Genomic DNA, 57,449 nt, shown 5'->3' on the forward strand with positions numbered 1-57,449 from the left:
GAGCTCTCCGCTGCCGAGCGACTGCGCGTTCACCTTGCTGGTGTCGAGCGCGTGGACGTAGGCCACTCCCCCGGACATGCCGGCGCCGAAGTTGCGTCCGGTCGAGCCCAGGATCACGGCGAGTCCGCCGGTCATGTACTCCAGCGCGTGGTCGCCCACGCCCTCGACGACCGCGGTCGCACCCGAGTTGCGGACGAGGAACCGCTCGCCGACGACGCCCGAGATGAACATCGTCCCGGAGGTCGCGCCGTAGCCGATCACGTTGCCGGCGATCACGTTCTCGTGCGGAGCGATCGCAGAACCGCGCGGCGGACGGATCGTGATGTCGCCACCGGAGAGTCCCTTGCCGACGTAGTCGTTCGCGTCGCCCTCCAGGCGCAGCACGATCCCCGGCGGGAGGAACGCCCCGAGCGACTGTCCGGCGGTGCCGTGCAGCGTGACGTCGATGGTGCCCTCGGGTAGACCGGCGGCGCCGTGCCGGGAGGTCACCTGGTGACCGAGCATCGTGCCGACCGCACGCTCGGTGTTGGCGATGGGAAGCTCGACCACGACCGGGTCGCCGTTGAGCAGCGCACCCTTCGCGATGTCGATCAGTTGCACGTCGAAGTGCTTCTCGAGCTCGTGATCCTGCGTGCGGCCGCTGCGACGCGGCTCGCCCGCCGGGAACACCGGGCCTTCGAGCACGGGCGTCAGATCAAGGCCCTCGGCCTTCCAGTGCTCGACCGCAGCATTCACCTCGATGAGGTCGGCACGGCCGATGATCTCGTCGAGCGAACGGTAGCCGAGCTCCGCGAGCAGCTCACGCACCTCCTCGGCGATGAACTCCATGAAGTTGACGACGAACTCCGGCTTGCCGGTGAACCGCTCACGCAGCACCGGGTTCTGGGTCGCGACGCCCACGGGGCACGTGTCGAGGTGGCAGACGCGCATCATGATGCAGCCGCTGACGACGAGCGGAGCTGTGGCGAAACCGAACTCCTCCGCACCCAGCAGAGCGCCGATGATCACATCGCGGCCCGTTTTGAGCTGTCCGTCGACCTGCACCACGACGCGGTCGCGCATGCCGTTGAGCATGAGCGTCTGCTGCGTCTCGGCGAGACCGAGCTCCCACGGCGTTCCGGCGTGCTTGAGCGAGTTCAAGGGGCTCGCACCCGTTCCGCCGTCGTGGCCGGAGACCAGGATGACGTCACTGAGCGCCTTGGCCACACCCGCGGACACCGCACCGATACCCGACTGGCTCACGAGCTTCGTGTGGATGCGCGCCTCGGGGTTCGCCCGCTTCAGGTCGAAGATGAGTTGCTTGAGGTCTTCGATCGAGTAGATGTCGTGGTGCGGCGGGGGCGAGATGAGTCCCACGCCGGCCGTCGCGTGACGGGTGCGCGCCACCCACGGATACACCTTGGTCGGAGGCAGCTGACCGCCCTCGCCGGGCTTGGCACCCTGGGCGAGCTTGATCTGGATGTCGTCCGACTCTGTGAGGTACAGGCTGGTCACGCCGAAGCGTCCGGAAGCCACCTGCTTGATCGAGCTGCGGCGCTGCGGGTCGAGCAGCCGGTCCGGATCCTCGCCGCCCTCGCCGGTGTTCGACTTGCCGCCGATGCTGTTCATCGCGATCGCGAGGGTCTCGTGCGCCTCGCGCGAGATGGAGCCGTAGCTCATCGCGCCCGTGGAGAAGCGCTTGACGATGGCGGAGACGGGCTCGACCTCGTCCAGCGGCACGGGCTTGCGGGTTCCGGTGCGCAGCTGGAACAGGCCGCGGAGCGTCTTCAGCTCGGCTGCCTGCTCGTCGACGAGCTTCGTGTACTCGCGGAAGATGTCGTATCGCCGCGTGCGGGTCGAGTGCTGCAGCTTGAACACCGTCTCCGGGTTGAAGAGGTGCGGGGAGCCGTCGCGCCGCCACTGGTACTCGCCGCCGGTCCACAGACGCTCGTGCGCGCGGGCAGCGGCATCCTCCGGGTAGGCGTAATCGTGACGCGCCTGGTTCTCGGCGAAGATCTCTTCGATGCCGATACCGCCGAGCTTGGACTCGGTGCGCGTGAAGTAGGCGTCGATGAACTCCTGGCTGAGACCGATCGCCTCGAACACCTGGGCCCCCGCATACGACGACACCGTGGAGATGCCCATCTTCGACATGATCTTCAGCACACCCTTGCCGAGCGCGTAGATCAGGTTCTTGACAGCCTTCTCCGGAGAGATCCCGGTGATGTAACCGGTGCGCACCAGGTGCTCGACCGACTCCATCGCCAGATACGGGTTGACGGCGGAGGCGCCGTAGCCGATCAGCGTCGCGACGTGGTGCACCTCGCGCACATCGCCGGCTTCGACGATCAGGCCGACCTTCATCCGGTTCTCACGGCGGATGAGGTGATGGTGGATCGCAGAGACCATGAGCAGCGATGGGATCGGCGTCAGGTCCTTGTTCGAGTCCCGGTCGGACAGGATGATGAACTCGGTGCCGTTCTCGATCGCTTCGTCGACCTCGGCGCACATCTCGGTGAGCCGGTCCTGCAGCGTCTGGGGGCCCGCGTCGAAGTGGTAGAGACCGCGGATCGTCGCACTCGACCGACCGGGCATGGCCTTGTCGATGTGGCGGATCTTGGCGAGCTCGTCGTTGTCGATCACGGGGAAGTCGAGCGACACGGTACGCGTGTGCTCCGGTCCCCAGGAGAGCAGGTTGCTCTCGGGGCCCAGGCCCAGCTTGAGGCTTGTGACCACCTCTTCGCGGATCGAATCCAGGGGCGGGTTCGTGACCTGCGCGAACTGCTGCGTGAAGTAGTCGAACAGCAGGCGCGGACGCTTGCTGAGCACGGCGATCGGGGTGTCGGACCCCATCGCGCCGAGCGGCTCGACACCGTTCTGCCCCATCGGGGTGAGGAGGATGCGGACCTCTTCCTCGGTGTATCCGAACGTGCGCTGACGACGGGTGATCGATGCCGGCGGGTGCACGATGTGCTCGCGCTCGGGGAGCTCCGCGAGCCGCACGGCGCCGGCATCCAGCCACTCCTGCCACGGGTGCATCGTGGCGAGGTCGTGCTTGATCTCGCTGTCTTCGACGATGCGACGCTGCGAGGTGTCGACCAGGAACATCTTCCCGGGCTGCAGGCGGCCGCGACGCTTGATGCGCTCGGGCTCGAACTGCAGTACGCCGGTCTCGGAGCCGATCACGACCAGGCCGTCGGTCGTCTCGGTCCAGCGCCCGGGGCGGAGGCCGTTGCGGTCGAGCGTGGCACCGACGAGCGTGCCGTCGGTGAAGATGAGGGCTGCCGGACCGTCCCAGGGCTCCATCTGGTTGGAGTGGTACTCGTAGAACGAACGCAGCTCCGGCGTGATGTCGGCCTGCTTCTCGTACGCCTCCGGGACCATCATCATGATGGCGTGCGGCAGGCTCCGGCCCGTGAGGGTCAGCAGTTCCAGGACCTCGTCGAACGAGGCGGAGTCGCTCGCGCCGTCGGTGCAGATCGGGAGCAGCGGTGCGATGTCGCCGAGCAGCTCGGACTCGAGCTGCGATTGCCGGGCCCGCATCCAGTTGCGGTTTCCGCCGACCGTGTTGATCTCGCCGTTGTGGGCGAGCATCCGCAGCGGCTGTGCGAGCGGCCACGACGGGAACGTGTTGGTCGAGTAGCGGGAGTGCACGACGGCCAGCTCGGACGCGAAGCGCTCATCCTGCAGGTCGGGGTAGAACGGCTCGAGCTGCAGGGTCGTGACCATGCCCTTGTACCCGAGCGTGCGGGCCGAGAGGGAGACGAAGTAGGCACCGAGCTCGTGGCCGGCGCGCTTGCGCAGCCGGTAGGCGACCCGGTCGAGGGCGATGCCCGTGAGCGGTGCATCGGTGTGGGTCGCTCCGCCGGCGCTGACGAACAGCTGCTCGAAGGCGGGACGCGCCTCATCGGCGAGCTTGCCGAGGTTCTCGTTGGCGGTGGGGACCTCGCGCCAGCCGAGAACGCGGAGTCCCTCGGAACGGGCGATCTTCTCGATCCCGGCCTTCTGCTGGCGGCGCTCGCTCGAATCGCGAGGCAGGAAGGCCAACCCAGCGGCGTACTCCCCCACGGGCGGCAGTTCGAAGCCGACGACTGCGCGGAGGAATGCATCGGGCATCTGCGTCAGGATGCCGGCGCCGTCCCCGGTGCCCGCGTCGGAGCCGATGGCTCCGCGGTGCTCCAGGTTGCGCAGGGCCTCGAGGGCCAACGCGATGATGTCGTGCCCGGCTTCGCCGCGCAAGGTCGCGACCATGGCGAGGCCGCAGGCGTCCTTTTCGAACGCCGGGTTGTACATGCCCTGCTTCGGGGGGTAGGCGCCGGATGCGCCGTAGGGTGGCTGGAAGTACACCAGTTACCGTCCTCAGATCTTCAGTGAAACCCGGGGACGACGTCGGCCCGCTCGTTCAGTGCAATGGTTCTCCCGCCACGAGGTGGCGTTGTTATCGGGAGCCGTCCTCGCTCGTGGAAGCAGTGCTTGTGGCAGTGGCTCCTGCGGTGACTTCCTCGGTCGGAGGCTCGCTCACGTCCACGAAGTCAGAGGGATTGTTCTGCGATTGTACATCAGCGTCGGCGTCGACCTTTTCGCGGCCCGGCTGGTAGGGCGACGGCTCGAGACCGGGGTGACGACGCGTCTGCACGACGAGGATCACGAGTCCGACGACCACGCCGATGATCGCGGCCCAGACGTTGCTGCGCAGCCCCAGGATGATCTCGCTCGGATCGATGCGGATCGACTCCCAGACGATGCGACCGGCGCTGTACCAGATGAGGTAGATCGCGAACAGGCGGCCCCACTGGAAGAAGAGCTTGCGACCGAGCCACAGGAGCACCAGCACGCCCAGGCCGTTCCAGATCACCTCGTACAGGAAGGTCGGATGGAACAGCGTGCCTTCCGGCAGGCCCGCCGGGAATGCCGAGTTCGTCGACTCGATCTCCAGCCCCCACGGCAGGTCGGTGGGAAGGCCGAAGAGCTCGTGGTTGAACCAGTTGCCGAAGCGACCCATGGCCTGAGCCAGCAGCAGGCCGGGCGCCAGAGCGTCGGCGAACGTCCAGAAGCGGATGCCCGTCCAGCGGCAGCCGAGGTAGGCGCCGATCGCGCCGCCGATGAGGGCGCCGAAGATCGCGATCCCGCCCTCCCAGATGGCCCACACCGAGCCGGGCTCGAACGGGTTCCAGGTGTTCCTTCCCTCGCCGAAGTAGAAGTTCGGGTGGGTCAGCACATGGAAGATGCGGGCACCGATGATGGCCAGCGGCACCGCGAGGATCGAGATGTCGATCACGACCCACGGCTCCGCTCCGCGCTTGGTGAGGCGGTGATTGGTCAGGATCGTCGCAGCGATGATGCCCGCGATGATGCACAGCGCGTAGAAGTGGATCCGTACGGGTCCGAGGTCGAAGTACGACACCGGAGGGCTCGGGATGCTGGCGAGCACGCTGGTGACGGTGCTGGGGAACGCGAGTGACATGAGTGCGATTCTAGTTCTCGGTATCGGGGCGGGCCGACGAAGTGCCGGCAGCCAGGTTTCGGGTGACCTCGGCGAGGGCGGGGACGCCGCCGTCACGAAGGGCGCGGACCAGTGCGGTTCCGACGATCGCGCCGTCGGCGTACTCGGAAACCCCCGCGATCTGCTCGGCGGTGGAGATGCCGATTCCCACGCAGGCGCGATGAGCCCCGTGCGCCCGGAGGCGGCCGACCAGGGTGCGGGCGGCGCGGTCGAGTTCGGCTCGCTCCCCCGTGATCCCCATGGTCGAGACCGTGTACACGAAGCCGGTGGACGACTTCACGACGAGTTCGAGGCGCTCGTCGGAGGAGGTGGGCGCCGCCAGGAACACGCGGTCGAGACCTGTCCGCTCACTGGCGGCGATCCACTCCCCTGCCGCGTCCGGGGTGATGTCGGGCGTGATCAGGCCCGCGCCGCCCGCGGCGAGCAGGTCGTCGGCGTAGCGGTCGACTCCGTACTGCATGACCGGGTTCCAGTACGTCATCACGAGGACGGGCACGTCGGTGGCTGCGGTGATCGCACGGATCGCCGTGAACAGGTCGGCCATCCGGAACCCCGCGGCGAGAGCCGTGGTGGTCGCCTCCTGGATGATCGCGCCGTCCATCACCGGGTCGCTGTAGGGCGGGCCCAGCTCGATGATGTCGACGCCGTTCTCGGCCAGGGCGATGGCGGCCTGGATACTCGTCTGAAGATCGGGGAACCCGACGGGAAGGTAGCCGACGAAGGCGCTGCGACCGGCATCCTGTGCGCGCTGGATCGCCTGTTCGACGCGACTCATAGCTGCGGCTCCCCCTTCGAGGCCGTGTCTTCGGCCTCGCTCTCCTCGGCGACATCGTGCGCGAGAGCGGCTTCGTCGTAGAGCTCGAAGTAGCGCGCAGCCGTGTCCATGTCCTTGTCCCCGCGGCCGGAGAGGCAGATCGCGATGAGCCCGTCCGGCCCGAGCTCGCGGCCGATCCGCAACGCGCCGGCGAGGGCGTGGGCCGACTCGATGGCCGGGATGATGCCCTCGGTGCGGCTGAGCAGTCGCAGCGCCTGCATCGCCTCGTCATCGGTCGCCGGGATGTACTCCGCACGGCCGATGTCGGCGAGCCATGAGTGCTCGGGTCCGACGCCCGGGTAGTCGAGGCCGGCGGAGATCGAGTGCGACTCGATCGTCTGGCCGTCTTCGTCTTGCAGCACGTAGGTCTTGGCCCCGTGCAGGACTCCCGGTCGTCCGCGCTCGATCGACGCGGCGTGCTTCTCGGTGTCGACGCCGTCACCGGCCGCCTCCACGCCGTAGAGCTTGACGCCCTCGTCATCGAGGAACGCATCGAACATGCCGATCGCGTTGGACCCGCCGCCCACGCATGCGACGACGGCATCGGGAAGCCGACCGACCTCGTCGAGCAGCTGCGCGCGGGCTTCTTCGCCGATGATCTTCTGGAAATCGCGGACCATCGCCGGGAACGGGTGCGGTCCTGCGGCGGTACCGAAGATGTAGTTGGTGGTCTCGACCGACGCCACCCAGTCTCGGTAGGCGTCGTTGATCGCGTCTTTCAGGGTGCGCGAACCGGAGGTGACCGGGATGACCTCCGCACCGAGCAGGCGCATGCGGGCGACGTTGAGCGCCTGACGCTCCGTGTCGACCTCGCCCATGTAGATCGTGCAGTCCAGGCCGAACAGGGCGGCGGCGGTTGCGGTGGCGACACCGTGCTGACCGGCACCCGTCTCGGCGATCACGCGCGTCTTGCCGAGTCGCTTGGTGAGCAGCGCCTGGCCGAGCACGTTGTTGATCTTGTGGGAGCCCGTATGGTTCAGGTCTTCACGCTTGAGGAAGACGCGCGCACCACCGGCGTGCTCGGCGAACCGCGGCACCTCGGTGATCGCCGACGGGCGGCCCGCGTACGAGCTCAGAAGGTGTGCGAGCTCGTCCCGGAAGGCCGGGTCGACGATCGCCTCCTCGTACGCGACGGTCAGCTCGTCGATCGCGGCGATGAGCGATTCGGGCATGAAGCGCCCGCCGAACTCGCCGAAGAAGGGGCCGTGCTGGTCGCGCAGGCTCATCATGCCTCCAGGAAACTCTTGAGGGTGGCGACCGGATCGCCGGTCACGAGTGCCTCGCCGATCAGGACGACGTCGGCGCCGGCGGAGCGGTAGTGCACGACGTCGGCGGGCGTGAGCACCGCGGATTCGGCGATCTTGACCGCGGTCTCCGGGATGCGCTCGACCAGGCGTCCGAACAGGTCGCGATCGAGCTCGAGGGTCTTCAGATCGCGTGCGTTCACACCGATCAACGGCGCCCCCAGGTCGATCGCGGCTTCGAGCTCATCGGCCGAATGCGTCTCGACGAGCGGCGTCATGCCCAGCTCGCCGATGAAGCCGAACAGGTCGCGGAGGACATCGTGTTCGAGACCGGCGACGATCAGCAGCACCAGATCGGCACCCGCAGCGCGAGCCTCGAGCACCTGATAGCGGGTGGCGATGAAGTCCTTGCGAAGCACCGGCAGCGAGACGCGGGCCGTGACGGCTTCGAGGTCGGCCAGGCTGCCGCCGAAGCGACGTTCCTCGGTGAGCACGCTGATGGCGGACGCTCCACCCGTCTCGTACAGGGATGCCTGAAGAGCAGGGTCAGGGATCTCGGCGAGTGCACCGCGCGAGGGGCTGGCGCGCTTGACCTCCGCGATGATCTTGACGCTGTCGGCGGGCGCGAGGAACGAAAGGGCGTCCTTGGCGGCCGGGCGCGCGAGTGCTGCCCGCTCGACGGCCTCCAGCGGGCGCGACAGAGCGCGACGCTCAGCGTCTGCGACTGCGCCGGCCGTCAGGTCGGCGAGGACCATTAGTGCGCCTTCGGAGCGTACTTCGGACCCTTCACGCCGTAGCCGGCCTTGGCCAGGGCCCAGCCCACGATCGCACCGATCGGGATGAGCGCGACCGAGATGATCACGAGGGTGGGCTGCTCGAAGCAGAATGCGACGGTGGCGGCGGCGACGCCGACCAGCATGATCACGACGGCGGTCCAGGCTGCAGGTGAGTGTCCGTGGCCGGGATCGGCGATCGGGTTGGTCATGTTCTCCTCCGGGGGGACGACGTGCAGTTCGGAATCAGTCTATCGGGGTCAACGCGTCGGATCGGTTCCCCGGGACAGCTCGTCCCAGGAATCGACCGCGTCCACGGGGGCGTCGTGGGCGGCCTCGACGTGGTCGGTGCGGTAGCGCCGGCCGCCGGCCTTCCACGCCCGCCAGGTCGTGAGGACCACCACGGATGCGGCGAGCAGGATAACCCATCCGACGAGAGCGATGTACGGCCAGGCCGAGGGGACGATGCTCGTGACGACCTCGTGGACCGCTCCACCGCCGGCGAGCCCCGTGACCTCGGTCACGGTCGCGGCGACGGCGTCGAAAGGCTCGGTCAGGAGCAGCTGGATCGTCGACCAGCCGAGGAACAGCGCCGTCGCGGCCGCGAGCACGCCGAAGATGAGGCGCACGACCTTGCCGGAGATGGCGAGTGCCGCTCCGAGGGCGAGCACCGCGAGACTGAGGGGGGCGAGCAGCACAAGGGCCGAGGCTCCCGGGACCAGGATCGCCTCGCCCGCATCGGCACGCTCGACCGTCAGCCAGGTCTGGGTCGACGAGATGATGCCGATGGCACCGGCGAGCAGGAAGCCGGAGACGGAGAGAGAGCGACCGCGCTGTGCGAAGGTCATGCCTGAGCCGTCCCGGTCGTCGCCTCGAGGTCGGTCGTGTCGAAACAGGTGCGCGTGCCGGTGTGGCAGGCGGGGCCGGTCTGGGCGACCAGGAGCAGGATGGCATCGCCGTCGCAGTCGAGACGCGCCTCGTGCACGACCTGGATGTGTCCCGACGTGTCGCCCTTGCGCCAGTACTCCTGGCGGGACCGCGACCAGTAGGTGGCCCGCCCAGACGTCAGGGTGCGCCGCAGCGCCTCGGCATCCACCCACGCGAGCATCAGCACCTCGTGCGTGTCGAACTGCTGGACGATCACCGGTGCCAGTCCATCGGCGTTGAACGCGACCTGCGCGATGCGTTCTTCCACGGAGGTCATCGGACCACCACTCCTTCTGCGCGAAGGGCCTCTTTTACGTCGCCGACCGTGAGTGCCCCCGTGTGGAAGACGCTCGCTGCGAGGACTGCATCGGCCCCGGCCTTGATGGCCGGCGCGAAATCGGACACCTGACCTGCACCGCCCGACGCGATGACGGGAACGGAAGCTGCTTCCCGCATGAGCCGCACGAGCTCGAGGTCGAAGCCGTCCCGCGTGCCGTCGGCATCGATCGAGTTGACCAGCAGCTCGCCGGCCCCCCGTTCGACGGCCTCTCGCGCCCAGGCGACCGCGTCGAGGGTGGTCTGTGTGCGACCGCCGTGTGTGGTGACGACGAAACCGGAGGGCGTGGTCCCCGCCCGCTTCACGTCGAGTGACAGGACGAGCACCTGCGCGCCGAAGCGGTCGGCGATCTCGCCGATCAGCTCGGGGCGCGCGATGGCGGCCGAGTTGACTCCGACCTTGTCGGCGCCGACCGAGAGGAGCCGGGCGACGTCCTCGGCGCTGCGCACTCCCCCGCCGACCGTGAGCGGCACGAAGACCTGCTCCGCGGTGCGCTGCACGACGTCATAGGTCGTGGCGCGCGCATCGACCGTTGCCGTCACGTCGAGGAATGTGATCTCGTCGGCGCCCTGCGCCGCATAGTGCCTAGCGAGTTCGACCGGGTCGCCCATGTCACGCAGGTTCTCGAAGTTCACGCCCTTGACCACACGGCCCTCGGCCACATCCAGACACGGGATGACACGGCTGGCGAGTGTCATCAGAGCCTCGCGTTGTGGATGGCAGTGACCAGGATGGCGCGGGCGCCGAGCGCGTAGAGCGCATCCATCACAGGATTCACGCGGGTGCGAGCGACCATGACGCGCACGGCCACCCATTCCGGATCCCGCAGCGGTGAGACGGTCGGCGACTCGACGCCACCGGCGATCTTCACGGCCTCGTCGAGCAGAGCTGCCGGCAGGTCGTAGTCGATCATGACGAAACGACGAGCCACCATGACACCGCGAAGCCGGCGCAGAAGCGTCTCGGCGCCCTCGGCATCGGCGGGACCGGCGATGAGCACGGCCTCCGATTGAAGGATGACCGGGCCGAAGACCTCGAGTCCAGCCTGACGGAGTGTGGTCCCCGTCTCGACGACATCGGCCACCGCGTCGGCGACACCGAGACGGACGGCCGACTCGACCGCTCCGTCGAGCGGAACCAGGTCTACGGCGATGTCGCGTTCGTCGAGGAACGCGTCGACCAATCCGGGATAGGAGGTGGCGATGCGCAACCCGTCGAGCTCGGCCACATCGGTGTAGCGGCCGGTGGGTGCCGCGAAGCGGAACGTGGAGCCGGCGAACCCGAGCGCCTCGATCTCGCGTGCGCCCGGCATGCGGGCGTCGAGCAGCAGGTCACGACCGGTGATGCCCACATCGATCGCGCCGGAGCCGACATAGGTCGCGATGTCCTTGGGACGCAGGAAGAAGAACTCGACGTCGTTCTCGGCGTCGATGACATGGAGGGTCTTGGGGTCGCGGCGGCCCGCATAACCCGCCTCGGAGAGCATGTCGGCGGCTGTCTCGGAGAGCGAGCCCTTGTTGGGAACGGCGATGCGCAGCATGGAGTTGCTTTCAGTTCGAGAGGAGAGGAACGGAGCGCATCACAGATGTCGGTAGACGTCTTGCAGGCTGAGGCCTTTCGCGAGCATCATCACCTGGACGTGATAGAGCAGCTGCGAGATCTCCTCGGCGGCTGCCTCGTCGGACTCGTACTCCGACGCCATCCACACCTCGGCGGCCTCTTCGACGATCTTCTTGCCGATCGTGTGCACGCCGCCGTCGAGCTCCGCGACCGTGCCCGATCCTTCGGGACGGGTCTCGGCCTTGACGCTGAGCTCGGCGAACAGCTCGTCGAAAGTCTTCACGATTCCAGGTTACCGGCTCTGGCGAGGTCTCTCAGCCGGGTGACGGCCGCTTCGATGTCGTCGGCACCGTACACGGCCGAACCGGCCACGAAGGTGTCGGCCCCGGCAGCGGCGGCATGCTCGATCGTGCTGTCCGAGATTCCACCGTCGACCTGGAGCCAGACGGACGAGCCGCGCCGACGCGCCTCCTCGGCGAGGGAACGCAGCTTCGGCATCGTCTCGGGCATGAAGCTCTGTCCCCCGAATCCCGGCTCGACCGTCATCACGAGGATCTGATCGAACTCGTCGAGCACCTCGAAGAGCGACTCGACCGGGGTCCCCGGCTTCACCGCGACGCCGGCGCGGGAACCGATGTCGCGCAGTCGACGGGCGAGGGCAACGGGATCGGCGGCCGCCTCGAGGTGGAACGTGACGCTCGCCGCACCGATCTCGGCATATTCCGGTGCCCAGCGTTCCGGATCTGTGATCATCAGGTGCACGTCGAGCGGGATGGGGCTGGTCGCTTGGATGCGCTCGACCATCTGCGGCCCGAACGTCAGGTTCGGGACGAAGTGGTTGTCCATCACATCGACGTGCGCGAAGTCCGCTGTCGCGATGCGGGCGAGATCCGCCTGCATGTTCACGAAGTCGGCGGCGAGGATGCTCGGGTTGATGCGCGGCGCGCGAGGCAGATCCACGGTCCTAGTCTTCCTTCTCTGCGGTGATGACGGGTGCGGAGCGCTGCAGGAGCGCGAGGAACATGGCATCGGTGCCGTGCCGGTGCGGCCAGAGCTGAGCGCTGCCGGAGCCGGATCGACCCTCGGTCGCGAGGTCGATCGGCGACCGGGAGACGTCGGCGACCGCTGCACGCGCGTCGAGTTCGACGATGTCGCCGCGGCCGCGCAGCACCTCCTGCACGACCCCCGTGGTCTCGGCCAGATGCGGTGAGCACGTGACGTACGCGACGATCCCGCCCGGAGCGAGTGCGTCGAGGGCGGCCGAGAGCAGCTCCACCTGGAGCGGCACGAGCTCGGCGACGTCGGCGGGCGACTTGCGCCAGCGCGCCTCGGGGCGACGACGCAGCGCGCCGAGTCCCGTGCACGGCGCGTCCACGAGGATCCGGTCGAACTCACCGGGCCGAGAAGCCGCGAGGGCGCGACCGTCCTGCTCGTGCACCACGATCTCGCCGGGAACTGCGCGGAGCGCCTTGCGCACCAGGCGCGCTCGGACGGGGACGACCTCGTTGGCCTCGAGGGTGACGTCTTCCCGGAGCGCGATCGCCGCCAGGAGCGCGGTCTTCCCTCCCGGACCGGCGCAGAGATCGAGCCAGCGCTCCCCCGCTGTGATGGGCGAGACACCGGCCAGGGCGAGCGCGACGAGCTGCGAGCCCTCGTCCTGCACCCGGACCGTGCCGCCTGAGGCCTCGACCGACAGACGCGGATCGCCACCGGGAGACGCGAACGCCGTCGGTGCGTAGGGCAGACGGGGCTCGCCGGGCTCCGCGAGGCCGGGCAGGGCGACGAGCGTCACGTCTGGCGAGGCGTTGTCGGCGTCGAGGAGGGCGTCGAGCTCGGCGTCGCGCCCCTCCGCAGCGAGGGCTCGACGGAGGGCCCGGATGACCCAGACCGGGTGCGCGGAGCGCAGCGCCAGGCGCTCGTCGTCGGAGCGGGCGTGCTCTTCGACGCGCTCCTGCCAGGCCTCGGCCGAATCCCGGGTGATGCGCCGCAGAACCGCGTTCGCGAAACTCGATGCTCCCCGACCGGACTCCACGGCGACCAGATTCACGGATTCGTTCACCGCGGCGTGCGAGGCGACACGTGTCGCGACCAGCTGGTGCACGGCGAGCCGGAGCGCATCGAGAACCGCGGGATCGATGCTGTCGGTCGAGCGATCGGCCGCCGAGGCGATGATCGCGTCATAGGTTCCGAGCCGTCGCAGGGTGCCGTATGTCAGTTCGGTCGCGAGCGCCGCGTCCTGGGGGGTGAGCTTCGCCTCGGCGATCGCCGAGGGAAGCACGAGGTTCGCGTAGGCATCGGTCTCGGATACCGCACGCAGCACGTCGTACGCCACGCGTCTCGCGGGCTGCACGGTACGAGCGGGACCGCGCTGACCGCTGCGCTGTCCCTCCGCAGAGCCTTGCGCACCACGAGGTCGACCGTTGGACGGCGGGCGTCGACGGTCCCGTCGCTCGTCGCTCATGATCCGGCCACCAGGTCGTCGCCCCCGCGCAGACCGCGCCACCAGTCGACCGCGTTCATCGGTCCCTTGCCCGCAGGCTGCACCCTGGTGACGGAGAGCGGCGCGGTGCCCGTGCCGATGTGGAGGGCAGTCTTGGTGCCCCGGAGACGCCCGGGCGGCAGCGATTCGGCATCCGGTGCGGGAACCGCCTCGAGCACCTTGAGGGGCTGACCGGCGATGGTCGTGTGCGCACCCGGTTCAGGGGTCACACCACGGAACCTCGCGAACACGGCGTCGAGCGACTGGTTCCAATCGAGCAGCCCGTCGGCGAGCGTGAGCTTGGCGGCGAAGGTCGGCTCACCCTCCTGGGACACCGCCCGAGCCGTGCCCGCCGCGATCCCCGATACCACCTCAGCGGTGAGCTCTGCTCCGTCCAGCGCGAGCGCCTCGAGCGCCTCACCTGCAGTCGCCGTCTCGGGAACGTCGACCTCGCGGGTGGCGAAGACATCGCCGGCATCGAGCTCGGCGACGAGCTGGAAGACGCTCGCTCCGAGCACCCGATCCCCCGCGATGAGCGCACGCTGCACCGGAGCGGCGCCGCGCCATGCAGGCAACAGCGAGAAGTGGAGGTTGATCCACCCGGCAGTCGGGGCGGAGAGCAATGGCTCGCGCACCAGCCCGCCGTACGCGACGATCACTCCGAGTTCGACCTGCAGCGCCGAGATCTCGGCCGTCGCGGCGTCGTCGAGCCGCGCGGTCTTGATCACGGGGAGACCGAGTTCGAGAGCGGCCTGGGCGACCGGGGACGGCGTCAGCACCCGCCGTCGGCCGAGCGGGGCATCGGGCCGCGTGACGACCGCGGCGATGTCATGCGAGGTCGCGAGACGTCGCAGGGTGGGCACGGCGGCAGCGGGTGTGCCGGCGAAGACGAGGCGCATGAAGGTTCTCCGGATGGTTCAGAGCTCTGGTTCGAGGATATCGAGGCGGACGGAGAGCGTGCTCTTGGTCGCACGCCCCTTTCGACGACGGCCGCTCACCGCTTCGGCGACGACGGCCGCGCGCAGGGCGGTCGCGACGCGAGCGCCCGAGCCGTAGTCGAACCTCACGAGCGCTCGCACCCGAGGCGGGATGTCGCCGGACTCGACGGGAACAGGGCCGAGTACCGCGTCGGCGGGGAGGGCGAGCTCGGTGAGCGCGGCGAGAGCGTTCGAGACCGCCGGAACCGAGCCCTGGACCAGAGCCACCCTGGTCGTCGGGGGCATGTGCAGCGGTGCTCTGCTCTCCAGTTCCGACCGAGCATGGCCCGCCTGGTTCCACGTCGCGAGTGCCTTCGCCGCGGCCCCGTTGACCCCGACCAGGTGGATGGGCGCGCCGGGTGCGGCAAGGGCGGTCGCGTTCGACCACCAGCGAAGACATGACTCGGCGACACGGAGATCGGGCGCCTGGAGCATTCGAGGGCCGTCGAGCAGGACGACTGCACGGTACCCGCCGTCGGCGATCGGCTCGGCGCCTCTGGTCGCGACCACCAGTGCAGGTTTCGCCGGCACGCGTTCGACCGGGTGCGCACCGTCGGCCACGATCACCCGTACGCCCGGGAACGCGCGCCCCAGCTCGTCGGCGGTGCGCTCGCTGCCCGAGGAGGCGAGTCTCAGCTTGGTCGAGGAGCATGCGGGGCACGTCCAGGCGCTGGCGGCTCGGCCGCACCAGCCGCACACCGGCACGGCACCACGGTGCTTCGCGCCGAGCGGGCCACCGCAGTGGGCACATCGCGCCGGCGCCCGGCACTCGGCGCACACCAGCGAGGGAGAGAAACCGGGTCGCGAGACCTGGACGAGCACCGGTCCTTCAGCCGCCGCGGTACGGGCAGCGAGAAACGCCGAGGACGGCATCCGCTGAGCCGTCGGCTGCTCCATCTCCTGCGGTGTGCTGAGCACGACACGAGGGAGCACACGGCGCGCCGCCCTGACATCCTGCAGCCAACCGAGTACCACGAGACGCTCCACATCGGTCGTCCGCGTGTGCCCGGCGAAGATGAGCGCCGACCCCTCGAGCTCCTGGCGGAGGAGAGCCGCGTCTCGCGCGTTGACGTACGGGGCCAACGGCTCCCCCAGGAGAGGATCACCGTCGTCCCAGATCGCGACCAGCCCCGCCACGACCGGGGAGTACACCGCCGAGCGATTGCCCACCACGATGCACGGGGCGTCTTCGAGCGTGCGCAGGAATCCGCGGTAGCGATCGGGGTTCGTCTGTCGGGAGTCGTGACGCACGACCGCCTCAGCAGGGATAAGAGTGTCGAGCGCGGCGAGGAGCCGGTCCAGATCACGACTGTCGGGGACGACGATAATCGAAGACTTCCCCGCAGCGAGCATCCGAGCTGCGGAAGATGCCAGTAGTCGAGCCCACCCCTGCACACCGTCGACGAGCTGGGGTATCGCCTCCACCGCCGCGCGACCGCCCGTCTCGAGGACGGCGCCGAGTCCTTCGTACAGTCCGACGGTGCTCTCCGCTGCCTCGAGCGACTCCGCATCGGGTGTCTCGACCGGGGTGTCGGCGGTCCACGCCTTCTCGACGCGCACCTGGCGCTTGGGGATCACGAGGCGCAGCACGTCGGACGCCGATCCTGCAGCCCGGTCCGCCACGCGGCGGGCGAGGGTGTGCAGGCGTTCCGGAAGCACGGCGACCTCGGACACCACGCTCTCGACCTCGGAGAGCGGGCGGTCGGCGTCGTCTTCGGTGCCGATCTCGACGATATAGCCGTCGATCACGCGCCCGGCGGTGCGCAGCGGCACTCGGACGCGGACTCCGAGCGGCACATCCCCCAGTTCCGCAGGGAGCGCGTAGTCGAAGAGTCGATCGAGTTGGGGCAGAGGTGAATCGAGGAGCACGCGCGCGATGCGCCGGCTCTCGGCAGGCATCAGGGCCGCGGTCCTATCAGAGCCCGGCAGCGCGGCGCAGCTCGTCGACGCGATCCGTCCGCTCCCAGGTGAAGTCGGGGAGTTCGCGACCGAAATGGCCGTACGCGGCCGTCTGGGCGTAGATCGGGCGCAGCAGATCGAGCTGCTCGATGATCGCCTGCGGGCGCAGATCGAACACCGAGGTGATCGCCTGCGTGATGACCTCGTCGGAAACCTTTCCGGTGCCGAACGTCTCGACGTAGAGGCCGACCGGACGCGCGACGCCGATCGCATAGGCGATCTGCACCTCGAGGCGGTCTGCGAGCCCCGCCGCCACCGCGTTCTTCGCCACCCATCGGGTCGCGTAGGCGCCGGAGCGGTCGACCTTCGACGGGTCTTTCCCGCTGAAGGCTCCCCCGCCGTGGCGGGAGGCTCCGCCGTAGGTGTCGATGATGATCTTGCGGCCGGTGAGCCCGGCGTCTCCCTTGGGGCCACCAGTGACGAAGGGGCCGGCCGGATTGATGTAGAGGGTGACGTCGTCGAGGTCGAGGCCGGTCGTGGCGAGCACGGGATCGATCACGTGCTGGCGAACCTGAGCCTGGAGGTCTTCCTGCGAGATGTCGGGGTGATGCTGGGTCGAGACCACGACGGCATCGACGGTCTTCGGCGTGAAGCCGTCGTAGCCGAGCGTCACCTGCGTCTTGCCGTCGGGCCGCAGGAACGGCAGCACGCCGGAGCGGCGCACCTCGGTCAGCCGCTCGGCGAGCCGGTGCGCGGTCCAGGCAGCCATCGGCATGAGCTGCGGCGTCTCGTTCGTCGCGAAGCCGAACATGATGCCCTGGTCGCCCGCGCCGAGGGCGTCGAGCGGGTCCACGGACGATCCGTCGCGATGCTCCTGAGCGCTGTCGACGCCGTGGGCGATGTCGGTCGACTGCTCGCCCACCGAGACGCTGACACCGCAGGAGTCGCCGTCGAAGCCGGTCTCACTGGACGTGTAGCCGATGCCGTTCACGACCTGGCGGACGATCGTGGGGATGTCGACGTAGGCATCGGTGCGGATCTCGCCGGCGACGTGCACGAGGCCCGTCGTGACGAGCGTCTCGACAGCGACGCGGGACCCGCTGTCTTTGGCGATGAGCCCGTCGAGGATGCTGTCCGAGATCTGATCGCAGATCTTGTCCGGGTGCCCTTCGGTGACGGACTCGGACGTGAACAGACGCAGGGCGCTCATCGAAACTCCAGAACGGGATGGACAGAGGGAGGGTGTTGCACCCATTCTGGACCGCGCCTCCGACAGAAGGGAGGCGCGGCCTCGAATATCACTCTGCGTGACGCAGGCGGAGCTTGTCCTCGTTGATCTCGTGCAGCGCGATGGTGAGCGGCTTGTCCTCGACGGAGGAGTCGACCAGCGGACCCACGTTGTCGAACAGGTTGCCCTCGTGCAGGTCCGAGTAGTAGTCGTTGATCTGGCGCGCGCGCTTCGCGGCGTAGATGACGAGCTCGTACTTGGAATCGACGCGGTCGAGCAGGTTGTCGATGGGGGGATCGATGATGCCGTTGTTGTGTCCGGCCATGGTGAGACCTCCTGGTCAGGCGACGGGATCGTCGCGAAGTCGGTGCGAAATGGCGCGCGAAGACGCTCAGCGCGCAGAGCTTGAAGACAATTCTACGACCTCGCGGGCCGCAGTGGCGACGTCCTCGTTCACGATGAGGTGATCGAACTCGTTCTGAGCGGCGAGTTCGCCCTTCGCGGTGCGCAATCGGCGGGCGCGCTCCTCGGCATCCTCGGTGCCGCGGCCGACCAGCCGATGCACCAGCTCGTCCCAGCTCGGAGGCAGCAGGAAGATGAGTGTCGCGGCCGGTTCTGCGGCCCGCACCTGACGTGCGCCCTGCAGATCGATCTCGAGCAGGACGGTCTTGCCCGCGGCCAGCGCTTCATCGATCGGCGCACGGGGCGTTCCATAACGGGAGCGGTTGTGGACTACGGCGTACTCGAGGAGCTCGTCCTCGGCGATCAGCCGGTCGAACTCCGCGTCGTCCACGAAGTAGTAGTGCACGCCGTCGATCTCCCCCGGGCGCGGAGGCCGCGTGGTCGCCGACACCGACAGATGGATCTCCGGGTTGTGCTCCCGGATGTGTGCGGCGACGGTGCCCTTGCCCACGGCCGTGGGTCCGGCGAGCACCAACAGGCGGCTGCGTGCACCGCGCGGAGTCGGCACGGGGAAGCGTGTGTCCAGCCATTCCTCCAGCACTCGGCGCTGCCGAGCTCCGAGCCCACCGAGGCGCTTCACCGGCGAGATCTGGAGCTCGTCCAGCACCCGGTCGCGCTTGCCTGCCCCGATCGCGGGGAGAGCGAGGAGGAAATCGGTGATGCGCATCGAGCCTTCGACAGAGTCGGCGTCCGCCGTGGCTCGGTGCAGCACCGCCTGCGGGGTCACCACCCGCATCGTGAGGTCGCGCTTGACCGAAGCCCTGGCGCGTCGACGCTCCACGGCGCGTCGTGCCGCCGCGGCCCTGTCGACCTCGGGAACCGTGCGCTGCGCGTCAGACACCGGCCACCTCGAGGTACTCGGCGGCGCGTGCGGTGATCGCCTCGGCCAGGTCGACGGGACCGGCCGAGAGCAGGCTGCGGCTCTCGCTCGCGATCACCGCATCGCTCATCGCGCCGAAGCGGGCGCGGAGATCAGCCGGCGTCGCTCCCTGCGCGCCGAAGCCCGGGGCGAGGATGGGGGCAGCCGGAGTGAACGCGGAGATTCCGGCCCGCTCCCAGTCCACCGTCGCACCGATGACGAAGCCGAAGCTCCCCCACTCCCCTGCCGGAGACGACTGGACGTTGCGGGCCGTCACCTCGGCGATGACCGAGGCGGACACCGTGTCACCGGACGGGTTCACGGAGCGTTGGAGCGTCTCGGCTTCCGGGTTGCTGGTCGCGGCGAGCACGAAGAGCCCCTTGCCGTGGTCGGCGGCCAGAGCGAATGCTCCGTCGAGAGCGCCGACGCCGAGGAACGGGTTGACCGTGAGCGCGTCGGCTTCGAGCGGAGAGCCCGGGGTGAGCCACGCGCGCGCATAGTCATCCATCGTCGATCCGATGTCCCCCCGCTTGGCGTCGGCGATCACGAGAAGGCCGGCTGCGCGTGCCGCAGTGAGAACGTCCTCGAGCGCAGCGATGCCCTGCGAACCGAAGCGCTCGAAGAACGAGACCTGCGGCTTGACGATGCCCACCCGCCCAGAAGCGGCCTCGACAGTGCGCAGACCGAACTCACGAACGCCCTGCGCGTCGTCGGTCAATCCCCACGCCGCGAGCAGCGCGGCGTGGGGGTCGATGCCGACGCAGAGCGGTCCGCGCGCGTGCAGCGCCGCGCGGACCCGCTCGCCGAAGCGTTCGCTCACAGTGCCGCCTTCCGGTCCAACGCGTACTCCTGCAGGCTCTTCACCTGGAAGCCCTCGTGGGCCGCGTCCATGCCGCTCACGGCCGCGCCGAGCACGGCCATGGTCGTGAACAGCGCCTTGTCCGCGGCGACGGCCGCCGCGCGGATCTCATAGCCGTCTGCACGAGCGGCCCCACCCGACGGGGTGTTGACGACGATGTCGATCGCTCCCTCGTTGATGAGGTCGACGATGTTCTTCGCCCCCGATTCCTGCGTGGCGCTGTACTTCTCCACGAGGGTCACGGCGATGCCGTTGCGGGAGAGGATCTCGGCGGTGCCCTCGGTCGCGACGATGTTGAAGCCCAACTGCTGCAGACGGTGCGCGGGCAAGATCACGGCGCGCTTGTCCGAGTCGGCGACCGAGATGAACACGGTTCCCGAGGTGGGCATGCCACCGTAGGCCGCTGCCTGGCTCTTCGCGAAAGCCGTCGGGAAGTCGCGGTCGATGCCCATGACCTCTCCGGTCGAGCGCATCTCCGGGCCGAGGATGGAATCGACGGTCTTGCCGTCTGCCGTGCGGAAGCGCTTGAACGGGAGCACGGCCTCCTTGACCGACACCGGAGCGTCGAGGGGCACGCGGGATCCGTCCTGCTCCGGGAGCATGCCCTCGGCACGCAGCTCGGCGACCGTGGATCCGGTCATGATGCGGCTGGCCGCCTTGGCCATCGGGATACCGAGAGCCTTCGACACGAACGGCACGGTGCGGCTGGCGCGAGGGTTCGCCTCGATGACGTAGAGCACTCCGGCGCTGATGGCGAACTGCACGTTCAGCAGTCCGCGCACGCCGACGCCCTTCGCGATCGCGAGAGTGGCCTCGCGCACGCGGTCGACGTCGGTGCGGCCGAGCGAGACCGGCGGCAGCGTGCAGCTGGAGTCGCCCGAGTGGATGCCGGCCTCTTCGAGGTGCTCCATGACGCCGCCGATGTACAGGTCGGTGCCGTCGTAGAGCGCGTCCACGTCGAGCTCGATCGCGTCGTCGAGGAAGCGGTCGACCAGGAGCGGCTTGCCCTCCTCGATGACGACCTCGCCCGCGGTGCGCACGAAGTAGTCGCGCAGCGAAGCGGTGTCGTACACGATCTCCATACCGCGGCCGCCGAGGACGAAGCTCGGGCGCACCAGCACGGGGTAGCCGATCTCCTCGGCGATGCGCACGGCACCCTCGACGTCGATCGCGGTGCCGTTGCGCGGCGCGACGAGACCTGCCTCATCGAGCAGTCGGGAGAAGAGCTCGCGCTCTTCAGCCAGATCGATCGCCTCGGGGCTGGTGCCGAGCACCGTGTAGCCGGCGGCCTCGATGCCCTTCGCGAGCCCGAGCGGAGTCTGTCCGCCGAGCTGGCACACGACGCCGAGGATGGTGCCGCTCGCTGCTTCTGCGTCCAGCACCTCCAGCACGTCTTCGAGCGTCAGCGGCTCGAAGTACAGGCGGTCGGAGGTGTCGTAGTCGGTCGACACGGTCTCCGGGTTGCAGTTGACCATCACGGTCTCGAATCCGGCATCCGACAGCGCGAACGAGGCGTGCACGCAGGAGTAGTCGAACTCCACACCCTGGCCGATGCGGTTCGGGCCTGATCCGATGATGACGACCTTGGTCCGCTCGGACGGCGCGACCTCGGTCTCGAAGTCGTAGCTCGAGTAGTGGTACGGCGTCAGAGCCGGGAACTCACCGGCGCAGGTGTCGACCGTCTTGTACACCGGGCGGATGCCGAGGCCGTGACGCACGCCCCTGACCTCTGCCTCGGTGATGCCCCGGAGCTCGGCGAGCTGGGCGTCGGAGAATCCGTGCTCCTTGGCGTAGCGGAGTGTCGCGGCATCCAGCTCGGGAGCCGTCCGCACGATCTCGGCCACCTCGTTGATGAGCACGATCTGGTCGAGGAACCACGGGTCGATGGCCGTCGCATCGAACGCCTGCTCGACGGTCGCACCCTTGCGCAGGGCCTGCTGCAGCGTCACGATCCGACCGTCGGTCGGGATCTTCGAGATCTCGAGCAGCTCCTCCACCGAACGCTCCTCGGCGCCCCAGTGGAAACTCGATCCGCGCTTCTCCAGGGAACGCAGGGCCTTCTGGAGGGCGGTCGCGTAGTTGCGGCCGATCGCCATCGCCTCGCCCACCGACTTCATGGTGGTGGTCAGCGTCGCGTCGGCTGCCGGAAACTTCTCGAACGCGAAGCGCGGCACCTTGACGACGACGTAGTCGAGTGTGGGCTCGAAGCTCGCCGGCGTCACACCGGTGATGTCGTTCGGGATCTCGTCGAGACGGTAGCCGAGCGCGAGCTTGGCAGCGAGCTTGGCGATCGGGAATCCCGTCGCCTTCGAGGCCAGGGCGCTGGAGCGCGACACGCGCGGGTTCATCTCGATGACGATGATGCGGCCGTTCGACGGGTCCACCGCGAACTGGATGTTGCAGCCACCGGTGTCGACGCCGACGGCGCGAATGATGTCGATGCCGATGTCGCGCATCTTCTGGTACTCGCGGTCGGTGAGAGTCAGCGCGGGCGCAACGGTGATCGAGTCACCCGTGTGCACGCCGACCGGGTCGACGTTCTCGATCGAGCAGACGACGACCGTGTTGTCGGCCGTGTCCCGCATGAGCTCGAGCTCGTACTCCTTCCAACCGAGGATCGACTCCTCCAGGAGAACCTCGGTCGTGGGCGAGTCGCGCAGGCCCGCGCCGGCGATGCGACGCAGGTCGCTCTCGTCGTACGCGAACCCGGAGCCCAGGCCGCCCATCGTGAAGCTCGGGCGGACGACCAGCGGGTAGCCGAGCTCGTCGGCGGCCGCCAGGACCTCGTCCATCGTGTGGGCGATGCGGGAGTCCGCCACGTCGGCGCCGGCGTCGAGCACCAGCTGCTTGAAGATCTGACGATCCTCGCCCTTGTTGATCGCCTCGAAGTTGGCGCCGATGAGCTCGACGTCGTACTTCTCCAGGATGCCGTGGTTGTGCAGCTCGATCGCGGCGTTGAGCGCGGTCTGACCACCGAGGGTCGGGAGGATCGCGTCGGGGCGCTCCTTCGCGATGATCGTCTCGATGACCTGCCACGTGATCGGCTCGATGTACGTCGCGTCGGCGAAGTCGGGATCGGTCATGATGGTGGCCGGGTTGGAGTTGACCAGGATGACCCGGACGCCCTCCTCGCGGAGCACGCGGCACGCCTGGGTGCCGGAGTAGTCGAACTCGCAGGCCTGGCCGATGACGATCGGGCCGGAGCCGATGACGAGGACGGAGTTGATGTCGTCGCGCTTGGGCATTACTTGGAGTCCTTCTGGCTTGCGATGACCAGGTCGCGGAACCTGTCGAAGAGGTAATTGGCGTCGTGCGGGCCGGCAGCCGCCTCGGGGTGGTACTGCACCGAGAAGGCCGGGATGTCGAGGGCGCGGAGTCCCTCCACGACGTTGTCGTTGAGGCCGACGTGGCTGACCTCGACCTTGCCGTAGCCGTTCGGGCTGTCGAACGAGCCCTCCAGGGGCGCCTCGACCGCGAACCCGTGGTTGTGGGCCGTGATCTCGACCTTCCCGGTCTCCTTGTCGAGCACCGGCTGGTTGATGCCGCGGTGGCCGAAGGGCAGCTTGTAGGTGCCCAGGCCGAGCGCGCGACCCAGCAGCTGGTTGCCGAAGCAGATCCCGAAGAACGGGAGGCCGTCGTCCAACACCGAGCGGAGCAGTTCGACGTGGTCGCCGGAGGCCGCCGGGTCTCCGGGGCCGTTCGAGTAGAAGACGGCGACGGGGTCGATCGCGCGGATCTCGTCGATCGTCACGTCCTGCGGGAGCACGTGCACCTCGAAGCCGCGGGCGGCCAGGTTGTCGATCGTCGCCTGCTTCACACCGAGGTCGAGCACGGCGAGGTTGCCGATCCGGTTCCCCATGGCCGTCGTGATGGTCGCGACGTCGACGGAGACCTCCGCGGAGAGGTTGCGACCCGCCATCTCCGGCGCTTCCCGGACGATGCGCACCTGCTCCTCCGGATCGAGGGCGGCGTCCGCGCCGGAGAAGATCCCGCCGCGCATGGAGCCGGCCGAGCGGATGTGGCGGGTGATCGAACGGGTGTCGATGCCGCTGATGCCCACGACGCCGTCTTCGACGAGCACGTCGTCGAGCGAGGCGTTCGCACGCCAGTTGGAGACCACGCGCGAAGGGTCGCGCACGATGTAGCCGGCGACCCAGATGCGGCGGGATTCCGCGTCCTCGTCGTTCATGCCGGTGTTGCCGATGTGCGGCGCGGTCTGCAGCACGATCTGGCCCGCGTAGGAGGGATCGGTGATCGTCTCCTGGTAGCCGGACATGCCGGTCGCGAAGACGACCTCACCGAGGGTCCGGCCGCGGGCGCCGTATGCGCGTCCGGTGTGGCGGGTGCCGTCTTCCAGGACGAGGACGGCGGGATCGGGGAGCTGGGCCGCAGAGGCCTGTCCGGGGGGTGTCGAGAGTGTCATGACGTTGCTCCTGTGTCGGGGGCGGCGGGGACGAGCCGCTGCAGGTCGGAGATGAGTGTCTGCGGGTCGCCGGTGGCGAGCCGCAGGTAGCTGTCGACGATCGTGTCGTCGTCGATGTTCCAGGCGATGCGCACGAGGCCGCCGGGCTCGACGACCCGGTCGATCGTGACCGTTGCGCGGTCGACGGCCACGAGCCGGGCGTTCGCGAGGAACACCGTCGGCGCGCCGTCGAGGCAGAGGGCGATGCCGCGATCCGTGAGGGCGAGTTCACCGCGGGCCCGGTACGCGAGAGGCGAGACCGCCAGACGCTCGAGCGGCTGCTCGTGCCGTGTCGTCGACACGTACAGCACCTCGTCGCGGCGGGAGACCTCCGCGTGCTCCGGAACCCCCAGCGGGGCCGTGAACACGGAGTCGCGGCGGATTCGTCGTCGCCAGGCGAACAGCATCGCGAGCAGCACCAGGAGCGCGACCGCGATCGTGATCGCGACGGCGAGGTCCCGAGCGCTCATGCGCGAAGCTCCTCGACGACGCTGCCGCCGTCGACCGTGAGGATGCCGCCGTGGATCGTGTATTCGACGCGGCCGGGAAGAGCGCGGCCGAGGTACGGCGAGTTCACGCTACGACCGTGCAGGTCCGCCTCCGTAAAGACGCCGTCGACGGAGGCGTCGTACAGGGTGATCTGGGCGGGCTGACCGACCTCCAGCGGCGTGCCGTGGCCGGCGAGCCGGCCGATGCGCGCCGGCGTGGCGCTCATCACGCGTGCCACGTCGGACCACTCGAGCAGCCCGGTCTGCACCATCGACTGGTGCACCACCCGCAGCGCGCTCTCGAGGCCCACCATGCCGTTCGCGGCGGCCTGCCACTCGCATGCCTTGTGTTCGCTCGGGTGCGGGGCGTGGTCGGTGGCGACGATGTCGATCGTGCCGTCGGCGAGGCCCTCGCGCACGGCCAGCACGTCTTCTTCCCGACGCAGGGGTGGGTTCACCTTGAAGCGTGCGTCGTATCCGCGCACGAGCTCGTCGGTCAGCAGCAGGTGGTGAGGGGTGACCTCGGCCGTCACGTCGATGCCGCGCTTCTTGGCCCACCGGATGATGTCCACCGAGCCCGCGGTCGAGAGGTGGCACACGTGCAGGCGCGAACCGACATGCTCGGCGAGCAGCACGTCGCGGGCGATGATCGACTCCTCGGCGACAGCGGGCCAGCCGGCGAGGCCCAGCTCTGCCGAGACGGTGCCCTCGTTCATCTGGGCGCCCTCGGTGAGGCGGGGATCCTGCGCGTGCTGGGCGATGACGCCCCCGAAGGACTTCACGTACTCCAGCGCGCGGCGCATGATCAGCGGGTCGAACACGCAGAAGCCGTCGTCGCTGAAGACGCGGACCTGCGCGCGCGAGGTCGCCATCGCGCCCAGCTCGGCGAGACGCTCGCCCTTCTGGCCGACGGTCACCGCGCCGATGGGCTGCACGGTGGCGTAGCCGGCAGCTTCGCCGAGCGCGAGTTCCTGCTCGACCACACCCGCGGTGTCGGCGACCGGTGACGTGTTGGGCATGGCGAAGACGGCCGTGAAGCCACCGGCGGCCGCAGCCCTCGTGCCGGTGAGGATCGTCTCGGATGCCTCGTAGCCGGGCTCGCGCAGATGGGTGTGCAGGTCGACCAGACCCGGTAGCGCGACGAGGCCCGCCGCGTCGATGACGCGAGCGCCCGAACGGCTCAGCCCACTGCCGATCTCGGCGATCCGGCCGTCCTCGATGATGATGTCGGCGCTCTCGGCACCGAGCTGCTGCGCACCGGTGATGACGAGGGTCTCGCTCACAGGTCTCCCCCTCGTTCGTCGTCTCGTTCTCCTGCCAGCAGCAGGTACAGCACCGCCATGCGGACGGACACTCCGTTCGTCACCTGTTCCAGCACCGTCGAGCGGGGGGAATCGGCAGCTTCCGAGGAGATCTCCAGTCCCCGGTTCATGGGTCCGGGGTGCATCACAATGCTACCGCCCGGAAGAGTAGCCACACGCCGTGCGTCCAGACCCCAGCGTCGGGAATACTCCCGCTCAGTCGGGAAATACGCGGCGTTCATCCGCTCCAGCTGGATGCGCAGCATCATCACCGCATCCGGCTCGTCCGCGAGGGCCTGATCGAGGTCGTAGACGACCCGCACCGGCCAGAGCGAGACGTTCTGCGGAACCAACGTGGGCGGTGCCACCAGGGTGACCTCGGCCCCGAGCGTGGTGAGGAGCCAGACGTTCGAGCGGGCGACCCGCGAGTGCAGGACGTCGCCAACGATCACGACGCGCATCCCGCTCAGATCCTTGCCGCGGCTGTCGGCGCCGAAGCGGCGCTTGCGGATCGTGAAGGCATCGAGCAGCGCCTGGGTCGGGTGCTCGTGCGTGCCGTCGCCGGCGTTCACGACTCCGGCCGAGATCCAGCCGCTCGTCGCGAGGGTCTGCGGCGCACCGGAGCCGGGGTGTCGCACCACGACCGCATCGGCGCCGATGGCCTCGAGCGTCTGCGCGGTGTCCTTCAGGCTCTCGCCCTTCGAGACGCTCGAACCTTTCGCTGCGAAGTTGATGACATCGGCGGAGAGGCGCTTGGCCGCGGCCTCGAACGAGATGCGCGTGCGGGTCGAGTCCTCGAAGAAGAGGTTCACGACGGTCTTACCACGCAGTGTCGGGAGCTTCTTGACCTCGCGCGACTGGGTGTCGGACATGTCTTCGGCGACGTCGAGGATACGTAGGGCGGTCGCTCGGTCGAGGGTGCGGGTGTCGAGGAGGTGTCTCATTCGCCGATCGTCACCTCCTCGGCGCCGTCGTTCTCGAAGAGACGCACGTTGACCCGCTCGGTGCGGGCGGAGGGGATGTTCTTGCCGATGAAATCGGGACGGATCGGAAGCTCGCGGTGCCCGCGGTCGACCAGGATCGCCAGGCGCACGACCGCGGGGCGTCCGATCGACTGGATCGCGTCGAGAGCGGCCCGGATGCTGCGACCGGAGAAGAGCACGTCGTCGACGAGCACCACCGTCTTGCCGTCGATGCCGCCGACCGGGATCTCGGTGGGTTGCGGGGAACGGGTCGGGTGCCTGGCGAGGTCATCGCGGAACAGCGTGACATCCAGCGATCCGACCGGGACGGACTGCTGTGCGATCTCGCTGATCAGCAGGCCGAGGCGATGGGCGAGAGTGACGCCGCGGGTCGGAATGCCCAGCAGGACGAGGTTCTCGGCACCTCTATTGGATTCGAGGATCTCGTGCGCAATGCGGGTCAGCGCTCGTGAGATGTCGGCTTCGTGCAGCACGGTGCGCATGCTCATCGGCCGCTCCCTTCTCCGCCTCACAGGACGGTGTTAAAGGTTGCTTGTCATGCCAGTGTATCGGAGCGTTCAGACACCTACGACAGCGACGCCGCGCTCGCGGGCGACGCTCGCGAGTCGACGATCGAACGTGGCGAGCGTGGCGCCGAACGCTTCCGCTGTGACGAGGACGGCGCACTCCGGCAGCTTCAGGGACGATGCGGCTCGCAGACGTGCGATGTGGACCGCTTCGTCCACCGTCTCCTCGCGCCGCAAGAGCCCGAGGGAGTCGATCTTCGCGAGGTCGGCGAGTTCCGTGCCCATGCGAGCGGGGTGCACCAGAGCTTCCGCGAGTGTCAGCGGGTGGATCAGCAGATCCTCTTCGGTGTCGAGGATCTCGAACGCCGCGTCCTGATGGATGTCATCCACCGAGAGGTGCGCGATGAGCACACCGGCGTCGAGCACGATCACTCCGGCCAGTCCTTCCGGAGCTCTTCGAGGTACCCCGGTGGATACGCGACCGTTCCTCTCGTCGCCTCCAGCGCGGCGCGTCGCGCTGCCCGCTTTGCCGAACGCCTGCCGGCGAGAGCCTCGGCGCCCAGTACCGCCAGCCTCGCGACGAGTTCGGACTTCGGCACTCCGGGCCACTCCTGCTCCGCGAGCTCCACAGCATCGCGGAGCTGCGCGGTCTGCGTGACCTGAATCCGCGTCAAGGCTGTGGGCATGCCGTCAGAGTACCACCGCAATGCCGAGGTGGTACAGGTCAGCTCGCCTCCTGCAGCACCGGGTCGGTGACGTCGTCGATCTTCGACGAACGGATCGCGTGACCTGCGGTGGAGAGGCAGCGCCCGGTCTTCAGATCCCACTTCCAGTCGTGCATGCTGCACGTGAGGATGCCGTCTTCGTCGACCGTTCCGGTCCGGGTGAGGTCTGCGCGCAGGTGCGGACAGCGGCGCTGCACGACCCAGTCGCCGATCTCGGCGTCCTCCGTCTGGTCGGTCTGCTCCTGGTACCAGTTCTCGACGTACTCGATGCGGTCGACCGAGAGGCACTTGAGGAACGTGGTGAGGAACTCGTTGAACTTGCCGCTGCGCCCCACCGAGAACTGCATGGAGAGGAAGATCGAGTTCGACCAGTCGATCTCGTGGTCGACGATGTTGGTCGAGACGAGGTCGGCGGGGATCGTGTACCAGTACACGCACTCCTCGCCCGCATACTCGCGGACCTTGGCCCGCGGGAAGTCCACGACCATGTCGAGCTCGCCGATGCGGAAGCGCACGCAGCCGCCGACCCCGAGTCGGATCGTGCGGGACTTCTTCAGCAGCGGCTCCCACCAGTTCTTGATCGCCTCGAGCATCTCCGCCGGCGGGATGATCTCGGCACGAGAGGCCTCCTCGTCGCGGATCTCCTGCTGACGGCTCGCGCGCTGTTCCTCGAGGTACTCCCACTTCTCATCGAAGATGTGCGCGATCTCGGCCTCGGTGTAAAGCGTCTGCTCGGTCGCGACCGCTCCCCGGTCGACCGTGACCACGGTGCCGGGAATGAACAGCTGGCCGTCGTACTGCGGCGCGAGCTCCTTCATGTGCGCGAGGAACTGCTTCTGATCCGTGAAGATCGATTCGCCGTTCTTGCCGAGCCCGTTGAAGTCGAAGAGGTCGTCGCGGAGGAACATGGGCGGGCCGGCCATCGGGAAGACGTGCGGGGCGTCGACCTTCTCGATGTAGTACATGGCGCGCTTGTTCTGCGCCTCGCGCTTGAGCCGGGCGAAGTTCTGCTTGGCGTCGAGCGGCAGGTCGTAGACCATGGGCCACCAGATGGCACCCGACACCTGGGTGAAGTAGGCATCGGGCGTGCCGAAGTCGAGCAGCTTCTCGAGGTCGAGCGGGTGCGAGTCGTTCTGGTTGAGTACCGAGCCGGTGCCGTCGTCGACGCTCAGCGAGGAGTCGCCGATCGGGCCGTCGCTGGGCGCGCGCAGCGGCGTGATCATCATCTTGAGCTCGCCGCGCTGGATCACCTGACCGGCCGGTGCGTACGTGATGTTCGTGTAGCCGAGCGCCCGGATGTCCTTCTCGAGGTCATCGGTCGGATACTCCGGAAGCAGCACCTCGATGTCCTTGCGGATGTAGCGCTCGAGGAGCTTCGGGTCGAAGTGATCGCGGTGGCGGTGCGAGATCCAGAGGAAGTCGGCTTCGCGGCCGAACCGCTCCCAGTCGAGGCCGCGGTTGTCGGGGAACGGGAACCAGGAGCCGTAGAACGACGGCCCGAGGACCGGGTCGCAGATGATGTTCCCGCCCAACGTCTCGATGAACATCCCGGCGTGGCCGAGTCCCGTGATCCGCATTGCATTCCTCCCGAAAGTGAACCGTTCGATTGTACCGAGGGCTCCCTGTGGGACCGGTCGACCTCGCCGTGAGTAATCGGGTCAGGCGTCGAAGAGTCCGCGGATGTCGTCGGCGGAGAGAGACTGCGCGAACAGTGCCTCGTCGTCCAGCACCGCCGTGAACAGGCGCGCCTTCCGGCGCTGGAGTTCGAGCACCTTCTCCTCGATCGTGCCCGTGGCGATCATGCGGTAGACGAACACCTGGTTGTCCTGACCGATGCGGTGCGTGCGGTCCACGGCCTGCGCCTCGGCGGCCGGGTTCCACCAGGGATCGAGAAGGAAGACATAGTCGGCTTCGGTGAGGGTGAGTCCGAATCCGCCGGCCTTCAGGCTGATCAGGAACACCGGCTGCTCCCCCGATGTGAACCCGTCGACCACCTTCTGACGGTGGCGCGTCGAGCCATCGAGATGCGCGTACGGGATGCCTGCGGCATCGAGGCGCGCCGCAGCCATATCCAGGAACGAGGTGAACTGGCTGAACACGAGAGCCCGGTGACCCTCGGCCTGCAACTCGATCACCCGCTCGAGGAGCACGTCGAGCTTGCGGGAGCCGATCTTGGCGTCTTCCGGATCGATCAGTCCGGGAGCGAGGCTGAGCATGCGCATGAGGGTCAAGGAGCGGAAGACGATGAAGCGGTTGCGATCCAGGTCTTCCAGCAGCCCCAGCACCTTCTGTCGCTCGCGTTGAAGGACGACCTCGTAGAGCGCCCGGTGGGAAGAGCTCAGCTCGACTTCGAGGATCTGCTCCTGTTTCGCCGGCAGCTCCGGCGCGACGAGCTCTTTCGTGCGCCGCAGCAGGAGTGGACGGATGCGACGGCGCAGCCGCTCGAGGCGGCGCTGGCGATACTCCCCACCCTCCTCGTTCTCGGGAACCTTGCCCTGCTCGATCGGCTGGATGTAGTCCTCGCGGAACTTCCGGGCAGAGGCGAAGAGCCCCGGCGCCGTCAGCTTGAGCAGTGCCCACAGCTCGCTGAGGCTGTTCTCCATCGGCGTTCCGGTGACCGCGAAGGTGACGTCGGCGCGGAACGTCGCGACCGCGCGATGCAGCTTGGTCTCGGGGTTCTTCACGAACTGGGCTTCGTCGAGGATGAGCCCGGCCCACTCGACACCGGCGTACACGTCTTCGTCGAGCCGTGCGACCGCATAGGTCGTGATCACGACATCCGTGTCGTGCAGCGCCGCCTTCAGCGTGGGACCCTGCGTGCTCGCCCTGACCCGAACGCGCAGCGTCGGCGCGAAGCGCGCGGCCTCGCCGCGCCAGGTCGCGAGAACAGACGTGGGCACGACGACGAGGAAGGGTCGCCGCTCCCCCGCTTCGCGCGCGTGCATGATGAGCGCCAGCAGCTGCAGCGTCTTGCCGAGGCCCATGTCGTCGGCGAGGATGCCGCCGAGGCGGTGAGCCCAGAGGAAGGCGAGCCAGTCCAGACCCTCCTTCTGGTAGTGGCGGAGTTCGGCCGTGATCCCCTGCGGCACCGCGACCGCCGGCACCGAGCTCGCCCGACGCAGGCCATCGGCCGTGGCCCGCCATGTCACTGCGGGGAGCGCTTCATCGGCGAGATCCTCGAACTCCTCCCAGAGGTCGGTCTGGTGCCGGCTGATGCGAGGACCGGTCTCCCACTCTTCAAGTTCGCCGGCCTCCTCGATCAGCTCACGGAGACGGTCCAGCGCGCGGTGGTTCAGGGAGAAGTAGCCGCCGTCGGAGAGGAGGAGCTTCCTCTTCCCCGTGCTCAATGCCGTGAAGAGCGGACCGAACGGGATCGTGCGGCCGTCGATCTTCACCAGGACGCCGAGATCGAACCAGTCGGGGTCGGTGCTCTCGACGGTGGTGACCGTGATCTCCGGCTCGCCCGTGAGCTCGTGATAGCTCTTGCTTCGACCCGTCACGGTCACCGTGACGCCCTCGGCCTCGAGTGCCGGCACCACACGGCTGACGAACTCGGCTGCCGCGACGTCGTGGAACGCGCCCGTCGGTGCGAGCTCCTCCCCCAGCCGTTCCGTCCACACGGCCTGAAGCGCATCCCTGAGCGCATCTTCGGCAGCGATGTCTCGCACCGCATCGCTGCTCGGGGCGAAGGGCACCCGTCCGAAGCCGCGATAGTCCCACTCGAACGAATACTTGACGGTGTCGCCCCGCTGGAAGGACAGCTCCAATACTGCTCGCGGGGCGGGGAGCGGAGGCAGCTCGACCCGGCCGACCGGGCGGACATCGATGCGACGCGCCAGCAGCGGATAGGCGTCGCGGAAGAACGCATGCTCGTCGCGGGCGGGCACCTCGAGGCCGTCTCCGGCGCCGAGCAGAGCGTGGACGGGTTGGCTGATCGACACCTCCGCTAGCGTCACGCGGAGCTTCGTCCCGCGTTGCGCGACCTCGTACACCCCGCTGTGCCCGATGGGCCGCACGGCGGAGGGCTCCACCTCGCGGCCGTCGATCGTGACGGCCGGTTGCACGATGAGTCCGCCGTCGCCGCGCCCGATGGTCGCACCGATCGACGCGTGCTCCGCGAGCACGATGGTCGTGCTCTTCTGGGTGGCGACCACGGGGATACCGACGGCGTCTGCAGCGCGAAGGTGCCCCCAGAGCAGGCCGGACTCGATCAGGTCGGCCACCAGCCAGTCGCCAGCCGTGCCAGAGAGGAGCGTGTCGCGCGCGATGCTGAGCAGGTCGGCGAACCACCGCGACCGATCGCGACCGTACTGCGTGGGCGAGCGGCGAACCGCGTCCCACGTCGCTGCTCCCTGCACCCAGGCCCCGGTCGCCGCGCTCTTCTCGAGCGGTCGGATTCCGAGCAGGATCTCGCCGGTGCGCTTCGCCACATCGCGCGCAGTCGCCGTGCGCTGCGGACGGGACGCCCACGGGTTCGCGCCTCGGCCATCACGCAGTCGCAGTTCGACGCCGAGTGCGAGCGGTGTCTCGGCGTCGTCGCGTGGCGAACCGAGGATCGACCGCCAGTCCGCCGACGATGACCCCTCGGAGCGGGACGGATCGGACGCAAGGGACATGCCCCCATCCTCTCCGGCACCACCGACAGTGCCTCGCGCGGGGCAGGTCAGGCGGAGCGGGCCACCCGCGCCAGGACGCCGTGCACGAACGCGCCGGAGTCGTCGGTCGAGAACTCCTTCGCGAGCTCAACGGCCTCATCGATCGCCACGGCCGTCGGCACCTCGTCGTTGTAGAGGACCTCCCACACGGCGATGCGGAGCAGCGCGCGGTCTACCGCCGGCATCCGCTCGAGCTTCCAGTCGCGGCTGTGGGTCGTGATCTGCTCGTCGATCTCATCGCGCTGGTCGATGATGCCGTCGACGATCTCGCGCGCATAGAGCCAGGAGGCCTCGCGGGCCGGCTCGCTCGCCGCGCGCTTCGCCTCGGCGGCCAGGGTCACCGCGAGGTCGTCCCCGCGCACATCGGCGGAGAACAGGATGTCGAGAGCGCGCTTGCGCGCCTTCGTCCGGGCGCTCACGCCTTACTTCTCGCGGCCGAGGTAGTCACCCGTACGGGTGTCGACCTTGACCTTGGTGCCGGTCTCGACGAACAGCGGCACCTGGATCTCGTAGCCGGTCTCGAGCGTGGCGGGCTTGGTGCCGGCCGACGAGCGGTCGCCCTGCAGGCCAGGCTCGGTGTAGGTGATCTCGAGGATCACGGACGCCGGAAGGTCGATGTACAGCGGGTTGCCGTTGTTCAGGGCGATCGTCACGGCCTGGTTCTCGAGCAGGAAGTTCTTCGCGTCGCCGACCGTCGCCGCGCCGACCGTGATCTGGTCGAAGTCGGTCTGGTCCATGAAGACGTAGCCATCACCATCGGTGTACAGGTACGTGTAGTCGCGGCGGTCGACGTTCTCGATCTCGATCTTCGCGCCCGCGTTGTACGTACGGTCGACGACCTTGCCGGACACGACGTTCTTCAGCTTGGTACGCACGAACGCGCCACCCTTGCCGGGCTTGACGTGCTGGAACTCGATGACGCTCCAGAGCTGCCCGTCGATGCTGAGGACGACGCCGTTCTTGATGTCTGCGGTAGATGCCATGCGCTGCGAGTTCCGTTCGTGTGTCTGCGGGTTCGGACGAGGCCGACAGTCGAGTCTAAGGGATGACCGGCATGCCCCCCGCACTCTGCCTGCCGTACGGTCCATCGCGCGAGTGAAGGCCGACGGCGAATCGGCCCGTCGCACCCGAACATACGCCCGCAGCCCATGCTCGCGCACCCCCGTTGACGTGCACGCGTGCGACGCTCATCCTGGAGGCGAAAGGAGGGCCGCTCATGTCCGGAAGAGCAGCGCGCAGACGGAGCGGACGTCCGGACGTCGGGTGGGATCCGACGCTGGTGGCCAGTCAGCCGGCGCTGCGGACATCCTCCGGAACCCTCTGGCTCGTCGTCGCAGCGCTGTTCGCCGTCATGAGTCTCGTACCCCTGGTGGCCATCGCAGTCGACGGCGGCCCCGCGGAATCCATCGCCATCGTGACCGCGACGCTCGTGGTCGGGCTTCTGCTCGCGATGCTGGTGATCCGGTGGACGGTGCGTGAGGGACCACCCCGATTGCGTGCGCTGGCAGGCTGCTTCCTGACCATGGCGCTGATCGCGCTCGTCGGAATGGTGATCTGCGTGATGATCGTCTGGGCTCCGCTGACGCGCTGAGACCGCGAGTCGATCAGAGGTGCGCGACCAGTTCGCGGACGGCGTCGGCGTATCCGTCGACACCCCGGCCGATGACGCGCACCGCCGCGACATCGTGCAGATAGGAGTGGTGGCGGAACTCCTCGCGAGCGTAGACGTCGGAGATGTGCACCTCGGCGAACGGCAGCGAGACGCCGGTCAGAGCGTCCCGCAGCACCACGGACGTGTGCGTGAGTCCGCCGGGGTTGATCACGATGGCCGCGCAGTCCTCCCGCGCGGCATGGATGGCGTCGATCAGGACGCCCTCGTGGTTGCTCTGCACCGCGCGCACCTCGAAGTCGAACTCCGAGGCGGCAGCGGCGGTGATCCGCTCCACGTCGGTGAGCGTTGCCGTGCCGTAGACCTCGGGTTCGCGCGTGCCCAGCAGATTCAGGTTCGGTCCGTTGACCAGGAGGATGCGGCGGCTCACGCGCCCACCTCCTGGTAGGCGGCGAACATCAGCGACTCGTCGGGGGCCTGCAGCACAGTCGGCTTCGCGATGTCGTCGAGCAGGATGAAGCGAAGCATGCCGCCGCGGCTCTTCTTGTCGCGCTGCATCGTGGCGAGCAATTGCGGCCACGCTCCGGCGCGGTACGACGTCGGAAGCCCCAGCGACTCGAGGATGGTGCGGTGGCGTTCGGCCGCGGCATCGGAGAGTCGTCCCGCGAGTCGGGAGAGTTCCGCGGCGTACAGCATGCCCACCGAGATCGCCGCGCCATGCCGCCAGCGGTACCGCTCGGCGTGTTCGATCGCGTGCCCGAGCGTGTGGCCGTAGTTGAGGATCTCACGCAAACCTGCCTCACGGAAGTCGTCCGAGACGACCTTCGCCTTCATGTCGATCGCGAGTTCGATCGTTCGACGGAACTCCTCGGTCGTCGTGTCGACGGCACGCGCGGGGTCGGCTTCGACGATGTCGAGGATCTCCGGAGACCAGATGAATCCCGCCTTGACCACCTCGGCGTATCCCGCCGTCGCTTCGTTCGGGCTCAGGCTGGCGAGTTCGTCGAGGTCGCCGATCACTGCGCTGGGCGCCCAGAACGCGCCCACGAGGTTCTTCCCCTCGGCCGTGTTGACCCCGGTCTTCCCGCCGACCGCGGCATCGACCAGCCCGAGGACGGTGGTCGGCACCTGGACCAGCTGAACACCGCGCAGCCAGGTCGCCGCGACGAACCCGGCGAGATCGGTCACGGCACCGCCGCCGTAGCCCACGACGGCGTCGCTGCGGGTGAAGTCGGCCTGCCCCATCACCTGCCAGCAGAACGCGGCGACCTCGATGCGCTTGCCCTGCTCCGCGTCCGGGATCTCCGCGAGAAGAACGTCGCGGGGCCCTTCCGCCGTCTCGGCGAGCAGCCGGTCGCGCAGCTCGGCCGCGCGCGCTGCGAGCGTCGGCGGGTGCACGACCAGGATCTTGCGCACACCCGGCGCGAGGGCCGCGGAGACCTGGTCGAGGATTCCTCGTCCGATCGTGATGTCGTAGGCGTCATTCCCGGTGACGCTGATGGTCGTCGTGCTCATCGCTGCTCTCTCCTCCATGCCACGATGTCGTCCGCGATCTTCTGCATCGGACGACGTGAGGTGTCGAAGGTCGTCGAGGCGACCTCGGCGTACCACCTCCGGCGCTCCTCGAAGATCTTTGTCCAGCGCTCCACCGGATCCTCCTCACCCGCAAGCAGGGGACGATTGCTGCCGCGGATCCTGGCGGCCACCGCATCAGCGCTCACGGTCAGGAACACGACGGGCTGATCCTTGAGCAGATCACGCGTGTCCGCCTGCGTCACAGCTCCGCCGCCGACAGAGATCACGCCGCCTTCGGACAGGGCCTCGGCCACGGCCGCCCGTTCGAGCTCACGGAAGTGCGGCTCTCCGTGCTCGGCGAAGATGGCGGGGATCGGCCCGTGAGTCGCGACGATGCGCTTGTCGGTGTCGACGAAAGCGACTCCGAGTCGACGCGCGACGCGCCGACCGACACTGGTCTTGCCGGCGGCCATCGGGCCGACCAGCACCAGCGTCAGAGGGTCAGCCTCGCTCGTCATGCGCGATGAGCGCCGCTTCGGACGCGGGCGTCGTGCGCAGCTCGGCCGGGATACCGTCGAGGTACCCGTCGAGGTTGCGCCGGGTCTCGCGGATGCTGTCGCCGCCGAACTTCTCCAGCACGGCGTTCGCGAGCTCGACCGCGACCATCGCCTCGGCGACCACACCCGCAGCGGGGACGGCACACACGTCGGAGCGCTGGTGGTGAGCGGTCGCGTCGTCACCGGTCGCGATGTCGATGGTGCGCAGCGCGTGCGGCACCGTGGCGATCGGCTTCATCCCCGCGCGAACGCGCAGCACGGTTCCGGTGGACATGCCGCCCTCGGTGCCGCCGGCGCGGTCGGAGCCGCGGGTGATGCCGTCCGCGGTCGCGAAAAGCTCGTCATGCGCCGCGGATCCGCGGCGCCGAGTGGTCTCGAAACCGTCGCCGACCTCGACGCCCTTGATCGCCTGGATGCTCATAAGAGCCTGGGCGAGCCGGGCGTCCAGACGACGGTCCCAGTGCACGTGCGAACCCAGCCCGGGCGGGAGGCCGTATGCCAGCACCTCGACGATGCCGCCGAGCGTGTCGCCGTCCTTCTTCGCATCGTCGACCTCGGCGACCATGAGCGCCGACGTCGCGGCGTCGAAGCAGCGGAGCGGATCGGCATCCAGGGCGTCCACGTCGTCCGGGGTGGGAAGAGCGGACCCCGGAGGAACCTGCACCGGACCGATAGAGAGCGTGTGGCTGACCAGACGGATGCCGAGCTCACCGAGGAAGGAACGGGCGATGGCGCCGAGCGCGACGCGCGCGGCCGTCTCACGCGCGCTCGCACGCTCGAGGATCGGACGCGCCTCGTCGAAGTCGTACTTCTGCATGCCCACGAGGTCGGCGTGCCCCGGACGCGGACGCGTCAGCGGAGCGCTGCGACCGCGGGACTTGTCCGTGAGCTCGACGGGTTCGGGGTTCATGACCTCGATCCACTTCGGCCACTCGGTGTTGCCGATGCGCAGGGCGATCGGGCTTCCCAGGCTCTTGCCGTGCCGGACGCCGCCCGAGATGGTCAACTCGTCCTGCTCGAACTTCATGCGGGAGCCGCGTCCATAGCCGAGCTTGCGGCGGGCGAGATCGGCCTGGATGGCCTCGGAGGAGACAGGGACGCCGGAGGGCAGACCCTCCATGACGGCGATGAGTTCTGGGCCGTGGGATTCGCCGGCCGTGAGCACGCGGAGCATTGCTCCAGTCTCCCACGGGTTCGGACCCCCGCTGCGCCGCGTTTCGTCGTGCGAGCGGGTCAGAGTACCGCGCGCATCGCAGCGACGACCGACTCCTCGTCCGGGAGCTCGATCGCGGGGTCGCCGTGACGGAAGATCCGGATCTGGCGCACGGCCTGGTGCAGCAGCATGCCGAGTCCGGAGATCACGGCCCCGTCGCCCCAGCTCGCCGCGAGAGCCGAGGGCCACGGGGCGTATGCGGCATCGAACAGTGCTCCCCCGCTCTCGGCCAGTCCTGACGAGATGTGGGCAGGGAGCGCGGTCCCACTGGGCAGCGTCGCGATCGTGAGATCGGCGCGCGAGGGCTTCGCGCCGAGCGGCTGCGCCTCCACCGCGACATCGATGTTCGCGCCGAGAGCCACCAGTCCGGCCGCCCGCTCAGGTCGTCGAGCGTGCACGAACACGCGGGTCGCACCCAGCTCCGTCGCCGCCACGAGGGCGGAGGCGGCCGTGGCGCCGGCCCCGAGGATGCGGACCGTCCCCGCCTCGGTCACGCCGGCCTCGGCCAGCGCGTCGACGATCCCGCCGACGTCGGTGTTGAACCCTGCCGTCGCATTTCCGAGCAGCAGCGTGTTGACGGCACCCGTGAGCTCGGCATGAGCGTCCCTGGTCGCCGCGGCGCGGAACGCCGCCTCCTTCAACGGCATGGTCAGCGAGAGACCGCGCCAGGAGTCGTCAAGACCCGCGAGCGCGCCAGCGAACGCGTCGACTGCGACCTGCCGGCGTCCGTACTCCCAGTCCACGCCGAGCACCCCGTAGGCCGCGGCGTGCAGGTCCGGTGACTTGGAGTGCCCGATCGGATCGCCCCAGACCGCGAGGTGCGTGCGTGTCACCGTGTCAGCAACCAGCGTCGGGGTTCGCCCGGCACCACTCGCGCCACTTCTCGATCCCCTGCTCATGCTCGGACATGGTCTCCGAGAACTGCGTCTCACCGGTGTCCAGATTGATCGTGACGAAGTACAGCCAGGGGCCGTCCACCGGGTGCATCGCCGCATCGATGGCAGCATCGCTCGGGCTCGCGATCGGGGTCGCGGGGAGTCCCTCGCGCTTGTACGTGTTCCACTCGTTGTCGCTCTCGAGCGCCTCCTTGGAGCTCGAGACGACACCCTCGTGCAGCGATCCATAGCCGTACTGAGCCGTGGAGTCCATCTGCAACAGCATGTCGATGTCCAGACGGTTCTGGATCACTCTCGACACCTTCGCGAAGTCGTCCAACCTGCCTTCGCGCTGAATGATGGAGGCGATCGTCAGCACGCGCTGCGCGTCTTCGGGTGGCACTCCGGCCTCATCGAGTGCTTGGCGGGTGCGGTCGACCATACGCTGGATGACCTGCGTCGGGGTGACCTCGGGATCGAAGGTGTAGACGGCAGGGAACAGCCAGCCTTCGAGGCTTCGCGCGTCGACTCCGTATTGCGACGGGTCCTTCACCGCGGCCTCGAAGTCGGCGAGCGGAAGACCGAGCGTCTCCGCCATGCCGGGCAGTGACGAGACGATCGTGGCGCCCTCGCCGACCGAGACCGTGTTCTCGAGCTTGTTGGCTTCGTCCTCGAGAGCGGCGAGGGCAGCCTCGGCCGTCATCTTCTCCTGCAGGCGGTAGACCCCGGGGTAGAACGTCGGGTTGAGGCCCTCGTCCACCAGGTAGTCGTAGAACACATCCTCGGTCTTCGTGACGCCCGCTTCATGGAGGGCGACGGAGACCGGGCCGCCGGTGTCGCCGTCCTTGATCGTGACCAGGGCCTCGCCACTCGCCTGCCCGGGTTCCCAATCCTTCGGCTCGCCCCAGCCCATCGCCTCGCTGATCTTGTCACCGTAGGTGTTCGCCACCCAGACGCCGGCCCCAGCGAGCCCGCCGATGATCGCGAGGACGATGATCAGCGCGATCAGACAACCCTTGCGGCGCTTCTTCTTCGGCTTCGCGTCGACGTGGTCGTCATGCGGGGCGAAGAGGTCGTCCAGACCTCCGCCGATCACCGGTTCGGGTGCGGCGGTCAGCGCGGGCGGTGTGACCACGGGGACGGCCCGCGTCGGTGTGTCGGCAGCGTCGGCGGACGCACGCACCGGGATCGGCGACGGCGATTCGCCGCTGGCAGCGACCACCTCGTCGGCGGAGGCGCGGACCGGAACAGGCGATGGCGGAGCGGGGGTACCCGGTGCGTCCGTCCCGGGAGCGGCGGCGCCATCCCCGGATGCGGCCTCACGCGCCGCACGACGCGAACCGGGTGCGGGCGCGCTGTTGTCGACCGTGGGAATCTGCGTGGTCGGCTCGGGAAGGTTCTCGAACAGTTCCCCCAGGCGGGAGTCGGCGTCGTGCCGCGGCGTTGCGCTGTCGCGTTCGGACATCGTCAGGCGTGCTCCTCGTCGGGCGAGATGGCGGCACCGGCCGGGTTTCCGGTGCTCTTCTCCATGTCGATCGCCTGCTGCAGAAGCACCACGGCGGCGACCTGATCCACAATGCTACGAGACTTCTTCTGAGATCTCCCGGAACTGCGCAGGGCGGCGTGCGCGGAAACGGTGCTCAGTCGCTCGTCCACGAGCCGCACGACGATGCCGCTGCGCTGCTGGAGAGCGGCTGCGAACTCTCGTGCATCGGTGGTCGACGGCGTGTCCGCGCCCTGCATGTTCACCGGCAGTCCGACCACGAACTCCAGGGGCTGGTACTCCCCCGCCAGCTGGACGAGGCGATCGATCGACGCTTCATCACGAGCCACCGTCTCGACCGGCACGGCGAGCATGCCGTCGGGGTCGCAGCGGGCGACGCCGACCCTCGCCCGACCCACGTCGATGCCGAGCCGCACACCGCGGCGGAAGCCGCTCACGCGACGTGCAGCTCCTGTGAGATGGCGTCGAGCGCCGCGGGTAGAGCCGCCGCGTCCGCGCCGCCGCCCTGCGCGACGTCATCGCGGCCGCCGCCACCGCCACCGAGCACGCCTGCGGCGCGCTTCGCGAGCGCTCCCGCCTTCGCGCCGGCGGACCGAGCGGCGTCGTTCGTCGCGACGACCACGACCGGGCGGCCGTTGACGACCGCACCGAGGGCGACGACAGCGGCATCGGAGCCGAGACGATCGCGAACTCCGTTGACGAGGTCGCGCACGTCATCCGCGGAAGCGACGTCGCCGAGGTTCTGCGCAGCCAGTCGGAAGGATCCGACGCGTTTCGCCGCCTCGACGATGGCCGGGATCTGCCCCGCCCGTTCCTTGGATTCGAACTGTGCGATGCGCTTCTCCGCGGCCTTCAGGCTCGCGGTGAGATCGGCGATGCGCTCGGGCAACTGCTCACGGGGCGTCTTCAGCGAACTGGTGAGCTGAGAGACGATGGCCCGCTCGGCAGCGAGCTCGCGGAAGGCATCAGCGCCGACGAGGGCCTCGATGCGACGGTTGGACGCGCCGACGGACGATTCTCCGACCAGGCTGACCAGACCGATCTCGGCACTCGTTCCCACGTGCGTTCCGGCGCACAGCTCGCGCGACCAGGGACCGCCGATGTCGACCATGCGCACGACGTCGCCGTACTTCTCCCCGAACAGCGCCATGGCGCCGGCTTCCTTCGCCTCGTCCAGGGAGACGATGCGCGTGGTCACCTCGAGGGCGTCCTGTACCGCGCGGTTGGTGATCTCCTCGATCTCACTTCGGGTGTCGGCGGAGAGCGCCTGCGACCACGAGAAGTCGAATCGCATGTATCCGGCGCGGTTCAAGGACCCCGCCTGCGTGGCGGTCGGTCCGAGCGTGTCGCGGAGAGCGGCGTGCACGAGGTGCGTGGCCGAGTGCGCCTGCCGTGCCGCGCGACGGTTGGCGGCGTCGACGACGCTCGTCGCGACGTCGTCGACCGCGACACTTCCACGGGCGACCTCGACGGTGTGGCTGATGAGCCCGGGAACGGGCTTCTGCACGTCGAGGACCTCGAGCTCGTAGCCCGGGCCGACGATCGTGCCCTTGTCGGCGACCTGACCGCCGGATTCCGCATACAGCGTGGTCTCGCTGAGCACGACCTCGGCGATCTGCCCCTCGGCGGCGCTGCGCACCGGCACCCCGTCGACGAGGAGCCCGATCACACGGGACTCGACCTCGAGGGCCGTGTACCCGTCGAAACCGGTCTCGCCCAGGGCGCGCAGGTCACGGTAGACCGAGACGTCAGCGAGCTGACGCTTGCGATTGCGGGCGTCGTCCTTGGCGCGCTGACGCTGCTCCTGCATGAGCGTGTCGAACGCTGTGCGGTCGACCTCGAGCCCCGCTTCTTCGGCGACCTCGAGCGTGAGGTCGATCGGGAAGCCGTAGGTGTCGTGCAGCAGGAACGCCTCGGGGCCGCTGAGGGTCTTTCCGCCGCCCTTCTTCGTCTCGTCCAGCGCGAGGTCGAGGATCGTCGAGCCGGCGACGAGGGTGCGGCGAAAGGTCTCCTCTTCAGCGAATGCAGATGCCGAGAGAACGGACCAGTCCTTCTCGAGCTCGGGATACGTGGTCTTCATGACGTCGCGCGATGCGGCGAACAGCTCGGGGAACACCGGCTCGTCGACGCCGAGCAGACGCATCGAGCGGACCGTGCGGCGCATGAGGCGGCGGAGGATGTACCCGCGACCCTCATTGGACGGACGCACCCCGTCGGAGAGCAGCATGAGCGAGGAGCGCACGTGGTCGGCGACGACGCGGAAGCGCACGTCATCCTCGTGCTGCACGCCGTAGGGGCGCCCGGAGAGGTCGACGGCGCGGTCGAGGACCGGACGCACCTGGTCCGACTCGTACATGTTCTCGACGCCCTGCTTGAGGAACGCGACACGCTCGAGGCCCATGCCGGTGTCGATGTTCTTCATCGGCAACTCGCCGACGATGTCGAACTCGGTCTTGCCACGGATGTTCTCGATGAAGTCCTGCATGAACACGAGGTTCCAGATCTCCAGGAACCTCGAGTCGTCGACCGCGGGTCCGCCGTCCTTGCCGTAGGCCGGGCCTCGGTCGAAGAAGATCTCGGAGTCGGGCCCGCCAGGACCGGGCTGTCCGGTGTTCCAGTAGTTGTCCGCACGCCCCAGCCGCTGGATGCGCTCGGGCTTCAGTCCGATGATGTCGCGCCAGATGGCCTCGGCTTCGTCGTCGGTCTCGTAGACGGTGACCCAGAGGTCCTTCTCGTCGAAGCCGAGCCCGCCGTCGGACTCGGCGCTGGTCAGCAGCTCCCAGGCGTAGCGGATCGCGCCTTCCTTGAAGTAGTCGCCGAACGACCAGTTTCCCAGCATCTGGAAGAACGTGCCGTGACGCGCGGTACGACCGACCTCTTCGATGTCGTTGGTGCGGATGCACTTCTGCACGTCCGCGATGCGCGGGTGAGGCGCAGGAACGACGCCCGTCAGGTACGGGATCATCGGCACCATGCCGGCGACCGTGAACAGGAGCGACGGGTCGTCGCTGACCAGGGAGGCCGAGGGGACGATGAGGTGGTCGTTCTTCTCGAAGAAGTCGAGGTAACGCTGCGCGATCTCCGCAGTTTTCATAGAGTGCCGGGTGTCCTTGCGTGAAGATGCCGCGCCGTGGCGCTGCTGCGGTGGTTCAGTTCTTGCCCGGCTCCGTGAGCCGTGCCTCCTGCTCGCGGTAGGCGTCGCCGATGATCGCTGTGAAGCCGTTGATCCGGGCGTCGACCTCGGCGAGGATGTCGTGACCGCGCGGGTCCTTGTTCATGAAGTGAGCCGCGACGAAGCCGCCGATCACACCGATCAGGAACCACTGCAAGCTCTTCATGTCGTCATCCTTGCCCTTGACCCGCGAAGGCGCGGTGTCACCATCGTATGCCGAAACGACAAGAGGCGTCGGGTAACCCCGACGCCTCTTGCGTTGATGCTCTCAGAGAGCAGCGTGAGCGATGCTCAGCGAGCCGCGTAGTACTCGACGACGAGCTGCACTTCGCAGGTCACGGGGACCTCGGCGCGCTTCGGACGACGAACCAGACGCGACTGGAGCTTGTCGAGCTCGACCTCGAGGTAGCCGGGAACGGGGGGCAGGACCTCGGCGTGACCGCCGGCTGCTGCCACCTGGAAGGGCTCGGTGCCCTCGCTCTTGGGCTTGACGTGGATGAGCTGACCCGGCTTCACGCGGAACGACGGGCGGTCGACGAGCTGGCCGTCGACGAGGATGTGACGGTGCACGACGAGCTGGCGAGCCTGTGCGGTGGTGCGGGCGAAGCCCGAACGCACCACGAGCGCGTCGAGACGCATCTCGAGGAGCTCGACCAGGTTCTCACCGGTCAGACCGTCGTGACGACGGGCCTCGTTGAAGGTGTTGCGCATCTGCTTCTCGCGGATGCCGTACTGCTCGCGCAGACGCTGCTTCTCACGCAGGCGGACGGCGTAGTCGCTGTCTGCCTTGCGCTTGGTGCGGCCGTGCTCACCCGGAGCGTAGGGACGCTTCTCGAGGTAGCGGGCGGCCTTCGGGGTGAGCGGGATGCCGAGGGCACGGCTCAGACGCACCTTGCGGCGGTCCTGGGACTTCGTGGTCACGAAGTTGTCCTTCCGATGACGTGGTCGCGACTTTCACGACTCACGGACGTATCGTCCGCGTTCTGCCTTGGAGCGCACGCCGGGGCGCCAGCAAGGTGTGGTGTGAACGAGGAGATGCCCGAAAACACGGTTTCGAGCCGCTCAAGTCTAACAGATCGCAGCCCCGCGCCAGATTGCGTGGGTCACCGGTCGCCGAGGATGCGGCGGATGCGCTCCAGACGCGAACCGATGTCGCGTTCTGCCCCCAGGTTCTTCGGCTCGTAGTAGCGCTTGCCGTCGAGCTCGTCCGGTAGATATTGCTGCGGCACGACGCCGTACTCGCTGTCGTGGGAGTAGACGTAACCGCGGCCGTGCCCGAGGCGTTTGGCTCCCGGATAGTGGGCATCGCGCAGATGCAGCGGCACACGTCCGAAGCCGCCGGAGCGGATGTCGGCGATCGCGGCGTCGATTCCCACGTAGGCGGCGTTGGATTTCGCGGTGGTCGCGAGATAGACGGTCGCCTCGGCGAGCGGGATGCGCCCCTCGGGCATGCCGATGAACGCGACGGCATCGGCGGCGGCGACCGCGATGACGAGGGCCTGAGGATCGGCGAGACCGACGTCTTCCGACGCGGAGATCACCAGGCGTCGCGCGATGAACCGGGGATCCTCCCCCGCCTCGATCATTCGCGCGAGGTAGTGCAGCGCGGCATCGGGGTCGGAGCCCCGGATCGACTTGATGAACGCACTGATGACGTCGTAGTGCTCGTCGCCCTGACGGTCGTAGCGCAGCAGCGCCTTGTCGACCGCCTGGGCGACGTCGTCAGCCGAGACCTCCGGCACCGTCGCCGTCTCGTCTGAGACGTCTTCCGCGGCCTGGTCCTGCTGATCCACCGCAGCGGATGCGTGCGAGAGGGCGACGGCAGCGCCGGCCTCGAGACCGGTGAGCGCGCGTCTGGCGTCTCCGGAAGCGAGGCGGATCAGCGCGGCCCGCGCCTCGGCGCTCAGGGCGACGGCGCCGTTCAGCCCCCGCGCATCGACGACGGCACGATCCACGAGCACGCCGATGTCGTCGTCTGTGAGCGGCTGCAGCGTGAGCAGCAGCGAACGCGACAGCAGCGGAGAGATCACGGAGAACGACGGGTTCTCCGTGGTCGCGGCGATCAGGATCACCCACCCGTTCTCGACGCCGGGCAGCAGAGCGTCCTGCTGAGCCTTCGTGAACCGGTGGATCTCGTCGAGGAACAGGATCGTCGTCTGACCGTAGAGGTCGCGCTGCGTGATCGCCTCCTGCATCACCTCGCGCACGTCCTTGACACCCGCCGTGATGGCGGACAGCTCGACGAAGCGCCGACCCGACGAGCGGGCGATCGCCTGCGCGAGGGTGGTCTTCCCGGTGCCCGGCGGACCCCACAGGATGATCGACACCGCACCCGGCGACGCCGCATCCGGATCGGCGAGGGCGACGATAGGAGACCCTGCACGCAGCAGATGCCGCTGACCCGCGACCTCATCGAGCGAGGTCGGGCGCATGCGCACGGCGAGAGGCGTCTGCCCGGAGAGCAGCGCGGCAGGGGAAGTCATCCCTCCAGGCTACCGGCGGCCCCTGACACTTCGGGCGGGCGCGCTCGCCCCGGTAGGCTCTCAGCGACGCCGCGCACCGGTGTCGGAACAGGAGATCCAGGCATGGCCGCACGCGGTTCCAAGAACGCTCAGTCACGCACCGCCGCGGAGCGCGCGCGACTGCACACCGCGCGCACCCAGTGGCACGAGGGGCAGATCCGCCGCCGCGTCCGCGACAACACGATCGCCGCGATCGTCGGCAGCCTCATCGTCGTCGCCGCGATCGGCAGCCAGGTCGTGCACGCGCAGGTGACGGCACCGGAACCGACACCGACCGTCGAGCCGACGACCGCACCGACGACGGCTCCGACCGACGCACCGTCGGAGACTCCGGCACCGGCCCCCTCGGAGACCCCGGCCGAGTAGCACCCGGGCCGGCGAAAACCGCTAACCGCGACTCGGCAGCACGTACGACGACGGATCCGCTTCGAGGCGGGCGCCGACGAGAGTGTGCAGCGCCGGGTAGGCAGAGGCGTCGCCGACCAGGATTCCCCCGAGCAGCGTGTGAGCGTCTCCCGCCAGCACCAGCTTCCGATAGACCCCGGCGACGGGATCCGCGTAGAGCACGTCGACCGCGTCCGGCGTCCGAGCGAGCGCATCCCCGAAGCTCGCGACATCGACGCCGGCCAGTGTGATCGCGGCGGATTCGTCGAATCCGGAGAAACTCGCTTCCTGGCCGAGGACGCGCCCCACCGCGACGTCGGCCATGTCGCGGGCCGGAGCGACGAGACCGAAGCGACGTCCGTCGAGGCTGGCGACCTCGCCGATGGCCAGCACTGACGGATCCGAGGTCTGACAGGTGTCGTCGATGATGACGCCTCCGTAGGGATGAACCGCGATCCCGGCGTTGCGGGCGAGCTCGTCGCGCGCCCGCAGCCCGACGGTGAACACGACCACGTCCACGCGCTGGAAGGAGCCGTCCTGGAATTCGATCGCCGTGACGACGCCGGATTCGTCCGGGTCGAGCCGCGTCACGCGCGTCCCGGTGCGCACCGCGATCCCCCGCGCCTGCAGATGACGCTTCACGATGCTTCCCGCGGTGCCGTCGAGCTGCGTCTCCATCAGCCGATCGGCATACTGCACCACCGTGGCGTCGACCCCGATCGCCTGCAGCGCACCGGCAGCCTCGAGTCCGATGGGGCCTCCGCCGACGACCACCCCGCGCAGATCCCTCTCCAGCTCCGACGCGCGTGCACCCACGAAGCCCCGCAGCGTCTCCGCATCCTCGACGGTGCGATACGAGAAACACCCGGGAAGTCCCGCACCCTCCACCGCTACCCGGCCCGCGGCCGCGCCGGTGGCGAGCACCAGGACGTCGTAGTGATGCAGGTGACGCGACCGGGTCCGCACCGTCTGCGCCCGGCGGTCGATGTGCAGCACACGGTCGTCCAGGATCAACTCGATCCGGGCGTCCTCGAACGCCGCGAACGGCAGCGGGAGATCGTCGGCCGAGCCACCGAGGAACAGCTCCCGTAGGCGCGTGCGGTCGTACGGTCGGCGACCTTCATCGCCGATCACCGTGACGCGCACGTCATCGCCCGCCCGCTGCACGAGCTGTTCGACGAATCGCTGCGCCGCCATCCCCGCACCGACGACGACGATCTCGGTGACGAGTGGATGATTCATCGGTACAGCTCCTGTCGGCGGCGATCGTGCCGTACCCGTGACGCTATTCGGCCCGTGTTTCCCGGATGTCATGCGACGTGTTTCGCGCCGCGAACGATCGCATCACGGATGGATAACGACAGTCATCTCACACGGCGATGAACGGGAAGTGAGGGATTCGCTCCACAGTCGTAACTTCCGGTGCTGCCCCCGGAAACGCGGCTCGCGCATGCTCGAGTCAGTCGAGCATCCGTGCTCCCGTCCCCCGTGGAGGTCCTGTGTCCTACATCAAGCCCGCCGAGCTCGCCACGCGCATGGTCGATGCCGGCGCGTACAAACTGCAGCTGTCCACCCGCGACACCCTGATCCGCGCCTTCATGGGCGCGGCACTGCTCACGATCGCCGCCGCCTTCGCTGTCACGGTCTCGACCCAGACCGGACAGCCGCTCCTGGGCGCCGTTCTCTTCCCGGTCGGCTTCGTGATGCTCTATCTGCTGGGGTACGACCTGCTCACCGGCGTCTTCACGCTCGGACCGCTCGCCGTGCTCGATCGTCGTCCCGGTGCCACGTTCGGTGCGCTGATGCGCAACTGGGGACTCGTGTTCCTCGGCAACTTCGGCGGCGCATTCCTGGTGGCGATCCTGATGGCCATCTACTTCACCTACGGCTTCTCGACCGCTCCCAGCGCCGTGGGCGAGGCGATCAGCGAGATCGGCCATGGGCGCACAGTCGGATACGCGGACCAAGGTGCCGCCGGCATGCTGACGCTCTTCATCCGCGGCGTGCTGTGCAACTGGATGGTCTCCACCGGTGTGGTCCTCGCGATGGTGTCGGACAGCACCATCGGCAAGATCGTCGCGATGTGGCTGCCGATCATGCTCTTCTTCTACATGGGCTTCGAGCACTCGATCGTGAACATGTTCCTGTTCCCCTCCGGCCTTCTGATGGGCGCCGACTTCACCGTCTGGGACTACCTCGTCTGGAACGAGATCCCGACGGTCGTGGGCAACCTCGTCGGCGGCTTGCTCTTCGTCGGTCTGCCGATCTACTACACGCACGGCCGCCCGAAGGTTCGGGCCGCCCGCGAGGCGCGTCGAACCGAGCGCCGGTCGCGCGTGGCGATCGTCGCGACGACCGCAGCGGAGGAGTCGGCGCAGGGCATCGACACCACCGCGGCGGAGAGAGAGCCGTCGCGGGTCTGACCGACCACGCACGGAAAGGGGCGGATGTTTCGGCATCCGCCCCTTTCCGCGTCCTGCGCCTGATCAGGCGGAGCGGAATCGCTCGACGATGACCTCGGCGATGCGCGGATCCGCCCCGAGCGGTGCGGAGACGAGGTCTGCTCCGGATCGCTCCACGAGACCGGCGAAGTACCCCGGCGCGAGAACATGACTCGCAGCGATCACGCGGGAAGCGCCGTTCTGCCGCGCAAAGGCGACGGCGTCGGCGATGCGGGGCTCGATCGCCGACGCGTACCCGATCGAGACCGGCACCGGGATCAGGTCGGCCAGGTGCGCCGCTGCCGTGGTGACATCGGCCACCGCCGCAGGATTGCTGGAGCCGGCCGCCGCGAGCACGACATGGTCGCCCGGGAGCCACCGATCATGCACGGCCGCGCGCAGCCGCGCGCGCAGCACCTCGGCGATCAGCGGGTGGGTGCCCAGCGGCTCTCCCTGCCGAACCCCGTCGTAGGGACTCACGGCGCGCACGATGTCGACCGCGGTATGGAACCCCACCGAGAGCAGCAGCGGCACCACGACGACGTCATCGTCGAGATGCTCCCGTTCGACGACCTCCGACACCGCGGGCTCCTGCACATCGACGAAGGCCTGGACGACTCGCGTGGTCGGGATGCGCTCACGCACCAGGTCGACGATCTCTTCGACCGTGCGACGTCCGGCTGGCGAATCCGTGCCATGGGAGCAGGCGACGAGAGTGGTCATCCGGGTTCCTCCACGGTGAGTCGGTAGCCGCGTTTGACGATGGTCTGGATCGCCGCAGCGCCGCCCAGCGCCTCTCGCAACCGCGCGACGGCCATCTCGACGGCGTGGGAGCTCTCGCCTCCTCGAGGCAATGCGAGCCCCAGCTCCTCCCGGGTGAGCACACGACCGGCGGCATCGAAGAGCTCGCTCAGGATGCTCGCTCCGGCACGCGAGAGCGGAATGAAGTCGCCGTCGATCAGGACACCGCCGCTGCGCATCTCCATCCCGCCCACAGCCGTACGCAACTGCGGAGCGGCACCGGACGCGTAGTGGTCGACGACGCAGCGCACCAGTGACCCCAGACGCCCACGCGCTGCGAGAGTGGTCTTGAGGCCGGCATCCGTGAGCGGCGCGGCCGTGATCGGCCCGACGGCGGCCAGCAGCAGACGCCCGGACGCGGCTCTCCGACGGATTGCGTCGAGCGCGTCGGCACGGACGGCCGTCCTGACCCACTCGGCCGCGCCGGGCGCGGAGGTGAAGAGGACGGCATCCACCTCCCCGGCACCCGCCTGCATGACGGAGCGATGCACGATCTGAGGGTCCGGCGGCGGACCCCACCGATACACGGTGATGCTGACCACGTCCGCCCCGAGCCGCGAGAGGAGGGTGTCGAGCCCGTCGGCGCCCGCGCCGTGATGCTGGATCGCGATCCGTCGCCCGAGCACTCCTTCGGCGGCGAGATACTCCCCCACCTCTGCGGAGGTCTCGGACTCGGCCACCCAATCGGCCACGAATCCCGCCTGCTGAATCGCCCCGTGCGCCTTGGGTCCTCGCGCGATGAACTGCGCTCCGGCCAGCGCTTCGGTGAGCTCCTCGGCCAGATCGTTCTCGTGGGCGGCGTCCATCCACCCGCGGAACCCCACCCCGGTCGTCACGACCACGATGTCGGGAGGGGACGCGATGAGATCCTCGGTGCGGGCGATGAGGACCTCATCGTCCTCGTTGGGGATGATGCTCAGGGCCGGCGCGCGGTACACCTGGCCGCCGCGTCGCTCGAGAGCCGAGACGAGGTCGCCGGAGCGCCTGTCAGCGGCCACGACGATGGTGCATCCGGCCAGGACCGGAGTCAGTGGAGCACGAATCGTCACGCCAGGACAGCCCCGATCGATTCTGAGGACGGGAGAAGCAGCGCCGCGCTCGCGACCTCTCCGATCACGATCACCGCAGGGTTCCGGAGGCCGACGGCCCGTGCGTCCGCGACAGCGCGTCCGAGGGTGGTGCGCGTCGTGCGCTGCTGAGCCGTGTGGCCGCTCTCGACGAACGCCATCGGCCGCTCCGCCGGTACGCCGTGTGCAAGCGCCGCAGCCACCAGACGGTCGAGGGCGGCCACCCCCATCAGGACGACCGTGGTCACGGTCGCATCGGCCAGCGCCGCGAGCGTGCCCTCGCCGATCCTGCCCTGACCGTTCACGACATGGAACGCCGCAGCCGTGCCGCGATGCGTGACCGGGATTCCCGCAGCCTGGGGAACGGCGACCGCACTCGAGACGCCCGGCGTGACGTCGACGGGGATACCCGCAGCCAGGCACGCCTGCATCTCCTCGCCTCCGCGTCCGAAGACGAACGGATCCCCGCCCTTCAGGCGAACGACGCGCCGGCCCTCCACTGCCCGCGCCACGATGATCCGGTTGATCTCCTCCTGCGGCACGGGGTGTCGACCGGGGACCTTCCCCACGTCGATCACCTCGACATCGGGATCGAGCCCGCGGACGATCTCGGCAGCGGGTCCCAGCCTGTCGGTCACGACGACGTCCGCTTCGGCAATCAGGCGTCGGGCGCGCACCGTCATCAGGTCCACGGGCCCCGGTCCGCCTCCGACCAGGTCGACGCGTCCGCTCCGACCGGCACGGCGCCGCCGGAGCGGCAGGCGTCCTTCGCCCACGAGGTCGACGATCGCATCCCGGACGGCGACGGACCGACGGGGATCCGCACCGACTGTACTGGTCACCGCGACGGTCACGTCGCCGACCTCGGCCTGCGCGGTGAGCCTGGTCGACCCGTGGGCACCGTCCGACGCGTTGATGCACAGGATCCGCTTGCCCTCGCACCGCTCTGCGACTTCGCGGTCGACGCGAGCATCACCCGTGGCCGCGTGCACGAGCCAGGCGCCGGTCATATCCGATCCGCGGAAGCGACCCGGACGCCAGGCGAGTCCGAAACGCTCGACCAGCAACGCGGTGTCCGGGTGCAGTTCGGGGGCGACGAGCCGCACGCGCGCTCCTTCTTCGAGGAAGCGTCGGAGCCTGCGGGCCGCCACGGCCCCACCGCCCACCATGAGCACATCACGTCCAGTGAGGTCGATTCCCAGCATCACGGTCATCGCGTCTCCTCGATGTTCAGCTCGATCTGACCTTCGCGAACCGTGACATCCCACACCCGCAATGCCGACGGCGCCCTGCCCTGCGTGTCGAGGCATTCGCCCGTGCGCAGATCGAAGACCTGCTTGTGCATCGGCGATGCCAGCGTCGGCACATCGCCCCGCGTGCCCACGATCCCGCGGGACATCACGTGGGCGCCGCTGTAGGGGTCGAGGTTGGACACCGCATGCACCGTGCCGTCGGCGAGGAGGAACAGTGCGATCTGGACCGTGCCGAACAGCGCCGCCCTGCCCCTCTCCACCTCGAGGTCGCTGAGCCCGCACACGCGGACCCGCCTTCCGGTCTCGACTCCGAGCGTCATCGCCGCACCTCCAGAGTCGTGCCCGCGATGAGGACGGACGCGTCCGATCGTTCCTCCGTCGTCGCCGGCCGCACCTGACCGCGCTCGGGCACATAGGCCAGAGACGGGTCGGGCGTGTCGGTCGCGTTCACGAATGACTCGAACCGCCGCAGCTTCACCGGGTCGCGCAGGGTCGCCGCCCACTCGTCCTCATAGCGGTCGACGTGCACGCTCATGGCCGCGTCGAGGTCATCGCAAATGCCCAGGCTGTCGTCGAAGATCACCTCGCGCAGGCCGTCGAGCCCGCCGTCGAGCTCGGCGCACCACCCCGCCGTGCGCTGCAGGCGGTCGGCGGTGCGGATGTAGTACATGAAGAAGCGGTCGATCGCGCGGATGAGGCCCTCATCGTCGAGGTCCGCTGCCAGCAGTTCCGCGTGCCGCGGCGAGAAGCCGCCGTTGCCGCCGACATACATGTTCCAGCCCGTCTCGGTGGCGATCACACCCACGTCCTTCGAACGGGCTTCCGCGCACTCACGCGCGCACCCCGACACCCCGACCTTGAGCTTGTGCGGCGCGCGCAGACCGCGATACCGCAGCTCGAGGCGCACGGCCATGCCGACGGCGTCGAGCACCCCGTACCGGCACCAGGTCGAACCGACGCACGACTTCACCGTGCGCAGCGCCTTGCCGTACGCCTGTCCGGACTCGAACCCGGCGTCGACCAGCCGCTGCCAGATCTGCGGCAGCTGCTCGAGCCGGGCGCCGAACATGTCGATCCGCTGCCCACCGGTGATCTTCGTGTACAGCCCGTAGGTCTCCGCGATGTTCCCGATCGCGATCAGCCCCGCAGGGGTGACCTCGCCGCCCGGCATCCGCGGCACCACCGAGTAGGTGCCGTCCTTCTGCATGTTGGCCATCACGTGGTCGTTGGTGTCCTGCAGAGCGGCGTTCTCGCCGTCCAGCACATGCGCTCCGACGAGCACCGAGAGGATGCTCGCGAGGGCGGGCTTGCAGATGTCGCAGCCGCGGCCGCTCCCGAAACGATCGATGATCGCGCTGAATGTCGTGAGTTCGGCGACCCGCACCGCATCGAAGAGCTGGCGACGCGACATCGAGAAGTGCTCGCACAGGGCGTCGGACGTCGCCTGTCCGAGTTTCGTCAGCTCCTGACCGACGATCTTCTTGACCGCGAAGATGCAGGAGCCGCAGGTGGCACCGGCCTTGGTGCAGGCCTTCACGCCGGCGGCATCCGTGCATCCTTCGGCGTGCACCGCCTCGCGGATGCGACCGGCCGTCACGTTCGAGCAGGAGCACACGACCGCATCCGCGGGCAGCTCGCTGTCGGGTAGCGACGTGCCGCCCTCCGGCATGAGGTAGGCGGCGGGATCCGCGCCCAGCGCTGCTCCCACCAGGGGCCGGAGCGAGCCGTATGCCGAGGCGTCACCGACCAGGATGCCGCCCAGCAGGGTCTTCGCGTTGTCGGAGAGGACGAGCTTCTTGTAGACCCCGTTGACCGGGTCGGTATACACGACGTCCAGCGCGTTCGGGGTGGTCGCGAAGGCGTCGCCGAAACTCGCGACGTCCACGCCGGAAAGCTTGAGCTTCGCGGAATCGTCGTAGCCGGGGAACGTGGCATCGCCGCCGAGCAGTCGAGTGGCCGCCACCTCCGCCATGGCATATCCCGGGGCCACGAGACCGACGGAGCGTCCTTCGAAGCTGGCGACCTCGCCGATCGCGAGGATGTCTTCGTCTGCGGTGCGACACCTCGAATCGATCAGCACGCCGCCGCTGGGGTGCACGGCGAGTTGGGCGAGGCGGGCGAGCGAATCCTGCGGGCGCACGCCGACGGTGAAGATCACGATGTCCGTCTCGTGCATCGTGCCGTCCTGGAACTGCAGGGCCGCGACCGAGCCGGATGCATCCGGATCCAACCGCGTCGTCCGGGTTCCCGTGCGCACGTCGATGCCCTTCGACTCGATGAGGCGACGCAGGATGGTGCCGCCGGCGAGATCGAGCTGGGCGGACATGAGACGGTCGGATGACTGCACCACCGTGCAATCGACGTCGAGACCCTGCAACGCGCCGGCCGCCTCGAGGCCCAGCAGCCCGCCGCCGATCACAGTCCCCCGTAACGGACGGCCGAGTGCCGTCGCCCGGTGCCGGACGAATGCGTCGATCGCGGCGACGTCCTCGAGGGTTCGATAGACGAAGCAGCCCGGGAGGTCCGCACCGTCGACGGCCGGTCGCATGGCATACGAGCCCGTCGCGAGAACGAGCGTTCCGTAGGCATGGACCGCGCCCGAACGCGTGCGCACCGTGCGACCGACCCGATCGATTCCGGTGACGCGATCGTCGCCGATGAAGCGCACCCGGTCGTCCCGGAGCGTCTGCGCGTCCAGTGCGAGGTCTTCGGCGCTGGCGCCCGAGAAGAAAGAGGTCAGACCGACGCGGTCGTACGGTGCTCGCGCCTCCTCGCCGATGACCGTGACGGTCGGCGCCACGCCTGCTCCGCGGAGCAGGCTCTCCACGAACCGGTGCGCGACCATCCCGGCCCCCACCACCACGACATCCGACGATGTGCTCTCCCGAACGATCACGAGCCCTCCTCTGTCCGTGGACTCGACGATAGGGACACGGTGTTTCGCGAAAGGCCGGGGCGGTGTTACGCCGATCGAACGTTCTCCTCACAACTCGATAACAGTCGTGTGAGATCCCGCGACGGCCCGAGTCCGACGCCCCGGCGCGGGGCGTACTAGGCTGAGCCTCGTCCTTTCCGCCTCCCGCGGCCCTACCGCGCAAGGAGAATCACGTGTCTGCCACCGAGCCTTCGAAGCCGACTCCCCCTGTCCCCGCACCGCCCGCTGTGCCGATGCCGCCGAAGACGCCGAAGCCGGTAGCGGTGACACCCGCGGCTCCCGCGCCGTCGCCCGCCGCATCGGCGACCTCTGCCGAATGGGGTCGCGTGTCCGACGACGGCACCGTCGAGGTGCGCGAAGGCGACGTCTGGCGCGTCGTCGGGCAGTATCCCGACGGCACACCCGAGGAGGCGCTCGCCTACTTCGTGCGCAAGTTCGACGACATCGCCTTCAAGGTGCACACCCTCGAACAGCGCAAGCAGTCCGGTGGGGCATCGGCGAGCGACCTCGCGAAGCAGGCCGCTCACCTCATCGACGAAGCGACGGACGCCGCCGCGGTCGGCGACCTCGCTGGTCTCCGCGACCGGCTGAACACCCTGACCTCATCGCTGTCCGAAGCGACCGAGCAGGAGGCCAAGCAGGCCAAGGAGCTCGTCGACAAGGCGATCGCCGAGCGCACTGCGCTCGTCGAGAAGGCCGAGGCCATCGCCGCACGCGATCTCAGCAAGGTGCAGTGGAAGCAGGTCACCGCCGAGCTCGGCGAACTCTTCGACGCATGGCAGGCCCAGCAGCAGAGCGGTCCCCGCCTCTCCAAGGGCATCTCCCAGCAGCTCTGGAAGCGGTTCCGCGATGCGCGCGCCGTGGTCGACAAGCAGCGTCGAGCCTTCTACTCCGAACTCGACGACGCGCACAAGAGCGCCCGCGACGTGAAGACCCGCCTGGTCGAGCGCGCCGAGGCCCTCGCTCCGCGTGGCACCGACGGGATCCCCGCCTACCGCACACTGCTCGACGAGTGGAAAGCGGCCGGGCGCGCCGGGCGCAAGGCCGACGACGCGCTCTGGGCGCGGTTCAAAGCCGCGGGTGATGCGCTGTACGCGGCTCGCGCCGAGCAGTCCGCCGCCGAGGAGGCGGAGTCCGCGCCGAAGATCGAGGCCCGAGAGGCTCTTCTCGAAGAGGCCAAGGCCGTCGCGGACGAGTCGAACATCAAACGCGCTCGCGCGCTGCTGACCCGCATCCAGCGTCAGTGGGACGAGATCGGCCGCATCTTCCCCCGCGACAAGGAGCGCGCGCTCGACGACAAGCTCCGCACGATCGAGCAGGGGCTGAAGGCCCGCGAAGACGTGGACTGGAAGAAGAACAACCCCGAGACGAAGGCACGCGCGAACGACATGAGCTCGCAGCTGCTGGAGGCGATCGAGAAGCTCGAAGCCGAGGTCGCCGCTGCAGAGAAGGCCGGCGACAAGAAGGCAGCCAAGGAGGCAGCCGACGCCCTCGAGGCTCGGCGCGCCTGGCTGAGCGCTCTGGGCGGCTGACCCTTCTCCACAGGTCTCCGCGACCGTCTCGAACGCGGGGTGCACTGCGCCAGACTGGCGTGATGCACCCCGCGTTCCTCTATGTTCCCGGCGAGCGGCTGAGTCAGACCGAGCTCAGCGCAGCCCGCATCGACGGTCATGTCGTCGACGTGGGCGATGCGTACATCCCGGCCGACCTCGTGGAGGGTCCGGACGTACGGGCGAGCACAGTCGCCGCACTCGTCCGGCCGGGGACCGCCGCCTGCAACCAGACGGCCGCATGGATCCACGGGGCGGGCGACACGCCACCGGCCGTGCATCACGTGAAGCGGTGCGTGGATCGCCGGATCCGTCCGGTCACCAGCGCGCGCCTCGTCTTCCACGACACTCTGCTCCCGGCAGAAGACGTCTGCGTCCTGGGCGGCGTCGCGGTGTCCAGCCCGGCGCGGACCATGCTCGACCTCGCGACGACGTTGCATCGCGACCCGCGAGTGCTGCCGTGGATGGACCTGCTCGCCGCCGCATGTCCAGACACACCGGAGGCGGCGCTGCGGGACCTGCGGGACCTGCGACGTGTGCCGGGCAGTCGCATGGGCTCGGCGGCTCTGGAGCGCCTCGCCCTCAGGAGGAGGTGACCCGGTAGACGTCGTACACGGCGTCGATCCGACGGACAGCGTTCAGCACGCGGTCCAGGTGCACCGCATCGCCCATCTCGAAGACGAACCGGCTCAGCGCCAACCGCTCATCGGTGGTCGTGACGGTCGCCGAGAGGATGTTGACGTGGTGCTCGCTCAGCACCCGCGTCACGTCGGAGAGGAGCCCCGAGCGGTCGAGCGCCTCGACCTGGATCTGCACGCGGAACACGCTCTTGGTCGTGGGCGCCCATGACACCTCGACGAAGCGGTCCTGCTCGTTGCTGAGCGCCTTGACGTTGACGCAGTCCGCCCGGTGCACCGAGACCCCGCTGCCGCGCGTCACGAATCCGACGATCTGATCACCGGGAACCGGCGTGCAGCACTTGGCGAGCTTCACCAGGATGTCGTTGGCGCCGCGTACGAGCACTCCGGAGT

Annotated in this window: 54 protein-coding genes (2 of these 54 only partly in view); 5 read left to right on the plus strand and 49 right to left on the minus strand. The window is 68.7% G+C overall.

The genetic code is table 11. The annotated features are described in order from the left end of the window. The 31 genes from gltB to efp all read right to left on the minus strand — a co-directional run. Positions 1–4,272, minus strand: partial view of a glutamate synthase large subunit gene (gene gltB, locus ACFC14_RS14655; RefSeq protein WP_376107212.1) — the 5' portion only. The gene continues 252 nt to the left of window position 1, outside the view; the window shows 4,272 of its 4,524 coding nt (coding positions 1–4,272); it begins with the start codon at positions 4,270–4,272; its stop codon lies beyond the left edge, outside the window. A gap of 145 nt (positions 4,273–4,417) precedes the next feature. After that, entirely contained in the window at positions 4,418–5,443 is a 1,026-nt protein-coding gene (gene lgt, locus ACFC14_RS14660) for a prolipoprotein diacylglyceryl transferase (protein WP_376105907.1), read from the minus strand. A 10-nt stretch (positions 5,444–5,453) separates the two neighbouring features. Continuing rightward, positions 5,454–6,257, minus strand: coding sequence for a tryptophan synthase subunit alpha (trpA, locus tag ACFC14_RS14665; RefSeq protein WP_376105909.1), 804 nt, complete (start codon positions 6,255–6,257; stop codon positions 5,454–5,456). Then, positions 6,254–7,522, minus strand: coding sequence for a tryptophan synthase subunit beta (gene trpB, locus ACFC14_RS14670; RefSeq protein ID WP_376107215.1), 1,269 nt, complete (start codon positions 7,520–7,522; stop codon positions 6,254–6,256). Before trpB ends, trpA begins: the two co-directional genes overlap by 4 nt. Continuing rightward, positions 7,522–8,295, minus strand: coding sequence for an indole-3-glycerol phosphate synthase TrpC (trpC, locus tag ACFC14_RS14675; RefSeq protein ID WP_376105912.1), 774 nt, complete (start codon positions 8,293–8,295; stop codon positions 7,522–7,524). Before trpC ends, trpB begins: the two co-directional genes overlap by 1 nt. Further along, a complete protein-coding gene (locus tag ACFC14_RS14680) occupies positions 8,295–8,525 on the minus strand; it encodes an HGxxPAAW family protein (protein WP_376105915.1) in 231 nt (76 codons plus the stop codon). The genes trpC and ACFC14_RS14680 overlap by 1 nt, the downstream gene beginning before the upstream one ends. Before the next feature lie 48 nt (positions 8,526–8,573). After that, positions 8,574–9,161, minus strand: a complete 588-nt coding sequence (locus ACFC14_RS14685; protein ID WP_376105918.1) for a Trp biosynthesis-associated membrane protein — start codon at positions 9,159–9,161, stop codon at positions 8,574–8,576. Next, positions 9,158–9,517 carry a phosphoribosyl-AMP cyclohydrolase gene (hisI, locus tag ACFC14_RS14690; protein WP_136043936.1) on the minus strand — a complete coding sequence of 120 codons (360 nt, stop codon included), beginning with the start codon at positions 9,515–9,517 and terminating at the stop codon, positions 9,158–9,160. Before hisI ends, ACFC14_RS14685 begins: the two co-directional genes overlap by 4 nt. After that, on the minus strand, positions 9,514–10,275 hold the full coding sequence (gene hisF / locus ACFC14_RS14695; protein WP_376105922.1) for an imidazole glycerol phosphate synthase subunit HisF: 762 nt from the start codon (positions 10,273–10,275) through the stop codon (positions 9,514–9,516). Before hisF ends, hisI begins: the two co-directional genes overlap by 4 nt. After that, positions 10,275–11,117 carry an ATP phosphoribosyltransferase gene (gene hisG / locus ACFC14_RS14700; protein WP_376105925.1) on the minus strand — a complete coding sequence of 281 codons (843 nt, stop codon included), beginning with the start codon at positions 11,115–11,117 and terminating at the stop codon, positions 10,275–10,277. Before hisG ends, hisF begins: the two co-directional genes overlap by 1 nt. Before the next feature lie 39 nt (positions 11,118–11,156). Next, positions 11,157–11,420, minus strand: coding sequence for a phosphoribosyl-ATP diphosphatase (locus ACFC14_RS14705; RefSeq protein WP_017202142.1), 264 nt, complete (start codon positions 11,418–11,420; stop codon positions 11,157–11,159). After that, positions 11,417–12,097 (minus strand): ribulose-phosphate 3-epimerase, encoded by a 681-nt coding sequence (gene rpe, locus ACFC14_RS14710; protein WP_376105929.1) that lies wholly within the window; start codon positions 12,095–12,097, stop codon positions 11,417–11,419. Before rpe ends, ACFC14_RS14705 begins: the two co-directional genes overlap by 4 nt. 4 nt (positions 12,098–12,101) lie before the next feature. Beyond that, positions 12,102–13,598, minus strand: a complete 1,497-nt coding sequence (locus ACFC14_RS14715) for an RsmB/NOP family class I SAM-dependent RNA methyltransferase (protein ID WP_376105932.1) — start codon at positions 13,596–13,598, stop codon at positions 12,102–12,104. Then, a complete protein-coding gene (gene fmt / locus ACFC14_RS14720; RefSeq protein WP_376105935.1) occupies positions 13,595–14,515 on the minus strand; it encodes a methionyl-tRNA formyltransferase in 921 nt (306 codons plus the stop codon). Before fmt ends, ACFC14_RS14715 begins: the two co-directional genes overlap by 4 nt. Before the next feature lie 18 nt (positions 14,516–14,533). Next, on the minus strand, positions 14,534–16,492 hold the full coding sequence (locus ACFC14_RS14725; protein WP_376105938.1) for a primosomal protein N': 1,959 nt from the start codon (positions 16,490–16,492) through the stop codon (positions 14,534–14,536). Between the two features lie 16 nt (positions 16,493–16,508). After that, complete coding sequence (metK, locus tag ACFC14_RS14730; protein ID WP_376105941.1) at positions 16,509–17,702, minus strand: methionine adenosyltransferase; 1,194 nt, start codon at positions 17,700–17,702, stop codon at positions 16,509–16,511. Positions 17,703–17,790: 88 nt separating this feature from the next. Continuing rightward, positions 17,791–18,045, minus strand: coding sequence for a DNA-directed RNA polymerase subunit omega (gene rpoZ, locus ACFC14_RS14735; protein ID WP_017204385.1), 255 nt, complete (start codon positions 18,043–18,045; stop codon positions 17,791–17,793). A gap of 66 nt (positions 18,046–18,111) precedes the next feature. Next, the gene (gene gmk, locus ACFC14_RS14740; protein ID WP_376105945.1) at positions 18,112–19,023 is read right to left on the minus strand and encodes a guanylate kinase; all 912 of its coding nucleotides are present in this window, start codon (positions 19,021–19,023) and stop codon (positions 18,112–18,114) included. Beyond that, the gene (pyrF, locus tag ACFC14_RS14745; protein WP_376105948.1) at positions 19,016–19,861 is read right to left on the minus strand and encodes an orotidine-5'-phosphate decarboxylase; all 846 of its coding nucleotides are present in this window, start codon (positions 19,859–19,861) and stop codon (positions 19,016–19,018) included. The genes gmk and pyrF overlap by 8 nt, the downstream gene beginning before the upstream one ends. After that, on the minus strand, positions 19,858–23,145 hold the full coding sequence (gene carB, locus ACFC14_RS14750; protein ID WP_376105951.1) for a carbamoyl-phosphate synthase large subunit: 3,288 nt from the start codon (positions 23,143–23,145) through the stop codon (positions 19,858–19,860). Before carB ends, pyrF begins: the two co-directional genes overlap by 4 nt. Beyond that, positions 23,145–24,323 (minus strand): glutamine-hydrolyzing carbamoyl-phosphate synthase small subunit, encoded by a 1,179-nt coding sequence (gene carA, locus ACFC14_RS14755; RefSeq protein ID WP_376105954.1) that lies wholly within the window; start codon positions 24,321–24,323, stop codon positions 23,145–23,147. Before carA ends, carB begins: the two co-directional genes overlap by 1 nt. Further along, a complete protein-coding gene (locus ACFC14_RS14760; RefSeq protein ID WP_136043947.1) occupies positions 24,320–24,832 on the minus strand; it encodes a hypothetical protein in 513 nt (170 codons plus the stop codon). The genes carA and ACFC14_RS14760 overlap by 4 nt, the downstream gene beginning before the upstream one ends. Beyond that, positions 24,829–26,133, minus strand: a complete 1,305-nt coding sequence (locus ACFC14_RS14765) for a dihydroorotase (protein ID WP_376105957.1) — start codon at positions 26,131–26,133, stop codon at positions 24,829–24,831. Before ACFC14_RS14765 ends, ACFC14_RS14760 begins: the two co-directional genes overlap by 4 nt. Beyond that, a complete protein-coding gene (locus ACFC14_RS14770; protein ID WP_376105960.1) occupies positions 26,130–27,095 on the minus strand; it encodes an aspartate carbamoyltransferase catalytic subunit in 966 nt (321 codons plus the stop codon). Before ACFC14_RS14770 ends, ACFC14_RS14765 begins: the two co-directional genes overlap by 4 nt. After that, positions 27,092–27,622 carry a bifunctional pyr operon transcriptional regulator/uracil phosphoribosyltransferase PyrR gene (pyrR, locus tag ACFC14_RS14775; RefSeq protein WP_376105963.1) on the minus strand — a complete coding sequence of 177 codons (531 nt, stop codon included), beginning with the start codon at positions 27,620–27,622 and terminating at the stop codon, positions 27,092–27,094. Before pyrR ends, ACFC14_RS14770 begins: the two co-directional genes overlap by 4 nt. A gap of 69 nt (positions 27,623–27,691) precedes the next feature. After that, positions 27,692–28,072 carry a type II toxin-antitoxin system VapC family toxin gene (locus ACFC14_RS14780; protein ID WP_376105966.1) on the minus strand — a complete coding sequence of 127 codons (381 nt, stop codon included), beginning with the start codon at positions 28,070–28,072 and terminating at the stop codon, positions 27,692–27,694. Continuing rightward, positions 28,069–28,326 (minus strand): hypothetical protein, encoded by a 258-nt coding sequence (locus ACFC14_RS14785; RefSeq protein ID WP_376105969.1) that lies wholly within the window; start codon positions 28,324–28,326, stop codon positions 28,069–28,071. The genes ACFC14_RS14780 and ACFC14_RS14785 overlap by 4 nt, the downstream gene beginning before the upstream one ends. A gap of 38 nt (positions 28,327–28,364) precedes the next feature. Beyond that, complete coding sequence (locus ACFC14_RS14790; RefSeq protein ID WP_376105972.1) at positions 28,365–29,942, minus strand: Rieske 2Fe-2S domain-containing protein; 1,578 nt, start codon at positions 29,940–29,942, stop codon at positions 28,365–28,367. Positions 29,943–30,023: 81 nt separating this feature from the next. Continuing rightward, the gene (locus ACFC14_RS14795; RefSeq protein WP_376105975.1) at positions 30,024–32,981 is read right to left on the minus strand and encodes a DEAD/DEAH box helicase; all 2,958 of its coding nucleotides are present in this window, start codon (positions 32,979–32,981) and stop codon (positions 30,024–30,026) included. A 47-nt stretch (positions 32,982–33,028) separates the two neighbouring features. Next, positions 33,029–33,439 carry a transcription antitermination factor NusB gene (gene nusB / locus ACFC14_RS14800; RefSeq protein WP_136043954.1) on the minus strand — a complete coding sequence of 137 codons (411 nt, stop codon included), beginning with the start codon at positions 33,437–33,439 and terminating at the stop codon, positions 33,029–33,031. Between the two features lie 3 nt (positions 33,440–33,442). Further along, positions 33,443–34,003: an elongation factor P gene (efp, locus tag ACFC14_RS14805; RefSeq protein WP_029263344.1), complete on the minus strand. Its 561-nt coding sequence runs from the start codon at positions 34,001–34,003 to the stop codon at positions 33,443–33,445. Positions 34,004–34,236: 233 nt separating this feature from the next. Here efp and ACFC14_RS14810 point away from each other — a divergent pair, with 233 nt between their 5' ends. Further along, on the plus strand, positions 34,237–34,611 hold the full coding sequence (locus ACFC14_RS14810) for a hypothetical protein (protein WP_376105980.1): 375 nt from the start codon (positions 34,237–34,239) through the stop codon (positions 34,609–34,611). 13 nt (positions 34,612–34,624) lie between these two features. On the opposite strand, the gene aroQ is transcribed toward ACFC14_RS14810, so the two are convergent. From aroQ to ACFC14_RS14865, 11 genes are all read right to left on the minus strand, one after another. Continuing rightward, on the minus strand, positions 34,625–35,059 hold the full coding sequence (gene aroQ / locus ACFC14_RS14815; RefSeq protein WP_376105983.1) for a type II 3-dehydroquinate dehydratase: 435 nt from the start codon (positions 35,057–35,059) through the stop codon (positions 34,625–34,627). Then, on the minus strand, positions 35,056–36,144 hold the full coding sequence (aroB, locus tag ACFC14_RS14820; RefSeq protein WP_376105986.1) for a 3-dehydroquinate synthase: 1,089 nt from the start codon (positions 36,142–36,144) through the stop codon (positions 35,056–35,058). Before aroB ends, aroQ begins: the two co-directional genes overlap by 4 nt. Further along, on the minus strand, positions 36,141–36,662 hold the full coding sequence (locus tag ACFC14_RS14825; protein ID WP_376105989.1) for a shikimate kinase: 522 nt from the start codon (positions 36,660–36,662) through the stop codon (positions 36,141–36,143). Before ACFC14_RS14825 ends, aroB begins: the two co-directional genes overlap by 4 nt. After that, positions 36,646–37,875, minus strand: a complete 1,230-nt coding sequence (gene aroC / locus ACFC14_RS14830) for a chorismate synthase (RefSeq protein ID WP_376105992.1) — start codon at positions 37,873–37,875, stop codon at positions 36,646–36,648. The genes ACFC14_RS14825 and aroC overlap by 17 nt, the downstream gene beginning before the upstream one ends. A gap of 59 nt (positions 37,876–37,934) precedes the next feature. Next, the gene (locus tag ACFC14_RS14835; protein WP_376105994.1) at positions 37,935–38,747 is read right to left on the minus strand and encodes a shikimate dehydrogenase family protein; all 813 of its coding nucleotides are present in this window, start codon (positions 38,745–38,747) and stop codon (positions 37,935–37,937) included. A gap of 4 nt (positions 38,748–38,751) precedes the next feature. Beyond that, positions 38,752–40,254, minus strand: coding sequence for an endolytic transglycosylase MltG (gene mltG, locus ACFC14_RS14840; RefSeq protein WP_376105997.1), 1,503 nt, complete (start codon positions 40,252–40,254; stop codon positions 38,752–38,754). A gap of 2 nt (positions 40,255–40,256) precedes the next feature. Beyond that, a complete protein-coding gene (gene ruvX / locus ACFC14_RS14845; RefSeq protein ID WP_376106000.1) occupies positions 40,257–40,730 on the minus strand; it encodes a Holliday junction resolvase RuvX in 474 nt (157 codons plus the stop codon). Further along, positions 40,727–43,387: an alanine--tRNA ligase gene (alaS, locus tag ACFC14_RS14850; RefSeq protein ID WP_376106003.1), complete on the minus strand. Its 2,661-nt coding sequence runs from the start codon at positions 43,385–43,387 to the stop codon at positions 40,727–40,729. Before alaS ends, ruvX begins: the two co-directional genes overlap by 4 nt. A 55-nt stretch (positions 43,388–43,442) precedes the next feature. Beyond that, positions 43,443–43,631, minus strand: coding sequence for a hypothetical protein (locus tag ACFC14_RS14855; RefSeq protein WP_105721276.1), 189 nt, complete (start codon positions 43,629–43,631; stop codon positions 43,443–43,445). Positions 43,632–43,756: 125 nt separating this feature from the next. Beyond that, entirely contained in the window at positions 43,757–44,386 is a 630-nt protein-coding gene (rpsD, locus tag ACFC14_RS14860; RefSeq protein WP_029263334.1) for a 30S ribosomal protein S4, read from the minus strand. Between the two features lie 182 nt (positions 44,387–44,568). Further along, positions 44,569–45,948, minus strand: a complete 1,380-nt coding sequence (locus tag ACFC14_RS14865; protein WP_376106007.1) for a replication-associated recombination protein A — start codon at positions 45,946–45,948, stop codon at positions 44,569–44,571. Positions 45,949–46,050: 102 nt separating this feature from the next. On the opposite strand from ACFC14_RS14865, the gene ACFC14_RS14870 reads away from it, so the two are divergent. Then, positions 46,051–46,353, plus strand: coding sequence for a hypothetical protein (locus ACFC14_RS14870; protein WP_376106010.1), 303 nt, complete (start codon positions 46,051–46,053; stop codon positions 46,351–46,353). Between the two features lie 21 nt (positions 46,354–46,374). Here ACFC14_RS14870 and ACFC14_RS14875 read toward each other — a convergent pair whose 3' ends face one another. Beyond that, positions 46,375–47,613 (minus strand): NAD(P)/FAD-dependent oxidoreductase, encoded by a 1,239-nt coding sequence (locus tag ACFC14_RS14875; protein WP_376106013.1) that lies wholly within the window; start codon positions 47,611–47,613, stop codon positions 46,375–46,377. A 257-nt stretch (positions 47,614–47,870) separates the two neighbouring features. On the opposite strand from ACFC14_RS14875, the gene ACFC14_RS14880 reads away from it, so the two are divergent. Continuing rightward, a complete protein-coding gene (locus ACFC14_RS14880) occupies positions 47,871–48,794 on the plus strand; it encodes a formate/nitrite transporter family protein (RefSeq protein WP_376106016.1) in 924 nt (307 codons plus the stop codon). Positions 48,795–48,857: 63 nt separating this feature from the next. Here the strand turns inward: ACFC14_RS14880 and ACFC14_RS14885 are convergent, their stop codons facing one another. Genes ACFC14_RS14885 through nirB form a run of 5 tightly spaced genes read right to left on the minus strand, consistent with a single transcriptional unit; the run spans position 48,858 to position 54,778 of the window. Continuing rightward, entirely contained in the window at positions 48,858–49,535 is a 678-nt protein-coding gene (locus tag ACFC14_RS14885; protein WP_376106019.1) for a sirohydrochlorin chelatase, read from the minus strand. Then, positions 49,532–50,662 carry a uroporphyrinogen-III synthase gene (locus ACFC14_RS14890; protein ID WP_376106021.1) on the minus strand — a complete coding sequence of 377 codons (1,131 nt, stop codon included), beginning with the start codon at positions 50,660–50,662 and terminating at the stop codon, positions 49,532–49,534. The genes ACFC14_RS14885 and ACFC14_RS14890 overlap by 4 nt, the downstream gene beginning before the upstream one ends. Next, positions 50,659–51,894, minus strand: a complete 1,236-nt coding sequence (gene cobA / locus ACFC14_RS14895) for a uroporphyrinogen-III C-methyltransferase (RefSeq protein ID WP_376106024.1) — start codon at positions 51,892–51,894, stop codon at positions 50,659–50,661. Before cobA ends, ACFC14_RS14890 begins: the two co-directional genes overlap by 4 nt. Next, positions 51,891–52,253: a nitrite reductase small subunit NirD gene (gene nirD / locus ACFC14_RS14900; RefSeq protein WP_376106027.1), complete on the minus strand. Its 363-nt coding sequence runs from the start codon at positions 52,251–52,253 to the stop codon at positions 51,891–51,893. The genes cobA and nirD overlap by 4 nt, the downstream gene beginning before the upstream one ends. Beyond that, complete coding sequence (gene nirB / locus ACFC14_RS14905; RefSeq protein WP_376107217.1) at positions 52,250–54,778, minus strand: nitrite reductase large subunit NirB; 2,529 nt, start codon at positions 54,776–54,778, stop codon at positions 52,250–52,252. The genes nirD and nirB overlap by 4 nt, the downstream gene beginning before the upstream one ends. 263 nt (positions 54,779–55,041) lie before the next feature. On the opposite strand from nirB, the gene ACFC14_RS14910 reads away from it, so the two are divergent. Beyond that, positions 55,042–56,400 (plus strand): DUF349 domain-containing protein, encoded by a 1,359-nt coding sequence (locus ACFC14_RS14910; RefSeq protein WP_376106030.1) that lies wholly within the window; start codon positions 55,042–55,044, stop codon positions 56,398–56,400. Between the two features lie 62 nt (positions 56,401–56,462). Next, on the plus strand, positions 56,463–57,014 hold the full coding sequence (locus ACFC14_RS14915; RefSeq protein ID WP_376106033.1) for a type IV toxin-antitoxin system AbiEi family antitoxin: 552 nt from the start codon (positions 56,463–56,465) through the stop codon (positions 57,012–57,014). Here ACFC14_RS14915 and ACFC14_RS14920 read toward each other — a convergent pair. After that, on the minus strand, positions 57,001–57,449 hold the 3' portion of the coding sequence (locus ACFC14_RS14920) for a bifunctional (p)ppGpp synthetase/guanosine-3',5'-bis(diphosphate) 3'-pyrophosphohydrolase (RefSeq protein ID WP_136043972.1). The gene runs 1,804 nt beyond the window's last position; 449 of the gene's 2,253 nt are visible here — the last part of the coding sequence; its start codon lies off the right edge, out of view; its stop codon occupies positions 57,001–57,003. The genes ACFC14_RS14915 and ACFC14_RS14920 overlap by 14 nt on opposite strands.

Origin of the sequence: Microbacterium sp. NPDC055988, from assembly GCF_042269505.1 — a bacterium.
Classification (GTDB): domain Bacteria; phylum Actinomycetota; class Actinomycetes; order Actinomycetales; family Microbacteriaceae; genus Microbacterium.

Coding starts and splice junctions, on each gene's coding strand:
- lgt (WP_376105907.1), bottom strand. CDS start 5,443: ATGTCACTCGCGTTCCCCAGCACCGTCACCAGCGTGCTCGCCAGCATC.
- trpA (WP_376105909.1), bottom strand. CDS start 6,257: ATGAGTCGCGTCGAACAGGCGATCCAGCGCGCACAGGATGCCGGTCGC.
- trpB (WP_376107215.1), bottom strand. CDS start 7,522: ATGAGCCTGCGCGACCAGCACGGCCCCTTCTTCGGCGAGTTCGGCGGG.
- trpC (WP_376105912.1), bottom strand. CDS start 8,295: ATGGTCCTCGCCGACCTGACGGCCGGCGCAGTCGCAGACGCTGAGCGT.
- ACFC14_RS14680 (WP_376105915.1), bottom strand. CDS start 8,525: ATGACCAACCCGATCGCCGATCCCGGCCACGGACACTCACCTGCAGCC.
- ACFC14_RS14685 (WP_376105918.1), bottom strand. CDS start 9,161: ATGACCTTCGCACAGCGCGGTCGCTCTCTCTCCGTCTCCGGCTTCCTG.
- hisI (WP_136043936.1), bottom strand. CDS start 9,517: ATGACCTCCGTGGAAGAACGCATCGCGCAGGTCGCGTTCAACGCCGAT.
- hisF (WP_376105922.1), bottom strand. CDS start 10,275: ATGACACTCGCCAGCCGTGTCATCCCGTGTCTGGATGTGGCCGAGGGC.
- hisG (WP_376105925.1), bottom strand. CDS start 11,117: ATGCTGCGCATCGCCGTTCCCAACAAGGGCTCGCTCTCCGAGACAGCC.
- ACFC14_RS14715 (WP_376105932.1), bottom strand. CDS start 13,598: ATGAGCGACGAGCGACGGGACCGTCGACGCCCGCCGTCCAACGGTCGA.
- fmt (WP_376105935.1), bottom strand. CDS start 14,515: ATGCGCCTCGTCTTCGCCGGCACACCCGCTGCCGCCGTGCCCACCCTG.
- ACFC14_RS14725 (WP_376105938.1), bottom strand. CDS start 16,492: ATGCCTGCCGAGAGCCGGCGCATCGCGCGCGTGCTCCTCGATTCACCT.
- metK (WP_376105941.1), bottom strand. CDS start 17,702: ATGAGCGCCCTGCGTCTGTTCACGTCCGAGTCCGTCACCGAAGGGCAC.
- rpoZ (WP_017204385.1), bottom strand. CDS start 18,045: ATGGCCGGACACAACAACGGCATCATCGATCCCCCCATCGACAACCTG.
- carB (WP_376105951.1), bottom strand. CDS start 23,145: ATGCCCAAGCGCGACGACATCAACTCCGTCCTCGTCATCGGCTCCGGC.
- carA (WP_376105954.1), bottom strand. CDS start 24,323: ATGACACTCTCGACACCCCCCGGACAGGCCTCTGCGGCCCAGCTCCCC.
- ACFC14_RS14760 (WP_136043947.1), bottom strand. CDS start 24,832: ATGAGCGCTCGGGACCTCGCCGTCGCGATCACGATCGCGGTCGCGCTC.
- ACFC14_RS14770 (WP_376105960.1), bottom strand. CDS start 27,095: ATGAGACACCTCCTCGACACCCGCACCCTCGACCGAGCGACCGCCCTA.
- pyrR (WP_376105963.1), bottom strand. CDS start 27,622: ATGAGCATGCGCACCGTGCTGCACGAAGCCGACATCTCACGAGCGCTG.
- ACFC14_RS14785 (WP_376105969.1), bottom strand. CDS start 28,326: ATGCCCACAGCCTTGACGCGGATTCAGGTCACGCAGACCGCGCAGCTC.
- ACFC14_RS14790 (WP_376105972.1), bottom strand. CDS start 29,942: ATGCGGATCACGGGACTCGGCCACGCCGGGATGTTCATCGAGACGTTG.
- ACFC14_RS14795 (WP_376105975.1), bottom strand. CDS start 32,981: ATGTCCCTTGCGTCCGATCCGTCCCGCTCCGAGGGGTCATCGTCGGCG.
- efp (WP_029263344.1), bottom strand. CDS start 34,003: ATGGCATCTACCGCAGACATCAAGAACGGCGTCGTCCTCAGCATCGAC.
- ACFC14_RS14810 (WP_376105980.1), top strand. CDS start 34,237: ATGTCCGGAAGAGCAGCGCGCAGACGGAGCGGACGTCCGGACGTCGGG.
- aroB (WP_376105986.1), bottom strand. CDS start 36,144: ATGAGCACGACGACCATCAGCGTCACCGGGAATGACGCCTACGACATC.
- ACFC14_RS14825 (WP_376105989.1), bottom strand. CDS start 36,662: ATGACGAGCGAGGCTGACCCTCTGACGCTGGTGCTGGTCGGCCCGATG.
- aroC (WP_376105992.1), bottom strand. CDS start 37,875: ATGCTCCGCGTGCTCACGGCCGGCGAATCCCACGGCCCAGAACTCATC.
- mltG (WP_376105997.1), bottom strand. CDS start 40,254: ATGTCCGAACGCGACAGCGCAACGCCGCGGCACGACGCCGACTCCCGC.
- alaS (WP_376106003.1), bottom strand. CDS start 43,387: ATGAAAACTGCGGAGATCGCGCAGCGTTACCTCGACTTCTTCGAGAAG.
- ACFC14_RS14855 (WP_105721276.1), bottom strand. CDS start 43,631: ATGAAGAGCTTGCAGTGGTTCCTGATCGGTGTGATCGGCGGCTTCGTC.
- ACFC14_RS14865 (WP_376106007.1), bottom strand. CDS start 45,948: ATGACTTCCCCTGCCGCGCTGCTCTCCGGGCAGACGCCTCTCGCCGTG.
- ACFC14_RS14870 (WP_376106010.1), top strand. CDS start 46,051: ATGGCCGCACGCGGTTCCAAGAACGCTCAGTCACGCACCGCCGCGGAG.
- ACFC14_RS14875 (WP_376106013.1), bottom strand. CDS start 47,613: ATGAATCATCCACTCGTCACCGAGATCGTCGTCGTCGGTGCGGGGATG.
- ACFC14_RS14885 (WP_376106019.1), bottom strand. CDS start 49,535: ATGACCACTCTCGTCGCCTGCTCCCATGGCACGGATTCGCCAGCCGGA.
- cobA (WP_376106024.1), bottom strand. CDS start 51,894: ATGACCGTGATGCTGGGAATCGACCTCACTGGACGTGATGTGCTCATG.
- nirD (WP_376106027.1), bottom strand. CDS start 52,253: ATGACGCTCGGAGTCGAGACCGGAAGGCGGGTCCGCGTGTGCGGGCTC.
- nirB (WP_376107217.1), bottom strand. CDS start 54,778: ATGGTCGCGCACCGGTTCGTGGAGAGCCTGCTCCGCGGAGCAGGCGTG.
- ACFC14_RS14915 (WP_376106033.1), top strand. CDS start 56,463: ATGCACCCCGCGTTCCTCTATGTTCCCGGCGAGCGGCTGAGTCAGACC.